Annotated in this window: 46 protein-coding genes and 2 tRNA genes (1 of these 48 only partly in view); 16 read left to right on the forward strand and 32 right to left on the reverse strand. The window is 70.9% G+C overall.

The window, feature by feature from the left end; genetic code table 11:
* Window positions 1-152 precede the first annotated feature (152 nt).
* The 13 genes from ACGFYY_RS10965 to ACGFYY_RS11025 all read right to left on the reverse strand — a co-directional run bounded on the left by ACGFYY_RS10965 (window position 153) and on the right by ACGFYY_RS11025 (window position 18,893).
* The gene (locus tag ACGFYY_RS10965) at window positions 153-4,193 is read right to left on the reverse strand and encodes an Rne/Rng family ribonuclease (protein WP_393708274.1); all 4,041 of its coding nucleotides are present in this window, start codon (window positions 4,191-4,193) and stop codon (window positions 153-155) included.
* Window positions 4,194-4,428: 235 nt separating this feature from the next.
* Window positions 4,429-5,208: a TIGR03936 family radical SAM-associated protein gene (locus ACGFYY_RS10970; RefSeq protein ID WP_365267588.1), complete on the reverse strand. Its 780-nt coding sequence runs from the start codon at window positions 5,206-5,208 to the stop codon at window positions 4,429-4,431.
* A 110-nt stretch (window positions 5,209-5,318) separates the two neighbouring features.
* The gene (locus tag ACGFYY_RS10975) at window positions 5,319-6,347 is read right to left on the reverse strand and encodes a hypothetical protein (protein WP_393708276.1); all 1,029 of its coding nucleotides are present in this window, start codon (window positions 6,345-6,347) and stop codon (window positions 5,319-5,321) included.
* A gap of 76 nt (window positions 6,348-6,423) precedes the next feature.
* Window positions 6,424-8,349, reverse strand: coding sequence for a TIGR03960 family B12-binding radical SAM protein (locus tag ACGFYY_RS10980; RefSeq protein ID WP_393708278.1), 1,926 nt, complete (start codon window positions 8,347-8,349; stop codon window positions 6,424-6,426).
* Window positions 8,350-8,421: 72 nt separating this feature from the next.
* Entirely contained in the window at window positions 8,422-9,942 is a 1,521-nt protein-coding gene (locus ACGFYY_RS10985; protein ID WP_393708280.1) for a CHAD domain-containing protein, read from the reverse strand.
* 50 nt (window positions 9,943-9,992) lie between these two features.
* Window positions 9,993-11,192, reverse strand: a complete 1,200-nt coding sequence (gene rodA / locus ACGFYY_RS10990) for a rod shape-determining protein RodA (RefSeq protein WP_365267579.1) — start codon at window positions 11,190-11,192, stop codon at window positions 9,993-9,995.
* 8 nt (window positions 11,193-11,200) lie between these two features.
* A complete protein-coding gene (gene mrdA / locus ACGFYY_RS10995) occupies window positions 11,201-13,378 on the reverse strand; it encodes a penicillin-binding protein 2 (protein ID WP_393708283.1) in 2,178 nt (725 codons plus the stop codon).
* A 13-nt stretch (window positions 13,379-13,391) separates the two neighbouring features.
* Window positions 13,392-14,099: a rod shape-determining protein MreD gene (gene mreD / locus ACGFYY_RS11000; protein ID WP_393708285.1), complete on the reverse strand. Its 708-nt coding sequence runs from the start codon at window positions 14,097-14,099 to the stop codon at window positions 13,392-13,394.
* A gap of 12 nt (window positions 14,100-14,111) precedes the next feature.
* Window positions 14,112-15,056, reverse strand: a complete 945-nt coding sequence (mreC, locus tag ACGFYY_RS11005) for a rod shape-determining protein MreC (protein ID WP_030757295.1) — start codon at window positions 15,054-15,056, stop codon at window positions 14,112-14,114.
* 135 nt (window positions 15,057-15,191) lie between these two features.
* Window positions 15,192-16,211, reverse strand: a complete 1,020-nt coding sequence (locus tag ACGFYY_RS11010; protein ID WP_008738981.1) for a rod shape-determining protein — start codon at window positions 16,209-16,211, stop codon at window positions 15,192-15,194.
* A 296-nt stretch (window positions 16,212-16,507) separates the two neighbouring features.
* Window positions 16,508-16,918, reverse strand: coding sequence for a nucleoside-diphosphate kinase (gene ndk / locus ACGFYY_RS11015; protein ID WP_393708288.1), 411 nt, complete (start codon window positions 16,916-16,918; stop codon window positions 16,508-16,510).
* 64 nt (window positions 16,919-16,982) lie between these two features.
* A complete protein-coding gene (locus tag ACGFYY_RS11020; protein WP_365267575.1) occupies window positions 16,983-17,351 on the reverse strand; it encodes a DUF4233 domain-containing protein in 369 nt (122 codons plus the stop codon).
* Between the two features lie 3 nt (window positions 17,352-17,354).
* Window positions 17,355-18,893, reverse strand: a complete 1,539-nt coding sequence (locus ACGFYY_RS11025; RefSeq protein ID WP_393708290.1) for a bifunctional folylpolyglutamate synthase/dihydrofolate synthase — start codon at window positions 18,891-18,893, stop codon at window positions 17,355-17,357.
* Between the two features lie 115 nt (window positions 18,894-19,008).
* Here ACGFYY_RS11025 and ACGFYY_RS11030 point away from each other — a divergent pair, with 115 nt between their 5' ends.
* Window positions 19,009-20,085 carry a rod shape-determining protein gene (locus ACGFYY_RS11030; RefSeq protein WP_393708292.1) on the forward strand — a complete coding sequence of 359 codons (1,077 nt, stop codon included), beginning with the start codon at window positions 19,009-19,011 and terminating at the stop codon, window positions 20,083-20,085.
* A 30-nt stretch (window positions 20,086-20,115) separates the two neighbouring features.
* Here the strand turns inward: ACGFYY_RS11030 and ACGFYY_RS11035 are convergent, their stop codons facing one another.
* Together ACGFYY_RS11035 and ACGFYY_RS11040 are read right to left on the reverse strand one after the other, a co-directional pair.
* Window positions 20,116-21,264, reverse strand: coding sequence for a sensor histidine kinase (locus ACGFYY_RS11035; protein WP_393708295.1), 1,149 nt, complete (start codon window positions 21,262-21,264; stop codon window positions 20,116-20,118).
* Window positions 21,265-21,457: 193 nt separating this feature from the next.
* Window positions 21,458-24,079, reverse strand: coding sequence for a valine--tRNA ligase (locus tag ACGFYY_RS11040; RefSeq protein WP_393708297.1), 2,622 nt, complete (start codon window positions 24,077-24,079; stop codon window positions 21,458-21,460).
* Window positions 24,080-24,206: 127 nt separating this feature from the next.
* On the opposite strand from ACGFYY_RS11040, the gene ACGFYY_RS11045 reads away from it, so the two are divergent.
* Both ACGFYY_RS11045 and ACGFYY_RS11050 read left to right on the forward strand, forming a co-directional pair.
* Window positions 24,207-25,148 carry a hypothetical protein gene (locus tag ACGFYY_RS11045; RefSeq protein ID WP_393708299.1) on the forward strand — a complete coding sequence of 314 codons (942 nt, stop codon included), beginning with the start codon at window positions 24,207-24,209 and terminating at the stop codon, window positions 25,146-25,148.
* Between the two features lie 113 nt (window positions 25,149-25,261).
* Complete coding sequence (locus ACGFYY_RS11050; protein ID WP_393708301.1) at window positions 25,262-25,561, forward strand: hypothetical protein; 300 nt, start codon at window positions 25,262-25,264, stop codon at window positions 25,559-25,561.
* A gap of 83 nt (window positions 25,562-25,644) precedes the next feature.
* Here ACGFYY_RS11050 and clpX read toward each other — a convergent pair whose 3' ends face one another.
* The 5 genes from clpX to ACGFYY_RS11075 form a co-directional block, all read right to left on the reverse strand.
* Window positions 25,645-26,931, reverse strand: a complete 1,287-nt coding sequence (clpX, locus tag ACGFYY_RS11055; RefSeq protein ID WP_030026955.1) for an ATP-dependent Clp protease ATP-binding subunit ClpX — start codon at window positions 26,929-26,931, stop codon at window positions 25,645-25,647.
* A 153-nt stretch (window positions 26,932-27,084) separates the two neighbouring features.
* Window positions 27,085-27,753 (reverse strand): ATP-dependent Clp protease proteolytic subunit, encoded by a 669-nt coding sequence (locus tag ACGFYY_RS11060; RefSeq protein WP_033223992.1) that lies wholly within the window; start codon window positions 27,751-27,753, stop codon window positions 27,085-27,087.
* Between the two features lie 55 nt (window positions 27,754-27,808).
* Window positions 27,809-28,426, reverse strand: coding sequence for an ATP-dependent Clp protease proteolytic subunit (locus ACGFYY_RS11065; protein ID WP_266391368.1), 618 nt, complete (start codon window positions 28,424-28,426; stop codon window positions 27,809-27,811).
* A gap of 277 nt (window positions 28,427-28,703) precedes the next feature.
* Window positions 28,704-30,092 (reverse strand): trigger factor, encoded by a 1,389-nt coding sequence (gene tig, locus ACGFYY_RS11070; protein WP_365267563.1) that lies wholly within the window; start codon window positions 30,090-30,092, stop codon window positions 28,704-28,706.
* 164 nt (window positions 30,093-30,256) lie between these two features.
* A tRNA-Pro gene (locus tag ACGFYY_RS11075) sits at window positions 30,257-30,333 on the reverse strand.
* Between the two features lie 167 nt (window positions 30,334-30,500).
* Between ACGFYY_RS11075 and ACGFYY_RS11080 the strand changes: the two genes are divergently transcribed.
* Both ACGFYY_RS11080 and ACGFYY_RS11085 read left to right on the forward strand, forming a co-directional pair.
* Window positions 30,501-30,571: transfer RNA gene (locus tag ACGFYY_RS11080), tRNA-Gly, on the forward strand.
* 193 nt (window positions 30,572-30,764) lie between these two features.
* Window positions 30,765-31,226, forward strand: coding sequence for a hypothetical protein (locus ACGFYY_RS11085; RefSeq protein WP_393708306.1), 462 nt, complete (start codon window positions 30,765-30,767; stop codon window positions 31,224-31,226).
* 52 nt (window positions 31,227-31,278) lie between these two features.
* On the opposite strand, the gene ACGFYY_RS11090 is transcribed toward ACGFYY_RS11085, so the two are convergent.
* From ACGFYY_RS11090 to ACGFYY_RS11105, 4 genes are all read right to left on the reverse strand, one after another.
* Complete coding sequence (locus ACGFYY_RS11090) at window positions 31,279-31,827, reverse strand: TIGR04222 domain-containing membrane protein (protein ID WP_393708308.1); 549 nt, start codon at window positions 31,825-31,827, stop codon at window positions 31,279-31,281.
* Between the two features lie 403 nt (window positions 31,828-32,230).
* Window positions 32,231-32,425, reverse strand: a complete 195-nt coding sequence (locus ACGFYY_RS11095) for a membrane protein (protein ID WP_030008564.1) — start codon at window positions 32,423-32,425, stop codon at window positions 32,231-32,233.
* Window positions 32,426-32,601: 176 nt separating this feature from the next.
* Window positions 32,602-33,057, reverse strand: coding sequence for an HD domain-containing protein (locus ACGFYY_RS11100; protein WP_365267560.1), 456 nt, complete (start codon window positions 33,055-33,057; stop codon window positions 32,602-32,604).
* The gene (locus ACGFYY_RS11105; protein WP_393708311.1) at window positions 33,054-34,460 is read right to left on the reverse strand and encodes a pyridoxal phosphate-dependent decarboxylase family protein; all 1,407 of its coding nucleotides are present in this window, start codon (window positions 34,458-34,460) and stop codon (window positions 33,054-33,056) included. The genes ACGFYY_RS11100 and ACGFYY_RS11105 overlap by 4 nt, the downstream gene beginning before the upstream one ends.
* An 82-nt stretch (window positions 34,461-34,542) precedes the next feature.
* On the opposite strand from ACGFYY_RS11105, the gene ACGFYY_RS11110 reads away from it, so the two are divergent.
* Entirely contained in the window at window positions 34,543-35,163 is a 621-nt protein-coding gene (locus ACGFYY_RS11110) for a DUF4232 domain-containing protein (protein WP_393708312.1), read from the forward strand.
* 278 nt (window positions 35,164-35,441) lie between these two features.
* Here ACGFYY_RS11110 and ACGFYY_RS11115 read toward each other — a convergent pair whose 3' ends face one another.
* On the reverse strand, window positions 35,442-36,584 hold the full coding sequence (locus ACGFYY_RS11115; RefSeq protein ID WP_393708314.1) for a PP2C family protein-serine/threonine phosphatase: 1,143 nt from the start codon (window positions 36,582-36,584) through the stop codon (window positions 35,442-35,444).
* 117 nt (window positions 36,585-36,701) lie between these two features.
* On the opposite strand from ACGFYY_RS11115, the gene ACGFYY_RS11120 reads away from it, so the two are divergent.
* Window positions 36,702-37,937, forward strand: coding sequence for a GNAT family N-acetyltransferase (locus tag ACGFYY_RS11120; RefSeq protein WP_393708316.1), 1,236 nt, complete (start codon window positions 36,702-36,704; stop codon window positions 37,935-37,937).
* Between the two features lie 27 nt (window positions 37,938-37,964).
* Here the strand turns inward: ACGFYY_RS11120 and ACGFYY_RS11125 are convergent, their stop codons facing one another.
* Together ACGFYY_RS11125 and ACGFYY_RS11130 are read right to left on the reverse strand one after the other, a co-directional pair.
* On the reverse strand, window positions 37,965-38,774 hold the full coding sequence (locus ACGFYY_RS11125) for an Fpg/Nei family DNA glycosylase (protein ID WP_393708318.1): 810 nt from the start codon (window positions 38,772-38,774) through the stop codon (window positions 37,965-37,967).
* 79 nt (window positions 38,775-38,853) lie between these two features.
* The gene (locus ACGFYY_RS11130; RefSeq protein ID WP_030010996.1) at window positions 38,854-39,339 is read right to left on the reverse strand and encodes a ribose-5-phosphate isomerase; all 486 of its coding nucleotides are present in this window, start codon (window positions 39,337-39,339) and stop codon (window positions 38,854-38,856) included.
* A gap of 218 nt (window positions 39,340-39,557) precedes the next feature.
* Between ACGFYY_RS11130 and ACGFYY_RS11135 the strand changes: the two genes are divergently transcribed.
* Window positions 39,558-40,991 carry an amino acid permease gene (locus tag ACGFYY_RS11135; protein ID WP_393708321.1) on the forward strand — a complete coding sequence of 478 codons (1,434 nt, stop codon included), beginning with the start codon at window positions 39,558-39,560 and terminating at the stop codon, window positions 40,989-40,991.
* Between the two features lie 75 nt (window positions 40,992-41,066).
* Here ACGFYY_RS11135 and ACGFYY_RS11140 read toward each other — a convergent pair whose 3' ends face one another.
* A complete protein-coding gene (locus ACGFYY_RS11140) occupies window positions 41,067-41,651 on the reverse strand; it encodes a biotin transporter BioY (RefSeq protein WP_352042846.1) in 585 nt (194 codons plus the stop codon).
* Window positions 41,652-41,936: 285 nt separating this feature from the next.
* Here ACGFYY_RS11140 and ACGFYY_RS11145 point away from each other — a divergent pair, with 285 nt between their 5' ends.
* Complete coding sequence (locus ACGFYY_RS11145; protein ID WP_393708323.1) at window positions 41,937-43,343, forward strand: amino acid permease; 1,407 nt, start codon at window positions 41,937-41,939, stop codon at window positions 43,341-43,343.
* Between the two features lie 64 nt (window positions 43,344-43,407).
* Here ACGFYY_RS11145 and ACGFYY_RS11150 read toward each other — a convergent pair whose 3' ends face one another.
* Window positions 43,408-44,202, reverse strand: a complete 795-nt coding sequence (locus ACGFYY_RS11150) for an SDR family NAD(P)-dependent oxidoreductase (protein WP_393708325.1) — start codon at window positions 44,200-44,202, stop codon at window positions 43,408-43,410.
* Between the two features lie 173 nt (window positions 44,203-44,375).
* On the opposite strand from ACGFYY_RS11150, the gene ACGFYY_RS11155 reads away from it, so the two are divergent.
* Both ACGFYY_RS11155 and ACGFYY_RS11160 read left to right on the forward strand, forming a co-directional pair.
* Window positions 44,376-45,776, forward strand: coding sequence for an amino acid permease (locus tag ACGFYY_RS11155; RefSeq protein WP_393708327.1), 1,401 nt, complete (start codon window positions 44,376-44,378; stop codon window positions 45,774-45,776).
* Window positions 45,777-45,947: 171 nt separating this feature from the next.
* On the forward strand, window positions 45,948-46,604 hold the full coding sequence (locus tag ACGFYY_RS11160) for a superoxide dismutase (RefSeq protein WP_030016698.1): 657 nt from the start codon (window positions 45,948-45,950) through the stop codon (window positions 46,602-46,604).
* A 138-nt stretch (window positions 46,605-46,742) separates the two neighbouring features.
* Here ACGFYY_RS11160 and ACGFYY_RS11165 read toward each other — a convergent pair whose 3' ends face one another.
* Window positions 46,743-47,387, reverse strand: a complete 645-nt coding sequence (locus ACGFYY_RS11165; RefSeq protein ID WP_365267542.1) for a DsbA family protein — start codon at window positions 47,385-47,387, stop codon at window positions 46,743-46,745.
* A 139-nt stretch (window positions 47,388-47,526) separates the two neighbouring features.
* Here ACGFYY_RS11165 and pepN point away from each other — a divergent pair, with 139 nt between their 5' ends.
* Together pepN and ACGFYY_RS11175 are read left to right on the forward strand one after the other, a co-directional pair.
* Window positions 47,527-50,088, forward strand: a complete 2,562-nt coding sequence (gene pepN / locus ACGFYY_RS11170) for an aminopeptidase N (RefSeq protein WP_365267540.1) — start codon at window positions 47,527-47,529, stop codon at window positions 50,086-50,088.
* 257 nt (window positions 50,089-50,345) lie between these two features.
* On the forward strand, window positions 50,346-51,308 hold the full coding sequence (locus tag ACGFYY_RS11175) for a hypothetical protein (protein ID WP_365267538.1): 963 nt from the start codon (window positions 50,346-50,348) through the stop codon (window positions 51,306-51,308).
* Here the strand turns inward: ACGFYY_RS11175 and ACGFYY_RS11180 are convergent.
* Both ACGFYY_RS11180 and ACGFYY_RS11185 read right to left on the reverse strand, forming a co-directional pair.
* A complete protein-coding gene (locus ACGFYY_RS11180; protein ID WP_393708331.1) occupies window positions 51,284-52,171 on the reverse strand; it encodes a pyridoxamine 5'-phosphate oxidase family protein in 888 nt (295 codons plus the stop codon). The genes ACGFYY_RS11175 and ACGFYY_RS11180 overlap by 25 nt on opposite strands.
* Window positions 52,168-52,629 (reverse strand): VOC family protein, encoded by a 462-nt coding sequence (locus ACGFYY_RS11185; RefSeq protein ID WP_393708333.1) that lies wholly within the window; start codon window positions 52,627-52,629, stop codon window positions 52,168-52,170. Before ACGFYY_RS11185 ends, ACGFYY_RS11180 begins: the two co-directional genes overlap by 4 nt.
* Before the next feature lie 121 nt (window positions 52,630-52,750).
* Here ACGFYY_RS11185 and ACGFYY_RS11190 point away from each other — a divergent pair, with 121 nt between their 5' ends.
* The 3 genes from ACGFYY_RS11190 to ACGFYY_RS11200 all read left to right on the forward strand — a co-directional run.
* Window positions 52,751-53,311: a CGNR zinc finger domain-containing protein gene (locus ACGFYY_RS11190; protein WP_365267533.1), complete on the forward strand. Its 561-nt coding sequence runs from the start codon at window positions 52,751-52,753 to the stop codon at window positions 53,309-53,311.
* Window positions 53,312-53,584: 273 nt separating this feature from the next.
* Entirely contained in the window at window positions 53,585-56,908 is a 3,324-nt protein-coding gene (locus ACGFYY_RS11195) for a S8 family serine peptidase (RefSeq protein WP_393708336.1), read from the forward strand.
* A gap of 322 nt (window positions 56,909-57,230) precedes the next feature.
* Window positions 57,231-57,671, forward strand: the start of a protein-coding gene (locus ACGFYY_RS11200) for an aspartate-semialdehyde dehydrogenase (protein ID WP_393708338.1). The gene runs 588 nt beyond the window's last position; only the first 441 of its 1,029 coding nucleotides appear in the window; the start codon lies at window positions 57,231-57,233; its stop codon lies beyond the right edge, outside the window.

Consider the following 57,671-nt stretch of genomic DNA (forward strand, 5'->3'; position numbering starts at 1 on the left):
CCGGGCCGCCCCCCCCCCCGCCCCACCCCCCCCCCCTCCCGCGGGGGGGGCCGGGGCGGGGGGGGGGGGCCCGGCCCGCCCCCCCCCCCCCGGCGGGGGGGGCCCCCCCCGGGGGGGGGGCCCCCACGGACGTGGTGTCACTCAGCGGTGCATCAGGCCTCGGTCGGAGCCGAGACGGACGGGAGCGACTGCTGCTCCGCCGCCGCGGTCTTCTTCGTCGCCCGCTTCGTCGCGGTCTTCTTGGTCGTGGCCGCCTTCTTGGCCACGGTCTTCTTGGCGGCCGCCGCCTTCTTGGCCGGGGCCTTCTTCGCCGCGGTCGCCTTCTTGGCCGGAGCCTTCTTGGCGGCCTTCTTGGCCGGTGCGGCCTCCTCGACCACCGGTGCGGCCTCCTCGGTGGGCGCCGGGGCGGCCGCCTCGACGACCGACGGGGCCTCGACGACCACCACGGCGGCCTCGGCCGCGCCGGCCGGGGAACCGGCGGGTGCGGTGGCCTTACGGGTGGCACGGCGACGCGGACGGGCCGGAGCGGCCTCCACGACGGGGGCCTCCTCGACCTCGGCCACCGCGACGACCTCGGGCTCGGGTTCGGGCTCGACGACGGGCTCCGGCTCCGGCACGACGACCGGCTCCGGCTCCGGGGCCACCTCGGCCGCGGGGGCCGGGGCACCCGCCGGGGCGGTGGCCTTACGGGTCGCACGGCGACGGGTACGGCCCTTCGGCGCGGCCTCCTCGACCGTCTCCACGACCGGAGCGACCTCGGCGGTCTCGGCCACCGGGGCGGCCTCGGCGGCGAACTCGGGAGCCGGCTCCAGCACCGTCTCGGCCGGCTCGGTCACCGGCTCGTCCACGACCACGGGGGCCGGGGCCTGGACCTGGACCGGAGCCGCCGCACCGCGCGGGGCGCCCGCCGGAGCGGTGGCCTTACGGGTGGCACGGCGCCGGTTACGGCGACCGCTGATGCCCGCGGCGGCCTCGGCCTCGGCCGGGCTGCTGTAGAGCTCCTCGTCCGCGACGAACTCCGGCTCGGGCAGGGCCCGCGGCGCGGCGGCCTCGGCGGCCACCTCGGCCTCGGACTCGAACGCCCCGCCGTCGACCGGCTCGACCGTCTCGACCTCGTGGTCGTGCTGGTCGAACTCGGTCCGGCCACCGCGGCGCTTGGAGCGCTTGCCGTTGCCACCGCCGCCGACCACGGTCGGGGACTCCATGTGGACGATGACACCGCGGCCGTTGCAGTGGACACAGGTCTCGGAGAAGGACTCCAGCAGACCCTGGCCCACCCGCTTGCGGGTCATCTGGACCAGGCCCAGCGAGGTGACCTCGGCCACCTGGTGCTTCGTACGGTCGCGGCCCAGGCACTCCAGCATGCGCCGCAGGACCAGGTCGCGGTTGGACTCCAGGACCATGTCGATGAAGTCGATGACGACGATGCCGCCCAGGTCGCGCAGCCGCAGCTGGCGCACGATCTCCTCGGCCGCCTCCAGGTTGTTCCTGGTGACGGTCTCCTCGAGGTTGCCGCCCTGACCGGTGAACTTGCCGGTGTTGACGTCGATGACGATCATCGCCTCGGTCTTGTCGATCACAAGCGAGCCGCCCGAGGGCAGCCACACCTTGCGGTCGAGCGCCTTGGCGAGCTGCTCGTCGATCCGGTACGTCGCGAAGACGTCGACCTCGGAGGTCCAGCGGGACAGCCGGTCGGCCAGGTCCGGGGCCACGTGGTTCACGTAGCCGTGGATGGTCTCCCAGGCGCCGTCACCGCTGACGATGACCTTCGAGAAGTCCTCGTTGAAGATGTCGCGCACGACGCGGACGGTCATGTCCGGCTCGCCGTACAGCAGGCTCGGCGAAGAGGTCGAGATCTGCTTCGACTTCTTCTGGATGTCCTCCCACTGGGCCTGCAGACGCTCGACGTCGCGACGCAGCTCGTCCTCGCTCGCGCCCTCGGCGGCGGTGCGCACGATGACGCCCGCGTCCTCGGGGACGATCTTCTTGAGGATCGTCTTCAGACGCGCGCGCTCGGTGTCGGGCAGCTTGCGGCTGATGCCGGTCATCGAGCCCTCGGGCACGTAGACCAGGTAGCGGCCCGGCAGCGAGACCTGGCTGGTCAGACGGGCGCCCTTGTGGCCGATCGGGTCCTTGGTGACCTGCACCAGGACCGACTGGCCGGACTTGAGGGCGGACTCGATGCGGCGCGGCCCATTGGCCATGCCGAGCGCCTCGAAGTTGACCTCACCGGCGTACAGGACGGCGTTGCGGCCCTTGCCGATGTCGATGAAGGCGGCCTCCATCGACGGCAGTACGTTCTGGACCTTGCCCAGGTAGACGTTGCCGACGTACGAGGTGGCTTCTTCCTTGTTGACGTAGTGCTCGACGAGCACGTTGTCCTCGAGGACGCCGATCTGGGTGCGCTCGCCGGCCTGGCGGACGACCATGACGCGCTCGACGGCCTCACGGCGGGCCAGGAACTCGGCCTCGGTGATGATCGGGACGCGGCGGCGGCCCTGCTCGCGGCCCTCGCGGCGGCGCTGCTTCTTCGCCTCCAGGCGGGTCGAGCCCTTGATGGACTGGACCTCGTCGGAGGACTCGGTCTTCTCACGCGCCGGGCGCGGCTCGCGGACCTTGACGACGGTACGCACACCGTCCTCGTCGCCCGCTTCGGTCGCCTCGGCGGCGCCCTCGCCACTGCGACGACGGCGACGACGGCGACGACGGCTGGAGCTGGAGCCGAGGGCCTCGTCGGACTCCTCGTCCTCTTCCTCCTCGGCGTCCCGCTCGGCGGCGTCCTGCTCGGCGGTCTCGGCCTCGTCCTCGGCGGACTCGTCGAGGTCGGCGGACTCACCGCGACGGCGCCGACGGCCACCGCGGCGGCGGCGGCGCGAGGGGCGCTCGCCCGACTCGTCGCCCTCTTCGAACTCGGCGGACTCCTCGTCGACCTCGGCGGCCTCGGCCTCCGGCTCCTCCTCCGCGAGCACCTCGGGCAGGGAGACCGGGGCGGACTCGGCGACCGGGGCGGACTCGGCGGCGCCACGTCCACGGCGACGGCGGCGGCCGGCGGGCTGCGCGACGGGGGCCGCGGCGACCTCGGTCTCCTCCTCCTCGACCTCTTCGACCTCTTCGGCGGCACGCGCCGCGGCGGCGGCCATGGCCGCCGTCTCGGGGGTCTGGAACATCGGCTCGGCGAAGACCGGGGCCTGGAAGACGGCGACGGCGGGGCGCGCGGCGCGGCGGGCGCGGGCCGGGGCGGCGGGCTCGGCGCTCTCGGCGACGGGCTGCGGCGCGGCGGCCGGAGCGGTGGAGCGGGTGGCGCGGCGGCGGCCGCCGCGCTTGGGCGAGTCCACGGCGTCGGCGACGGTCACGGCGCGGGCGGCCTTGGGGGCCTCCTCCACGACGGGCGCGGGCTCGGCGGCGGGGGCCTCGGCGACGGCGGCGGCCTCGGTGGCCGGGGCGGCCACGGCGCGGGTGGCACGACGGCGGGCACGCGGAGCCGGAGCGGCCGGAGCCTCCTCCTCGGCCACGGGCGCGGCCGGGGCCTCGGCGGCCGGAGCCTCGACCACGGGCGCGGCCTCGGTGGCCGGAGCGGCCACGGCACGGGTCGCACGACGGCGGGCACGCGGAGCCGGAGCGGCCGGAGCCTCCTCCTCGACCACGGGCGCGGCCGGAGCCTCGACGGCCGGAGCCTCGACCACGGGCGCGGCCTCGGTGGCCGGAGCGGCCACGGCACGGGTCGCACGACGGCGGGCACGCGGAGCCGGAGCGGCCGGAGCCTCCTCCTCGACCACGGGCGCGGCCGGAGCCTCGGCGGCCGGAGCCTCGGGGGCCGCGACGGCGCGGGTGGCGCGACGGCGGGTGCGCGGCGCGGGAGCGGCGGGCTCCTCGGCGACAGCGGCGGGGGCTGCGGCGACGGGCTCGGCGGCCGGGGTCTCGACCACGACGGCCTCGGCGGCCGGGGTCAGCGGGGCGGCCACGGCACGGGTCGCGCGGCGGCGGGGACGAGCGGGGGCGGCGGCCGGAGCGGCCTCTTCGGCGGGGGCGGCCGGGGCGGCCTCGGTCACCGGGGTCGTCTCGGCGGCGGCGCCACCGGGCGGGCCCGCGGGCCGGGAGGCGGCACGGCGGCGACGGCGCGGCGGCAGGTTGTCGCTGGGGCTGCCGTTGTCGGCGTTACCAGCGGAAGTGGTGTCGTTTTCGTTGTTGAGCATTGCGGGCGGTTCTCCCGTCACGCTCCCGGGCGCCGCGGCTGACTTCCGGTCCGGCGCGGCTCCGCGTAATGAGCGCGGAGCCGGCCTCCGGGGCGCGTTCGCCACACGGGAGCTGTAGTCCATGGCCGCCGGTTCCGTACGTGTTGTCCGTACGGCCTGGCGGAAGTCTTCAGGTCGGTGCGCGGCCCGACCCAGGTGGCTCCCGAGTACCAGGGCTGCGCGACGACGACGTTCCTTACGCGGCGGGACCTTCCGGCGCCTTCGCGTCGGCTGCTACGGCGGCCGTGGGTGGGGCGGCCGTGTCAGCCTCGCGGTCGGGCGCGAGCGGGTCGGTCACCGTGCCGGACTCCTCGTCGAAGAGCCCCTGCGCCAGCCTGGTCACCGCTGAGGGGACCGGCGGCGCCAGGTCGGCCACAGCTCGGAGACCGGACAGGACGTCGTCGGGTCGCACGGCAGGTGTCAGATGCCGAACAACCAGCCGCAGTATCGCACAAGCATTGTCCAGCGGCCTATCAGCCGGGGCGGGAAGCGCTTCCAGGCTCACGACCGCGCCACGCGTGTCGAAGGTCCGCATTCCGTTCTTGGTCCGACGCTGCACCTCCACGTTCTCGGCGGCGAGGAAGGCCGTCACGGCCCGCTCGGCCTCCGCGAGCTCCACGCCGTCCAGGCGCAGCTCCCACACGGAGGCGGTCAGCCGGTCCGCGAGGCCCGAGGTGCGGGCCTCGACGGCGTCGATGATGTCGAGTCCGGCCGGCATCGACTCGTCGAGCAGCTCGCGAAGCTTCTCGGGGTCGCGCGGCGCGGCGAGGCCGATCTCCAGGTACTCGGCCTCGCTGCCGGTGCCGGTCGGGGCGGCGTTCGCGTACGAGACGCGCGGGTGCGGGGTGAAACCGGCCGAGTACGCCATCGGCACCTCGGCGCGGCGCAGGGCGCGCTCGAAGGCGCGCTGGAAGTCACGGTGGCTGGTGAACCGGAGGCGGCCGCGCTTGGTGTAGCGCAGTCGGATGCGCTGCACCACCGGTGCGGGAGGCGGGCCTTCGGGCTGTCGCTTGCCCAGTGGTTCTTCTCCTTGTGCGGGGCTCCGCGGCTCGCGCGTCGCCCTGAGGTCTGTCGACCCGCCCCGGCTCACCCCTGCCGTCGGGGCAGGGAGATCTCGTCGGCGGGTGCCGCGTCGGCGGCTGTCGTACTACCCAGAGTACGCGCCCGTGACCTCGCCGGTTCCCGGGGAGGAGTACCGAACAGCGCTTGTCGTACGGCGGCCCGCGCCTCCTTGACCGCGGCGCGGCCGGTGCGCCAGACCTCGCGGACGGCGTGCCCGACGGGCGTCAGCACGTACCGGTACACCCGGGAGGCGGGCCACCCGAGGAGGATCCAGCCGACCCACTTGAACCCGCGCCACAGGGCGGCGACGATCCGCCCGGACACGTGCCAGGCCCGGCGCAGGACCCGCCCGAGCGGCGTGAGCACGTACCGGTACAGGGTGACGGCCAGCCACGCCAGGCCCAGCCCGAGGGGTCGCAGCAGGTACCGGTACGCGGCGACGGCCAGCCACGCGAGGCCGTGGCCGACGGGGGTGAGGACGTACCGGTACGCCGCTGCGGCGAGCCAGGCGATGCCGTGGCCGACGGGTGCGAGCACGTACCGCCACAGCGCGGTCCACGGCCACACGAACAGCGTCATGGCCAGGGCCCACAGGATCCAGGTGAGGCCCTTGGCGAGCGGCGCGAGCAGATAGCGCAGCCCGCCCCGGCCGACCCAGGCCAGCGCCGTCCCGAGCGGCCGCAGCAGGTAGGTCATCAGGATCCGCCCTGCCGGCGCGATCAGGTGGTCGTACGCGCCGCGGCACAGCCAGGCGAGCGCCTGGCCGACCGGGGTGAGCACGTAGCGCCAGAGCCCGACCCACGGCCAGACGAGGACCAGCTTGAGCAGGATGCCGAGCACCCAGCCCAGGCCGCGGAGCAGCGGTTCGAGGACATGGGCGTACAGCGGCCCGAGCACGTGCCGGTGGGCGGCGCGGCCGACGGCGACCAGCAGTTCCCAGACCACTCGTACGGGCAGTACGACGAGTACGGCGACGATCTTCACGGGGATCCTGATGAGGCCCACCAGGCACCCGTCGCCACCGTCGGCGGGCGGTCGTTTGTCCATGTCCATGCAGGGGAGGACACGGCGGAGGCCCCCACCCGTTGCGGGTGGGGGCCTCTCGTGACCCAAGGGTTACGTCGCCGGGCTACTTCACGACCGACAGCGGCAGCAGCTTCTTGCCGGTCGGGCCGATCTGGATCTCGGTCTGCATCTGAGGACACACGCCGCAGTCGAAGCACGGGGTCCAGCGGCAGTCGTCGACCTCGGTCTCGTCGAGGGCGTCCTGCCAGTCCTCCCAGAGCCAGTCCTTGTCGAGACCGGAGTCCAGGTGGTCCCAGGGCAGGACCTCCTCGTAGGTGCGCTCGCGGGTCGTGTACCAGGCCACGTCCACGCCGTAGGCGGGCAGGGTCTTCTCGGCCGCCTCCATCCAGCGGTCGTAGCTGAAGTGCTCGCGCCAGCCGTCGAAGCGGCCGCCCGACTCGTACACGGCGCGGATGACGTCGCCGATGCGGCGGTCACCGCGCGAGAGCAGGCCCTCGACGATGCCCGGCTTGCCGTCGTGATAGCGGAAGCCGATGGAGCGGCCGTACTTCTTGTCGCCGCGGATCTTGTCGCGGAGCTTGCCCAGGCGGGCGTCCGTCTCCTCGGCCGACAGCTGCGGCGCCCACTGGAACGGGGTGTGCGGCTTGGGGACGAACCCGCCGATGGACACCGTGCAGCGGATGTCGTTCTGGCCGGAGACCTCGCGGCCCTTGGCGATGACGTTGACCGCCATGTCGCCGATCTGGAGCACGTCCTCGTCGGTCTCGGTGGGCAGGCCGCACATGAAGTACAGCTTCACCTGGCGCCAGCCGTTGCCGTACGCGGTGGAGACGGTCCGGATCAGGTCCTCTTCCGAGACCATCTTGTTGATGACCTTGCGCATGCGCTCGGAGCCGCCCTCGGGGGCGAAGGTCAGGCCGGAGCGGCGACCGTTGCGGGTCAGCTCGTTGGCCAGGTCCACGTTGAACGCGTCCACCCGGGTCGACGGGAGGGACAGGCCCACCTTGTCGTCCGAGTAGCGGTCGGCGAGGCCCTTGGCGATGTCGGCGATCTCCGTGTGGTCCGCCGAGGAGAGGGAGAGGAGACCGACCTCTTCGAAGCCCGTGGCCTTGAGGCCCTTCTCCACCATCTCGCCGATGCCGGTGATGCTTCGCTCCCGCACGGGGCGCGTGATCATGCCGGCCTGGCAGAAACGGCAGCCGCGGGTGCAGCCGCGGAAGATCTCCACGGACATGCGCTCGTGGACGGTCTCGGCGAGCGGGACCAGGGGCTGCTTGGGGTAGGGCCACTCGTCGAGGTCCATGACGGTGTGCTTGGACACGCGCCACGGCACGCCGGAGCGGTTGGGCACGACACGACCGATGCGGCCGTCCGGCAGGTACTCGACGTCGTAGAAGCCCGGCACGTAGACGTTGCCGGTCTTGGCGAGACGCAGGAGGACCTCTTCGCGCCCGCCCGGCCGCCCCTCGGCCTTCCAGGTGCGGATGATCTCGGTCATGTCGAGGACGGCCTGTTCGCCGTCGCCGATGACCGCGCAGTCGATGAACTCCGCGATCGGCTCGGGGTTGAAGGCCGCGTGGCCGCCCGCGAGGACGATCGGGTGGTCGACCGTACGGTTGCGGGCCTCCAGCGGGATGCCGGCGAGGTCCAGCGCCGTGAGCATGTTGGTGTAGCCCAGCTCCGTGGAGAAGGACAGGCCGAACACGTCGAAGGCGGAGACCGGGCGGTGGCTGTCCACGGTGAACTGCGGCACCTTGTGCTCGCGCATCAGTTCTTCGAGGTCGGGCCACACGCTGTAGGTGCGCTCGGCGAGGACGCCCTCGCGTTCGTTGAGCACCTCGTAAAGGATCATGACGCCCTGGTTGGGCAGCCCGACTTCGTACGCGTCCGGGTACATGAGTGCCCAGCGGACGTCGCAGCTCTCCCACTCCTTGACCGTGGAGTTGAGTTCACCGCCGACGTACTGGATGGGCTTCTGCACATGCGGAAGCAGGGCCTCAAGCTGAGGGAAGACCGACTCGGTCATCACGCGACTTTCGTGAAGCGGGCAGGGGGCAGCTCTCAAGCGTACCCCCAGGCTCGGCCGCCCCCACCCACATGATCATTCCAATGCGGCCCGCAGCCCGGGGTCGGAGGCCTTGGCCCAGATGTCGGGAAGTTCCCGTTCGCGCCGCTCGGCCAGGGCCTCTTCACGGGCGTAGAGCACGCCCCAGGTGAAGGCGGACTCCCCCGCGCCGGTCGCCTGGACGGCGAGGCCGCGCAGGGCCTCGCGGGCCACCACGCTGTCCTGGTGGTCGCCGAGCAGGGACTGCACCGACTTCCCGGCCTTGGCCAGCGCCTTCGCCGGTCCGCCGAGGACGGGCTCGGCCGACTCGGCCGCGTACCGGAAGCGCTTGGCCGCCTTGCGGGCCTCGTGGAGGGCCAGGTCCCGCTCGTGGCCCTCGTCGAGGGAGAGCGCGCCGTCGACCCGGCCGGCGAGGCGCGCGTAGTCCCGGAGGATCGCCTTGCGCAGGACCGCCTCCGGGTGCCGGGCCGCGGCCTTCCGCAGCGGGGGCGACTCCAGCAGGGCGTCGAGGGAGTCGAGCAGGGCCACGTAGCGCGCGCTGTCGAGCACGGCCACCGCCCGGCGCCGCGACGCGGAGCGCCGGGCGGTGTTCCATACGCGCAACCGGCTGCGGACCGGTCCGATCAGCAGGGGGCGCGGCAGCTCGCCGAGGTGGTCCTGGATCCGCTCCAGCAGGACCTCCTGGTCGCGGTCGACGCCGAGTTCTCCGGCGAGTCGGCGCAGCTCCTCGCCGATCGGGTCGGTGGCCGCGCGGTCGAGCACCTTGCGGTAGGTCTTGAAGGCGCTGCGCAGCCGGCGGCTCGCGACCCGCATCTGGTGGACGGAGTCCGGCAGGCCGCGCCGTACCGCGGGGTCCTGGGCGACGAGCGCGTCGCGCTGTTCGCGCAGGTACGCCAGTACGTGCGCGCCCGCGGTGCCCTCGGGGCCGCCACCCTCGGGCCGGGCCGGGGGCTCGGCGGCGGTCTCGGCGAGGGCTCGGGCGAGCTTCGAGGGGGCGTCGGAGACCCGGAGCCCGGCCTTGCGGAAGGTCTTCTCCACGGCGTCGAGGAGTTCGGGGTCGACGCCGTCGGCCAGTTCCACCTCGACCTCGGTCCAGGCGGCGGTGGCCTCGCCGCGTTCGGCGACGACGGCGTCGGTGCTCAGTTCCGCGAGCAGGGCCCCGTCGGCGTCGAGCAGGTGGCTGACCTTGCGCGAGGAGAGGAGCCGGACCTGTGGTCGGAGTCCGGAGCCGCGGACGCGGGAGCGGACGAGGGCGGCGAGGGCGGGCGGGACCGTGTCGCTGAGCGCGGCCCCGATCTCGTCGCGTACGCCCGGGGAGACGGGGAGTTTGAGGTGCCAGCCCTCGTCCGCGCCGCCCGTTCTGCGCCTGAGGGTGAGTCCGTCGGCGGCGAGCCGCTGGTCAGGGGTGTCGTAGTAGACGGCGTCGAGGTCGACGGTGCCCTGGTCGGAGACGGCCGCGATGGCGGCCGTGCCCGTCAGGTCCGGGACCCCGCGCCGGGCAGATTTGGCCTTGGAGAACTCGAATTTCCGCTCGATTTCGCGCTTGGTGTCCGCCATAGACCGAACTTAGTCCTGAACGGATCACATCGGCAGGGTGAACGGTCGCATCAGGCTGACAATGGCCGTTGCACCTTGATCGACTGCAGTAGTCCGATCGCCACCCAGACCGCGAACATCGACGAGCCTCCGTACGAGACGAACGGCAGCGGGAGCCCGGCCACCGGCATGATCCCGAGGGTCATCCCGATGTTCTCGAAGGACTGGAAGGCGAACCAGGCGATGATCCCGGCGCACACGATCGTCCCGTACAGCTCGGTGGTCTCCCGGGCGATCATGCAGGCCCGCCACAGGATGACGCCGAGCAGCACCAGGATCAGCCCGGCCCCGACGAAGCCCAGCTCCTCCCCCGCCACCGTGAACACGAAATCGGTCTGCTGCTCGGGCACGAACTGGCCGGTGGTCTGCGAGCCGTGGAAGAGCCCGGATCCGGTCAGCCCGCCGGAGCCGATCGCGATGCGGGCCTGGTTGGTGTTGTAGCCGACGCCCGCCGGGTCGAGCTCGGGGTTGGCGAAGGCCGCGAAACGGTTGATCTGGTACTCGTCGAGTACGCCGAGCTGCCATATCAGGACGGCGCCGCTCGCGCCCGCGCCCAGGAGGCCCACCACCCAGCGGTTGGAGGCTCCGGAGGCCAGCAGCACGCCGAGCACGATCACGATCATGACCATCACGGAGCCGAGGTCGGGCATCAGCATGACGATGCCCATCGGGGCCGCCGCCAGGCAGAGTGCCTTGACGACCGTGCGGTGGTCCGGGTGCGCGAGGTCACCCGCGTCCACCCGGGTGGCCAGCAGCATCGCCATCACCAGGATGATCGTGATCTTCACGAACTCGGACGGCTGGAGGGAGAATCCGCCGCCGATGACGATCCACGCGTGGGCGCCGTTGATGGTGGCGCCGAGCGGGGTGAGCACGGCGAGGATCAGCACCAGGGAGAGCCCGTAGAGGATCGGCACGGCGCCCCGCAGGGTGCGGTGGCCGAGCCAGATCGTGCCGATCATCAGCACGAGGCCGATGCCGGTGTTGAGGGCGTGCCGGGCCAGGAAGTAGTACGGGTCCCCCTGGTTCAGCGAGGTCCTGTTGCGGGTCGCCGACCACACCAGCAAGGAGCCGATGAGGGAGAGGGCGAGCGCGGAGAGGAGTATCGGCCAGTCGAGCCGGCGCACCACCGAGTCGCGGGCGGTGAGTTTGGCCATCGCCCCGCGCTCGGGCGCGTACCGGGAGACGGAGAACTTGTTGGCGGTCGGCATTTCTTTCCTCAGTCCTGGCGTGCCGCGGGCGGTGCGGGCGGACCGGCGAGCACGGCCGGCTCGAGGTCCTCCGGGGACGGCGGCACGTACGGCCGGATCTCCGGGGCGATGATGGATCCGTCGGGCGCGATGCGGGGCAGCTTCGTCTCGGGCTTGATCAGCAGGGCTTTCTTCGGGTCCTGCTTGCCGGACATGGTGAGGCCGTAGATGGCGTTGTAGACGTTGCGCACGGCGGGACCGGAGGCGCCGGAGCCGGTGCCGCCCTGGGAGATCGTCATCACGATCGTGTAGTCCTCGGTGTACGTGGCGAACCACGAGGTGGTCTGCTTGCCGTAGACCTCGGCGGTGCCGGTCTTGGCGTGCATGGGGATCTGCTTCTGGGGCCAACCGCCGAAGCGCCAGGCGGCGGTGCCCTGGGTGGCGACGCCCGCCAGTGCGCCCTCCATCTTGCGCCTGGTCTCCTCGGTCATCGGCAGCTTGCCATGGGCCTGCGGCTTGATCTCTTCGATCTTCTTGCCGTCGGCACTGATGATGGCTTTGCCGATCGTCGGGTTCCACATGGTGCCGCCGTTGGAGATGGCAGCGTAGATGGTGGCCATCTGGATGGGGGTCACCAGGGTGTCGCCCTGGCCGATGGAGTAGTTGACGGCGTCACCGGCGCGCATGAGGTTGCCTTCGAGGCAGTTCTCGTAGGAGAGCAGCTCGACGTAGGTGCCGCCCTTCTTACCGGTCTTGCACCACATGTCCTTGTTGGCCTCCCAGAACGCCTGCTTCCAGCGGCGGTCGGGGACGCGGCCCTTCTCCTCGCCGGGCAGGTCCACGTGGGTCGGGGCGCCGAGGCCGAACTGGTGGGCGGTCTTGTAGAAGATCTCGGCCGGGTGCTTCTTCGGCTTGAGCCCGCCGTCCTTGAGCCACTGCTGGTGGCCCAGGGCGTAGAAGACGGTGTCGCAGGAGACCTCCAGCGCCCGGCCGAGGGTGATCGAGCCGTGGCCCTGGGACTCGAAGTTCTTGAAGACCTGGCCGCCGATGGAGTACGAGCTCGGGCAGGGGTACTCGCCGTCGAACTTGTAGCCCGCGTTGACCGCGGCCGCGGTCGGGATGACCTTGAAGATGGAGCCGGGGGCCGCCTGGCCCTGGATCGCGCGGTTCATCAACGGGACGTTGGAGTCCTTGGCGGTGAGCTTGGCGTAGTCCTTGCCGGAGATGCCGCCGACCCAGACGTTCGGGTCGAAGGTCGGGTTGGAGGCCATGGCCACCACCCGGCCGGTCTTGGACTCCAGGACCACGATGGCGCCCGCGTCGGCCTTGTAGGGGACGCCGGTGTTGCGGTCGATCTGCTTGCGCGCCTCGATCATCGCCGCGTTCAGCTCGTACTCGGCGACGCCTTGGACGCGGGCGTCGAGGCTGGTCACGAGGTGGGCGCCGGGGATCGCGGGGTCGTTCCTGGCCTCGCCCATGACGCGGCCGAGGTTGTCGACCTCGTAGCGGGTCACGCCCGACTTGCCCCGCAGTTCCTTGTCGTACGTGCGCTCCAGGCCGAAGCGGCCGACCTGGTCCGAGCGCAGGAAGGGCGAGTTGGTGTCCTTCGCCTTGATGATCTCGTCGTCGGTGACCGGGGAGAGGTAGCCGAGCACCTGGCCGGTGTTGGATCCGCCGGGCGCCGGGTAGCGGCGTACGGCCGTGGGTTCGGCGGTGATGCCCGGGAATTCCTCGGGGCGTTCGCGGATCTGGAGCGCCTGCTGGGTGGTGGCCTCCAGCGTGACCGGGATCGGCTGGTAGGGGGAACCGTTCCAGCAGGGCTGTGGGGTCTGGGAGTCGCAGAGCCGGACCTTGTCCATGGTGTCCTGCGGCTTCATGTCCAGGACCGCGGCGAGCCGGGTCAGGACGCCCTTGCCCTTGTCCTTCATCTTCATCAGCTCGGTGCGGCTGGCCGAGACGACGAGACGGGTCTCGTTGTCGGCCATCGGAACGCCGCGGGCGTCGAGGATGGAGCCGCGCACGGCGGGCTGGACGACCTGCTGGACGTGGTTGCTCTTCGCCTCGTGGTAGTACTCGGCGCCGTTGCGGATCTGGAGGTACCACAGGCGCCCGCCGAGGGTGAGCAGCATCGAGAAGACGAGCACCTGGATCATGACGAGCCGGATCCGCACCCGGGAGGTACGGCCGGTCTCCGGAACATTGGTCATGACTGCTCCTCCCTCACAGCTTTTTGACGCTCTTCACACCCTTGACCGGCTTGACCCCCTTTATACGGACGGCTTTGTTGGCCCGCGAGCGCGCGGTCTTCAGTCGCAGACCGCCGCGCTGGCTGCCGATGCGCAGGCCCGTGCCGCCGGCCAGCCAGCCGGCGGAGACGTCGGCGGCCTTGTTGGTGGGGCCGCCACCGGCCTCGACGGCCATCGGGTCGTTCTCGGCGCGCCGGGCCAGGGCCATGATGAACGGCACGGTGAAGGGTGCGAGCAGCAGGTCGTAGAGGGTCGCGGTGAACAGCAGCCCGGTCAGACCCACGTGGCGGGCGGCGGTGTCGCCGACGAGGGCGCCCACACCGGCGTAGAGCAGGGTGGAGCCGATCGCGGCGGCGACGACGGTGAGCATCGGGCCCCAGGCGGACCGGAAGCGGCCGCCGTCGGGGCGGGTCAGGCCGGCGACGTAGCCGATGACGCAGAGCACGAGCGCGTACCGCCCGGCGGCGTGGTCGGCGGGCGGGGCCAGGTCGGCGAGGAGGCCGGCGGCGAAGCCGATGAGCGCGCCGCTGACGTGCCCGTACACCAGCGCCAGCGAGACGACGGTGAGGAGCAGCAGGTCGGGCACGGCGCCGGGGAGTTGGAGCCGGCCCAGGACGGTGACCTGGATGACGAGGGCGACCACGACGAGGGTGGCCGAGAGCAGGATCCTGTTGAAGCGCATGGAGGTCTGTCCCTACTCGTCGGCGGGCTTGCCGGCCACCGCGGACCCGGACGGGGTGACCGTGACGGTGACCGTCGGGGTGGGCTTGGGGGCCTCGGGCTTGGGCGGCAGGACCGCGTCGCGGGGGTCCTCGCGCGGCGGCATCACGACGACGCCGACGATGTCCAGGCGCGAGAAGCCGACGAACGGACGCACCCAGATGGTGCGGGTCAGGTCGCCGCGCGAGGGGTCGACCTTGACCACCTCGCCGATCGGCACACCGGGCACGAAGGGCTTGTTGCCGCGCGAGCCGAAGGTGACGAGCCGGTCGCCGGGGCTGACCTTGGCCTTGCCGTTGAGCATCTGGACGGACAGGGCACGGTCGCCCTGGCCGGTGGCGAAGCCCAGTTCGCCGGTCTTCTCCAGCCGGGTGCCGACGGTGAAGTCGGGGTCGTTGGCGAGGACGACGGTGGCGGTGTCGGGTCCGACGGTGCTGACCCGGCCGACGAGTCCGTCCCCGTTGAGGACGGTCATGTCGCGTTCGATGCCGTCCTTGCTGCCGGCGTCGATGGTGACGGTCCAGGAGAAGCCCTGGGCCGCTCCTATCGCGATGACCTCGGCGCCCTTGATGCCGTACTGGCCGGCGCCGGCCCGCTTGAGCATCTCGTCGAGCTCGTGGATGCGGCTGCGGGTCTGGTCCTCGCTGCCCAGCTTGGCCTTCAGCGCCGCGTTCTCGCGCTCCAGCGTGGCGATGCGGTTGTGGCGCTCCCCGGAGTCCCGTACCGCCCCTATGGCGTTGGCGACCGGATCGACCGCGGTCGCCACACCTTCCTCGACCGGGCCGAAGACCGCTGCGGCGGCCTGCCGGGCACCGTCGACCGGCGACTCCTCGCCTGCCCTGATGTCCACCGTGATCAATGCGAACGCGATGGCGATCAGAAGCACCAGGAGCAGCCGGCTTTCTCGTGTGTCCCTCACGTGCGGCGGCCGTGCCTTCCTCGTCGGATTTCTCTTTTGCCTGTATATCAACGATCCGCCGCACGGGCCCGGTAGCACCCGTACGGCGGATCCTTGTGTGTCCGCATGGCCCCTCCCGGCAGGGAGGGGCATCTGTCAGCGACGGGGCTGGGCGTCCAGGACCTGCTGGAGGGCCTCGAACTCCTCGACACACTTGCCGGAGCCGAGCGCGACGGAGTCGAGGGGATCCTCCGCGATGTGGATCGGCATGCCGGTCTCCCGGCGCAGCCGCTCGTCGAGGCCGCGCAGCAGGGCGCCGCCACCGGTCAGGACGATGCCGCGGTCCATGATGTCGCCGGAGAGCTCCGGCGGGCACTTGTCGAGCGTGGTCTTGACCGCGTCGACGATGGCGTTGACCGGCTCCTCGATGGCCTTGCGCACCTCGGCGGCCGAGATGACGACCGTCTTGGGCAGGCCGGAGACCAGGTCGCGACCGCGGATCTCGGTGTGCTCGTCCTTGTCGAGGTCGTAGGCCGACCCGATGGTGATCTTGATCTGCTCGGCCGTGCGCTCACCGAGGAGGAGCGAGTACTCCTTCTTGATGTGCTGGATGATCGCGTTGTCGAGCTCGTCGCCGGCCACCCGGATGGACTGTGCCGTGACGATTCCGCCGAGGGAGATGACGGCGACCTCGGTGGTGCCGCCGCCGATGTCCACGACCATGTTGCCGGTGGCCTCGTGGACGGGCAGGCCCGAGCCGATGGCGGCGGCCATGGGCTCTTCGATGATGTGCACCTGGCGGGCGCCGGCCTGCGTGGACGCCTCGATGACGGCGCGTCGCTCCACTCCGGTGATGCCGGAGGGAACGCAGACCACCACGCGCGGGCGGGCCAGGTAGCGGCGCTTGTGAATCTTGAGGATGAAGTACCGGAGCATGCGCTCGGTGATCTCGAAGTCGGCGATCACGCCGTCCTTGAGGGGCCGTACGGCGACGATGTTGCCGGGCGTACGCCCGATCATCTTCTTCGCCTCCGAGCCGACCGCCAGGATGCCGCCGGTGTTCGTGTTGATGGCGACCACGGACGGCTCGTTCAGGACGATCCCCCGGCCCCTCACGTACACCAGCGTGTTGGCGGTCCCGAGGTCGATCGCCATGTCACGGCCGATGAACGACATTTTGTTCCCCTTGTTCCCCATGAGGAGCGTCTGGCCTTCCAGTTGATAGCGGCTGCTGTCAGGTCGGCGAGGTGGGTGTGTGGGTGGAGGCCCCATCGTAGTGCCGCAAGTACGAAGACCGCGCGACGGGACTCCGGCAATCCCGCCGGAATGGATACCCGCCCCCTCAGTGGTGACGACGTGTCCTGCCCAGGCGTTCCCGCTTCGGCCCGGAAATACCGGGGGGCGACCGAAATTACTTCGGTCGCCCCAGGTCATGAGCGCTATTCGGCTGATGTTCCGTCAGGAAAGAGTGCTCAGAGCGCCGGGAAGAACAGCTTCAGCTCACGTTCGGCGGACTCCTCCGAGTCCGAGGCGTGGATCAGGTTCTCACGCGTGATCGTGCCGAAGTCACCCCGGATGGAGCCCGGCGCCGCGGCGATCGGGTCGGTGGGTCCGGCCAGCTGGCGGACACCCTCGATCACGCGCTCCCCTTCGACCACCAGGGCGACGACGGGACCGCTCGCCATGAAGACCATCAGGGGCTCGTAGAAGGGCCTGCCCTTGTGCTCGCCGTAGTGCGCCTCCAGGGTCTCCTGGTCCAGCGTACGCAGCTCCAGTGCGGGGATGGTCCAGCCGGCCTTCCGCTCGATGCGGCCGATGATCTCGCCGATCAGACCACGACGGACGGCGTCGGGCTTGAGCAGGACGAGGGTGCGCTGGGTCATGTTGCGGCTCCTTGCGGCAAACGGGTGCGGTAGGGCGAATCTACAGGGCCGATCCGGGGACCCGTCACGCAGCGTCAGGCGCCGCGGGCGCGCCCTGCGTCTCCTGAGCGGCCGCCCAGCGCGCCTTGATCGTGTCGATCTTGCGGCCGTAGTGCACGGAGCACCACCACAGCCCGGCGAACACCGCGCCGAGGAAGAACATCGTCGGCACGACGAACCCGCTCAGGACCAGCCCGATCTGCAGGGCCCAGCCCAGCTGGACCGCCCCGGGACGCGAGAGCATCCCGCACAGCAGGACCGACAGCAGCATGGCGACCCCGCACACCGTCCAGACCGTGGCCTGGGTCAGATCGGGGTCCTTCATCGCCACCAGCCCCGCGAAGCCGATCACGAAGAACTCGCCGATCAGCGTGCTCGCACACAGCGTGCGCATCCCTCAGCCCCTCTTCAACAGCAGGCGGGCCTCGCCCACCGTGATCACGGAACCGGTCACCAGGACGCCGGCCCCTCCGTATTCGGCCTCTTCCTCCGCCAGGGTGATCGCCGCCTCCAGGGCGTCGTCCAGCCGCGGCTCCACCTGCACCCGGTCCACGCCGAAGACCTCGACCGCGACGGCCGCCAGTTCGTCCGCGCCCATCGCCCGGTGGCTGGAGTTCTCCGTCACCACCACCTCCGCGAAGATCGGCTCGAAGGCCTCCAGCACCCCGCGGACGTCCTTGCCCTCGCTCGCGGCCACGACCCCGATCAACCGACTGAAGCCGAACGACTCGGTGACCGCCTCCGCGGTGGCCGCCGCGCCCGCCGGGTTGTGGGCCGCGTCCAGGACCACGGTCGGGCTGCGCCGCACGACCTCCATACGGCCCGGCGAGGACACCGAGGCGAAGGCCTTGCGCACGGTGTCCAGGTCCAGGACCCGGGCGTGCTCGCCGCCGACGCCGAAGAAGGCCTCCACGGCGGCCAGGGCGACCGCCGCGTTGTGCGCCATGTGCGCGCCGTACATCGGCAGGAAGATGCCGTCGTACTCGCCGCCCACGCCGCGCAGCGTCAGCTGCTGGCCGCCGACCGCGACCTCGCGGGAGACGACGCCGAACTCCATGCCCTCGCGGGCCACCGTGGCGTCGACCTCGACGGCCTTCTTCAGCAGCACCTGCGCCGCGTCCACCGGCTGCTGGGCCAGGATCACGGTCGCGTCCTGCTTGACGATGCCGCCCTTCTCCACGGCGATCTCACCGGGCGTGGAGCCGAGGCGGTCGGTGTGGTCCAGGCTGATCGGGGTGATCACCGCGACGGACGCGTCGATCACGTTGGTCGCGTCCCAGCTGCCGCCCATGCCGACCTCGACCACGGCCACGTCCACCGGGGCGTCCGCGAAGGCCGCGTAGGCCATTCCGGTGAGCACCTCGAAGAAGGACAGCCGGTACTCCTCGGCGGCGTCGACCATCTCCACGTACGGCTTGATGTCGTGGTACGTCTCGACGAAGCGCTCGGCGGTGATGGGCGCCCCGTCGAGGCTGATCCGCTCGGTGATCGACTGCACGTGCGGGCTGGTGTAGCGCCCGGTGCGCAGCTCGAAGGCGTTCAGCAGGGACTCGATCATGCGGGCCGTGCTCGTCTTGCCGTTGGTGCCGGTGACGTGGATGGACGGGTACGCGCGCTGCGGCTCGCCCAGCACGTCCATCAGCGCCGCGATCCGCGACACCGAGGGCTCCAGCTTGGTCTCGCCCCAGCGGGTGGCGAGCTCCTGCTCCACCTCCAGCAGCGCCTTGGCGACCTCCGGGTCGACGGGCGGGGCGGGTACCGGGTCGCCCTGGGGCGGCCCGGCGTGGGCGCGCAGGGTGCGGCTACCGGCCTCGATCACCGCCAGGTCGGGGTCGCGGTCGGACTCTTCCGCCACGATCTGGTCGAACTCGTCGAAGGTGGCGGCGAGGTCGTCGTTGTCGTCGCGGTCGTGGCTCTCGGGCTGCTGGTCACTCACAGGGCCAGTCTACGGACGGGGACCCGCAGGACTTTCGGCCCGGCCGTTTCGGGACCTACGGCACCCGGAGCGACCTGATCGTTATGCAAGCCTGCGGCAGGAGATAGGGGAATAAATGCCGCAGGCCAGCAGCAACAAGACAGCATCCAGCCGCGACATAGGGATGGACCTGGGCACCGCCAACACCCTCGTCTACGCACGGGGGCACGGAATCGTCCTCGATGAGCCGTCCGTGGTCGCCGTGAAGGCGGGCACCACCACCGCCCTGGCCGTCGGCACCGACGCCAAGGAGACCATCGGCCGCACCCCCGGCTCCATCACCGCCATCCGCCCGCTACGGGGCGGGGTGATCTGCGACTACGAGGCCGCGGAGGAGATGATCCGGCACTTCGTCCGCAAGGCCGTCCCGGGCCGGCGGCCCCGCACCCGGATGGTGATCTGCGTACCCTCCGGAGTCACCCCCGTCGAGCGGCGGGCCATCGTCCAGGCGGCGACGCGGGCCGGGGCCAGGGCCGTGCACCTCATCGAGGAGCCGATGGCCGCGGCGATCGGCGCCGGCCTGCCCGTGGCCGAGCCGCGCGGCTCGATGGTGGTGGACATCGGCGGCGGCACCTCCGAGGTCGCCGTCATCTCCCTGGGCGGCATCGTCACGTCCCGGTCGCTGCGCGTCGGCGGGGACCGGCTCGACGCGGCCGTCATGGACCACGTACGAAAGGAGCACGGACTGCTCATCGGGGAACGCACCGCCGAGGACGTCAAGCTGGGCGTCGGCTCGGCCTGGCCGGTCCCGGACCGGCCGGAGTTGGAGACGCGCACCTTCACCGTGCGCGGCCGGGAGCGGGTCGGCGGGATGCCCAGGACCCTCACGCTGACCGCGCGGGACGTCCGGGCCGCACTCGACGAGCCGGTCGAGGCGATCATCGCCGCCGTGCGCACCACCCTGGAGGAGTGCCCGCCGGAGCTGTCCGGCGACGTGATGGAGCACGGCATCGTATTGACCGGCGGCGGCGCGCTGCTGCCCGGCCTGGACCTGCGGATGGCCTCCGCCACGGGCATCCCGGTCTTCGTCGCGGACGACCCGCTGTCCTGCGTGGCGCTGGGCTCCGGCCGGTGCGTGGAGGACATGGACACCCTGGACAGCCTCGACGGCCTGGACACCCTGGGCCGTCCGTCGGCCCCGGCGAAGGCCTGAGGAGGGCCCCGGCGCACGCCTGAGGAGGGCTCAGCCGCGCGGGAGGGTGGCGACGACCTCGTACGCGTCCCGCGTGCGCGTCGCCGTCAGGGTCCCGCCCAGGCTGCGTACGCGCTCGGACATGCTCGCCGTACCCGAACCGGCGGAGACGGGGGCCCGGCCCGGGGTCCGGGCCGGCAGCCCGTTGCTGACCGCTATCCGCAGCCGCGGGCCGTCCGCCGTGATCGACACGTCGATGGTCTGCCCGTGCGCGTGCTTGGCGGCATTGGTGAGGCACTCCTGGACCACCCGGTAGACCGCCGCCTGCCGCAGCGGGGAGAGCTCGTGCACGTCCTCGTCCATGGTGAGCCGGACGGGCGAGCCGGCCCGCCCGCTCTCCTCGGCGAGGACGGGCAGCCCGTCCACGCCCGGGGTCGAGGCCCGCTCCCCGCGCTGCACGATGATCTCGTTGAGCACCAGATGGGCCCGGCGCGCGGTGTCGGCCAGTTCTTCGAAGTCCGGCCCGTACGCCGTCTCGCGCGCCCGCATCGACAGCACCTCGGAGCGGACCGTGAGCAGGGTCAGCTCACGCCCGACGAAGTCGTGGACGTCGCGGGCCACGGAGGTGCGCTCCTGCTGGACGGCATGGAGCACGGCCGACTCGGCCCGCCGGGCGGCAAGCTCCCCCACCAGGTCGTGCCGGTAGGCGGCGATGCCCACCGCGGAGGCGAGCACCCCGATGGGCACGACCAGGCTGAGGAACCCGCTGAGGGTCTGCCCCGCGGGCTCGGGCCAGCCGGGCAGGACGAACATGCCCAGCGCGAAGGCGACGTAGGCGAGCGTGGCGAGGATCCCGGCCCGGCGCCCGCGGTAACGGCCGACCGAGTAGAGGGCGAACTGGATCAGAGTGAGCTCGTGCAGCCATCCGATGAAGAGCAACGCGGCCAGGTACGAGAGCCAGGGCTGTCGGCGGCGCACCAGCAGGGTGGCGCAGCCCAGGGCGAGGACGACGGCGGCGGCGGGCCCGGTCAGGGAGTTGTCGGCGGCCGCGAGGCCCGGGAGGTCGAGGGCCATCAGGCCCAGGCAGCCGAGCGCGGTGAGCACGTCCACGGCACGCGGCGAACCGGCCCAGCCCTCGGTGAGCCGGCGACCGGAGGCCACCAGCCGGTCGAAGGCCGGGACCACGGGCTTGACGCGCATGCCCTCCATCATCCGTGGTCGGCGCTCCGGTTCGGATCGCCCCGGAATCGAAATCGGAGTGATTTAGGGCACTTCGGACAGTGGTCCGCTGTGACGCCCACCCCCGCACGGGGAAGGGATACGGCGAAGGCCCCCGCATCGACCGACGGTGCGGGGGCCTTCACCTGTGCGTACGTATCGGGTCCGACCGGACCTAGGCGGCCGGCAGGCCGTCCAGCTGCGCCTGAAGCCGGGTGATGTCCGCCTCGGCCTTGGCGAGCCGACCCTTGATCTTGTCCACGACGTTGTCCGGGGCCTTGGCGATGAACGCCTCGTTCCCGAGCTTCGCCTCGGCCTGCTGCTTCTCCTTCTCCGCGGCGCCCAGGTCCTTCGTCAGGCGCTTGCGCTCGGCAGCCACGTCGATGGTGCCCGACAGGTCGAGCGCGACGGTGCCGCCGGCGACCGGGAGGGTCGCGGTGGCGCTGAAGGAGTCACCCTCCGGCTGGAGGCGCAGCAACTGCCGGATGGCCGCCTCGTGCGCGCCCAGCGCGGTGGCGCCGAGGTCCAGACGGGCCGGCACCTTCTGGCCGTCCTGCAGGCCCTGCTCCTTGCGGAACCGGCGGACCTCGGTGATCACCGACTGGACGGAGGCGATCTCCGCCTCGGCGGCCTCGTCGCGGAAGCCGCTGTCCTTCGGCCAGTCGGCGATGACGAGGGACTCGCCGCCGGTCAGCGTGGTCCACAGGGTCTCGGTGACGAAGGGGACGATCGGGTGCAGCAGCCGCAGCATGACGTCGACGACCTCGCCGAGGACGCGGCCGGAGACCTGGGCCTGCTCGCCGCCCGCGAAGAAGGTCGTCTTCGACAGCTCGACGTACCAGTCGAAGACCTCGTCCCACGCGAAGTGGTAGAGCGCCTCGCTGAGCTTCGAGAACTGGTAGTCCTCGTAGTACGCGTCGACCTGCGCGACCGTCTTGTTCAGCCGGGACAGGATCCAGCGGTCGGTGGCCGACAGTCGCTCGACCGGCGGCAGCTCGCCCTCGATCGTGGCGCCGTTCATGAGGGCGAAGCGGGTGGCGTTCCAGATCTTGTTGGCGAACTTGCTGGACGCCTGGACCCAGTCCTCGCCGATCGGGACGTCCGCGCCCGGGTTGGCGCCCTTGGCCAGGGTGAAACGGACGGCGTCGGAGCCGTACTTGTCCATCCAGTCCAGCGGGTCGACCGCGTTCGGGTTCGACTTCGACATCTTCTTGCCGAACTCGTCGCGGACCAGACCGGTCAGCGCGATGGTGTGGAACGGGGCCACGCCGTCCATGGCGTACAGGCCGAACATCATCATCCGGGCGACCCAGAAGAAGATGATGTCGTGCCCGGTGAGCAGGACGTCGGTGGCGTAGAACTTCTCCAGGTCCGGGGTCCGCTCCGGCCAGCCGAGGGTGGAGAAGGGCCAGAGCCCGGAGGAGAACCAGGTGTCCAGGACGTCGGCGTCCTGGGTCCAGCCCTCGCCGGTGGGCGGCTGCTCGTCGGGTCCGACGCAGACGACCTGACCCTCGGGGCCGTACCAGATCGGGATGCGGTGGCCCCACCACAGCTGGCGCGAGATGCACCAGTCGTGCATGTTGTCGACCCAGTCGAAGTAGCGCTTCGACATGTCCTCAGGGTGGATCTTGACGCGGCCGTCGCGGACGGCGTCACCGGCGGCCTGCGCCAGCGGGCCGACCTTGACCCACCACTGCATCGACAGGCGCGGCTCGACCGTGGTCTTGCAGCGCGAGCAGTGCCCGACGGAGTGCATGTACGGGCGCTTCTCGGCGACGATGCGGCCCTGCTCGCGCAGTGCGCCGACGATCGCCGAACGGGCCTCGAAGCGGTCCAGGCCGAGGAAGGGGCCGTGGACGGTGATCACACCGTGCTCGTCCATGACCGTCAGCGACTGCAGGTCGTGGCGCTGGCCGATGGCGAAGTCGTTCGGGTCGTGCGCCGGGGTCACCTTGACGGCGCCGGTGCCGAACTCCGGGTCGACGTGTGTGTCCGCGACGACCGGGATGGTGCGGTCGGTCAGCGGCAGCTTGATCTGCTTGCCGATGAGGTGGGCGTAGCGCTCGTCGTCGGGGTGGACGGCGACCGCGGTGTCACCGAGCATCGTCTCGGCGCGGGTGGTGGCGACGACGAGGCTGTCCTCGCCCTCGCCGTAGCGGATGGAGACGAGCTCACCGGCGTCGTCCTGGTACTCCACCTCGATGTCGGAGATGGCCGTCAGACAGCGCGGGCACCAGTTGATGATGCGCTCGGCGCGATAGATGAGTTCGTCGTCGTAGAGCCGCTTGAAGATCGTCTGGACGGCCTTGGACAGGCCCTCGTCCATGGTGAAGCGCTCACGCGACCAGTCGACGCCGTCGCCGAGGCGGCGCATCTGGCCGAGGATCTTGCCGCCGTACTCTTCCTTCCACTTCCAGACCCGGTCGGTGAACTCCTCGCGGCCCAGGTCGTGGCGGGACTTGCCCTCCTCGGCGAGCTGCTGCTCGACCTTGTTCTGGGTGGCGATACCGGCGTGGTCCATGCCGGGCAGCCACAGCGACTCGTAGCCCTGCATCCGCTTGCGGCGGGTCAGGGCGTCCATGAGCGTGTGCTGGAAGGCGTGGCCCAGGTGGAGGGAGCCGGTGACGTTCGGGGGCGGGATGACGATCGTGTACGCAGGCTTCTCGCTCTTGGCGTCCGCCTCGAAGTAACCGCGCTCTACCCAGCGCTCGTAGAGCTTCCCTTCTACCTCGGCCGGCGCGTACGTGGTCGGCAGTTCGGAGTTGGGGCTGCTGGGTGTCTGCGTGTTCTCGGTCACGGGGCACAGTTTAGAGCGGTAACAGTCCAGTCATGAAACCGGTAATCCAAGGGCCCGGCGCCCTGCCCGCTGCCGGCTTCCGTCAGGATGTGTGAAACGGATAAGCAACCTCATTGGGGGACGCGGGATGAGCTACAACCAGCCAGGGCCCTACGGACAGCAGCCCCAGCAGCCGGGACCGTACGGGCAGCAGCCCCCGCCGCCGGGACCGTACGGCCAGCCCGCCCCCCAGCCCAACCCGTACGGGCAGCCCGCCGGCCCCCAGCCGGGCTACGGCTACCCGCAGCAGCCGGGCGTCCCTCCGCAGGGCTACCCCCAGCAGCCGCCGGCCCCGGCCTACGGCTACCCGCAGCAGCAGGCCCCGTACGGCGGGCAGCCCCCGAAGAAGTCCAAGGCGGGCGTGATCATCGGCGTGATCGTCGCGGTGGCGGTCATCGCGGGCGGCGGCTGGTACCTCGTGGGCGGCGGCGCGGGCGGCGACATCTCCGCGGACACCAAGGGCTACAAACTCGCCTTCCCGGCGAAGGTCGACGCCTACGCACAGCCGGAGGGCGCGAAGCCGTCGCCCGAAACCCCGTTGGAGGGGGAGGCCAAGGCGAAGGCCGATGCCATCGGCGTGAAGAACGCGCACAACGCGGTCGCTTCGTACTCGACCACGCCGGACGGCAAGGGCGGCAAGTCACTCAGTGCCAACGGCCTGTGGGGCGAGATCGCCGACCCGGAGAAGGCCATCGACACGTACTACGCCGGCATCGGCCAGAACAAGGACGCCGAGAAGACCGGCTTCAAGTACGAACTGGTCGGCACCCCGAAGGCGTTCACACCGGACGGCTTCAAGGGCGCCGTGATGAAGTGCGCCGAGATCAAGATGACCGTGATCAAGGAGGTCAAGCCCGGGATGCCCAAGGAGGCGAAGATCCCCAGCTGCGTCTGGGGCGACTACTCCACGGTGACCGGAATCAACATGGTCGACCAGCTCGCCGCCGTCACCGGCGGCAGCAGCGGCACCCTCGAGCAGGTGTCCGAGGTGGCGGCGAAGTTCTACAACACCTCGCGCGCCAAGGTCTGATCGACCGACAGAAACCCTCGGCTACCTGGGAATCGGCGATTACAGACCCCAATTGATCTTGTGATCTAATGCCGATCGACCGTTGTTGATCAGCAATTCAATCGGGGATTCCTGTGGCATCTGCACGAACCAAGCGACTCGTCGCATCGCTCCTCCTCACGGCGACGGCCGCCATCACCCCGGTGGCCCTCGCCGCGCCCGCCTCGGCGTCGCAGGGCAGCGACTGCTACGCGATGGCGAAGGCGCTCGGCTACCGGGTCGGACCCAAGGTCGCCGGCGCCTGCGGCTTCCCGGCCGAACCGTCCAGCTTCTCCAAGCCGTGGGTCACGCCCCACCCTTCGTGCATGAAGCACCTCGAGAACGCCGGCATCAGCAACTGGAACCACCGGTTCATGATGTGCAGCAAGGCGTAACTCCTTCGCCGTGACCGTGCTGCACAGAAGGGGCGCCCCCCCCAGGGGGCGCCCCTTCCGCGTACCGGTCTACTGCCCTGCGGCTACGCCGACTTCTCGTGCGGGCCCTGGTCCTTCGGGACGATCCGCGGGACCAGCGTCGGGTTGACGTTGGAGCGGACCACGTCCGCGGTGATGACCACGCGGGCCACGTCCTTGCGGGACGGGACCTCGTACATCACCGACATCAGGACCTCTTCCATGATGGCGCGCAGGCCGCGCGCGCCCGTCTGGCGGAGGATCGCCTGGTCCGCGATGGCCTCCAGCGCCTCGCGCTCGAAGTCCAGCTCCACGCCGTCGAGTTCGAACAGCCGCTGATACTGCTTCACCAGCGCGTTGCGCGGCTCGATCAGGATCTGGAGCAGGGCCTCGCGGTCCAGGTTGTGCACGGAGGTCAGCACGGGGAGGCGGCCGATGAACTCGGGGATCATCCCGAACTTCACCAGGTCCTCCGGCATGACCTCCTGGAACTGGTCGCTGGCCTCGATCTCGCGCTTCGAGCGGATCGTCGCCCCGAAGCCGATGCCCTTGGCGCCCGCACGCGACTCGATGATCTTCTCCAGGCCGGCGAAGGCTCCGCCCACGATGAAGAGCACGTTCGTCGTGTCGATCTGGATGAACTCCTGGTGCGGGTGCTTGCGCCCGCCCTGCGGCGGCACCGAGGCCGTCGTGCCTTCCAGGATCTTCAGGAGGGCCTGCTGCACGCCCTCGCCGCTCACGTCGCGCGTGATCGACGGGTTCTCGCTCTTGCGGGCCACCTTGTCGATCTCGTCGATGTAGATGATCCCGGTCTCGGCCTTCTTGACGTCGTAGTCGGCGGCCTGGATCAGCTTCAGCAGGATGTTCTCGACGTCCTCGCCGACGTACCCGGCCTCCGTCAGCGCCGTCGCGTCGGCGATGGCGAAGGGGACGTTCAGCATGCGGGCGAGGGTCTGCGCCAGCAGCGTCTTGCCCGAGCCCGTGGGGCCCAGCAGCAGGATGTTGGACTTGGCGAGCTCGATCGCGTCGTCCCGGCCCTGCGCGCCGCCGTTCTCGCCGGCCTGTACCCGCTTGTAGTGGTTGTAGACCGCTACCGAGAGCGCCTTCTTCGCCGGCTCCTGGCCGACGACGTAGCTCTCCAGGAACTCGTAGATCTCACGGGGCTTGGGAAGTTCCTCCCACCGGACCTCGGAGGTCTCCGCGAGTTCCTCTTCGATGATCTCGTTGCAGAGGTCGATGCACTCGTCGCAGATGTACACACCGGGTCCTGCGATGAGCTTCTTCACCTGCTTCTGGCTCTTTCCGCAGAACGAGCACTTGAGCAGATCGCCGCCGTCACCGATGCGTGCCACGAGGTGCTTCCCCTTCGCCTGGGAGACGCCTGGTTCAGCGCTCCTGGTGCCTCATATCCGACGGTACCTTGCCGGGGGCCCCGTGCGGGGCCCCCTTGACGTGGTTCACATCGCCCAATCCGGGGACGTGCTCACGCCAACTGGTGGCAAGGATCAGGCCTTGCTGCTCTTACGGGTGGAGATGATCTGGTCGATCAGCCCGTACGCGAGCGCGTCCTCGGCCGTGAGGATCTTGTCGCGCTCGATGTCGTCGCGGATCTTCTCGATCGGCGTCGTCGAGTGCTTGGCCAGCATGGTCTCCAGCTGGTCACGCATGCGCAGGATCTCGTTGGCCGCGATCTCCAGGTCGGAGAGCTGCTCGCGGCCGGTGCCACCGGAGGGCTGGTGGATCAGCACGCGGGCGTTCGGCAGGGCCATGCGCTTGCCGGGGGTACCGGCGGCCAGCAGGACGGCGGCGGCGGAGGCCGCCTGGCCCATGCAGACCGTCTGGATGTCCGGCTTCACGAACTGCATCGTGTCGTAGATCGCCGTCAGCGCGGTGAAGGAGCCACCGGGGCTGTTGATGTAGATGGAGATGTCGCGGTCCGGGTCCATCGACTCCAGGCACAGCAGCTGCGCCATGACGTCGTTGGCGGACGCGTCGTCGATCTGCACGCCGAGGAAGATCACGCGCTCCTCGAAGAGCTTCGCGTACGGGTCGTACTCGCGCACGCCCTGCGAGGTGCGCTCGACGAAGCGCGGGATGACATAGCGATTGTCCACCTGCGGGCCGGTGTAGAGGCCGCTCGCGGAGAAGTTGTTCTGCATCTGGGTGTTCACCATCCTGGTGGCGTTCTGCGGGCTGTCGGCTGCTGCGTACTGACGGTGGGACCCTGGATCAGGCCCCGGTGCCGCCGCCGCCCGGCGCGCTGGACGCGGCCGAGATGATCTCGTCGATGAGGCCGTAGTCCTTGGCCTCCTCGGCGGTGAACCAGCGGTCACGGTCACCGTCGCGGATGATCGCCTCGACGGTCTGGCCCGAGTGGAACGCCGTGATCTCGGCCATCCGCTGCTTGGTGCGCAGCAGGTACTGGGCCTGGATCTTGATGTCCGACGCGGTGCCACCGATGCCGGCGGAGCCCTGGTGCATCAGGATGTCGGTGTTCGGCAGGGCGAAGCGCTTGCCCTTGGCGCCACCGGTGAGCAGGAACTGCCCCATGGAGGCGGCCATGCCCATACCGATGGTGACGACGTCGTTCGGGATGAACTGCATGGTGTCGTAGACGGCCATACCGGCCGTCACGGAGCCACCGGGGCTGTTGATGTAGAGGTAGATGTCCTTCTCCGGCTCGGCGGCCAGGAGGAGGAGCTGCGCGGTGATCTTGTTGGCGATGTCGTCGTCGACCTGCTGGCCGAGGAAGATGATGCGCTCGCCGAGCAGCCGGTTGTAGACATGGTCGCCGAGGCCGCCACCGATGGACGGCTCACCCGCGGCGTAAGGCTTCAGATTCGTCACGTATCCACCTGCTCGTCTCCGACGGCCATGTGCCGTCTCAGCGTCTCGTTCTGGGGTCCGGTCCGGCCGGAGCGGACGGGTCCGCCGGCGCCCGGGTACTCACGTGCCCTCGTATTCATGGACCCTAACGCGCAGGTCGGACAACGCCATCCCGCTTCCCGAACTGTTCGCTCGGAGCGCAAGCTCCAAGGGCCCTACGGGACCTGTGCCGAAGGGCCCGGACACGACGGTGTCCGGGCCCTTCGGGGCACTGCTCGGTGGGCTTCAGCCCGAGGTGTTACTTGGCCTCGTCGGCCTTGACCTCGTCGTCGCCGTCGACGGCGGCCTCGACGGTCTCGGCGGCCTGCTCCTCGTCCTCGTCGGACAGGTCCACGACCTCACCGTTGGTGTCGACGACCTTGGCGGCCTCGACGACGACCGCGAGGGCCTTACCGCGGGCGACCTCGCCGACCAGCATCGGAACCTGGCCACCCTCGACCACGGCCTGGGCGAACTGGTCGGGGGACATGCCGGAGGAAGCGGCGCGGCGCATGAGGTGCTCGGTGAGCTCCTCCTGGTCGACGCCCAGCTTCTCCTTGTTGACCAGCGCGTCGAGGACGAACTGGGTCTTGATGCCCTTGATCGCCTGCTCGGAGGTCTCGGCGTCGAACTCCTCGACCGTCTTGCCCTGGAACTCCAGGTACTTCTCGATGGTCAGACCCATCTGGCCGAGCTGGTGGTGCTCCAGGTTGTGCTTGCGGGTCTGGACCTCGTCCGCGAGGAGCTTCTCGGGGATCGGGACCTCGACGAGCTCCAGCAGCTTCTCCAGGACGCGCTCCTGGGCCTGCGTGGCCTGGTCGTACTGCTTCATGTTCTCGAGGCGCTTGCGGCTGTCCGCCTTGAGGTCCTCGAGGGTGTCGAACTCGCTCGCCATCTGCGCGAACTCGTCGTCCAGCTCCGGGAGCTCCTTGGCGGAGACCTTGGTGACCTTGACGGTGACCTCGGCGTCCTTGCCCTCGGCGGAGCCGCCCTTCAGCTGCGAGGTGAAGGTGGCCTCGCCGCCGGCCTCCAGGCCGGTCACGGCCTCGTCGATGCCCTCGAGGAGCTCGCCCGAGCCGATGGTGTAGGAGACGTCGGAGGCGACGCCGTCGGGCAGCACCTCGCCGTCGACCTTGGCCTCGAGGTCGATGGTGACGACGTCACCCTCGGCGGCGGCGCGCTCGACGTCCTGGGTGGACGCGAAGCGGCCGCGCAGCTGCTCGACGGACTTCGCGACGTCCTCGTCGGAGACCTCGATGGCGTCGACCTCGACCTCGATGCCGGAGTAGTCCGGGATCTCGATCTCGGGACGGACGTCGACCTCGGCGGTGAAGGCGAGGACCTCGCCGTCCTTCAGCTCGGTGATGTCCACGTCCGGCTGACCCAGCGGGTTCAGGTCGGCCTCGTTGACGGCCTCGGTGTAGAACTTCGGGAGCGCGTCGTTGACGGCCTCCTCCAGCACCGCACCGCGGCCGAAGCGCTGGTCGATGACGCGGGCCGGGATCTTGCCCTTACGGAAGCCCTTCACCGTGACCTGCTGGTTGATCTTCTTGTACGCCGCGTCGAGGCTGTCCTTGAGCTCCTCGAAGGGCACCTCAACAGTGAGCCGAACCCGAGTCGGGTTCAGGGTCTCCACGGCGCTCTTCACGGTTCGGTCTCCTTGTGGCTGACTGCTGGGGATTCTGCCGTCACGCTGTGATTCAGCGGTTCAGCGGACTTCGGCCCGGTACATCAGACACACGGGCACGCAGCTTGCATAGTAACCGCAAGCGGCAATCAGCCCACAACGCGATCTTGTGGAGACACTGCTGATGGTCGGGGTGGCCGGATTCGAACCGACGACCTTCCGCTCCCAAAGCGGACGCGCTACCAAGCTGCGCCACACCCCGTCGGTGCGACACGTAGGGTACATGCCTGGAGACACTCTGATGCGCGGGGTTTCCCGAGGTATTTCGGCGGACCGTCGCCACGGCGTCGAATGTGGTGTGCATCCACCGGGAGCGACCCGCTAGGATGCTGTCCGTGCCAAAGTCCCCGGACCTGCGGCGCGCGCGTTGCGGGTGTAGCTCAATGGTAGAGCACTAGTCTTCCAAACTAGCTACGCGGGTTCGATTCCCGTCACCCGCTCAGAAGTACGAAGGGCCAGGTCAGAGGACGTTTCCTCGACCTGGCCCTTCGTCGTTCCCGGGGTCCGGCGCCGTGTGCTGCGGCGAGTCCTCCGCTCCGGAGGACTCGCCGAGAGCCCGGGCCCCCGTCCCGGTCGTGCACGTACAGTCGGCGCGTCACTCGAGTACAGCGGACAACCGACCGAAGAGGCACCGTGCAATACGTGGTCGTCGAACAGCAGGGACGCGGGACGTACTGGCACAGCCCCCACGCCTACCTCGACGAGTTGCCCGAGCTCGCGCCGGCCCTCCCGCCCGGGGCGCGTGCGTTCGCCACGCATCCCGAGCACTACGACTTCTCGGCACCGCGGTGCGTGAAGGACCTCCGCCCGCTGGCTCTGCCTTCCGCAGACCCGGCACCGGAGCACTGCGAGATCCGTTTCGCCTGGTCAGGTGGTCAGGACGAGGTGCTCACGATCCGCTACAGCGGTGTCCGCCTCATCGAGATCGCGGCTGACGACGGTGGCGGTGTCGAGCTGTCCGACCACAACAGCGTGCGTCTGGACGAGGTTCTGCCGCATGAGGCGGGCTGCTCCCATGAACTGCGGCTCACGACCGCGACCGTGCGGATCGTGTGCGCGGATCTCGTGGCGGAGTGGGCACCGATGGGTGAGTGAGGTGCCCCGGCCCCGGCCTCGTCGCTCGACCTCGCGAGGACGACTCTGAGCCTCAGTCTCCGCCGCCCCCGCCGTCGCCTCCCCCACAGCTGTGGCCGCCGCCCGTGGTGTCGGAGTCGTCTTCGAGGGCTTTGCCCATGCGGCGCAGGGTGCGGCCGAGGCCGTCGGGGAGGGTGTGCGCGCCGTGCAATCCGGCTCGGACGGGGCCCGGGGCGAGGGCTGAGGTGCCTTCGAGTACGTACGCGGGAAGGGTGCCCTCCGATGCCGCCGCCAGCTGCCGGCGCCCCGTCCGGGTGGGCCGTCGGGGCCAGTTGCGTACGAGGCCGAGGTGGACGAGCCGACGGACGAGGGCGTCGAGCTCCTCGCAGTGCCTGAGGTCCGCGAACACCTCCTCGACGCGCTTGCTGCGCGGGCACGCGGCGATCACCGCGCGTTCGACCGGATGCGGAGGATGTTCCGCGTCGACGACGCGGAGCCGGGCGGCCCGCAGGGACAGCGTCCCCCTCTCGACGAGCGCGATGATCGCGCTCTCCATGACCCGCTGCTCGCCACCGGCGAGGTAGGCGTGGTCGTACGGGTCCAGTGCCGCACCGCCACTCACCGTCTCCCCCTTTCGGACACCATGTCCGCATGGTCACCCGGAGGTGGAGGTTCCGGCCCGCCCCCAGGCGTACTCAGAGGTTTTGTTGAGCTTGGCGTACTCCGCCGTCGTTACCTCCCACCAAGTCGGCTCCCGACCTGGCCTGTTCGCCGGCGACCGGGGGTGGGGAATGTGAACGGCACATCGATGGTGGGCGTCTCCGGCGGGCGCCGTTCGGGGCCGCCCGCGGCCGTGGGGGCGGTTACGGCGGGTGCAGCCGCCGTGTTCTTCCTGGCGCTAACGCTCTTGGCGGCGAGGCATCGGCGGCGGTCCGCGGAGCCTCGCGGCCGGCGCGATCCCCGCGGGCCCTCCGCCCCGGCGGAGGGACACGCCTGACCCTGCGGCTCGGATCGGCCGCCCGGGGTCAGAGCTTGATGTTCGCGATCATCGTCGCGAGGGAGTTCAGGAAGCGGTTCACGTCGTCCGCGATCGAGCTGGACGCGAGGAAGAAACCGAACAGGGCCGCGACGATGGCGGGGCCCGTCTTGATGTGGTTGCCGCGGATCAGCACCACCAGGATGACCGCCAACAGAACCACCACTGACAGCGAAATGGCCACTACTGATCACACCTTCGGTCGTCCCCTGGTCGGCCCGGGGCGCACGGCCAGGCACACCCCCACATGGACCATCCTCCCACCAACGGGCCTCGGCTATACGCCCCGTGACGAATAGCCGTGGTTCCGTTTCCGCCAACCCCTCGTACGACCGGAAGATTTCGAGCGCGGGACACGGGTCACGGGGTGGTGAGGCCGAGGAGGGAACGGATATTCGCATACTTTACGGACAGCCGCTCGCGCGTGGGAGCGTCGAGCACGGAGAGCCGTACGGGGTCCGCGTTGTGCGCGAGGTCGGCCTCCTTGATCAGCAGGGCGCCCGGGGTGGCCAGGATGCGGGCCGCGTACCGCTCGACCGGTTCGCCCGGGCGTTTGGTGACCGCCAGGACCATCTCCTTCACCGACTGCGGGAGGGCCGCCGAATCCAGCCAGGTGAGGCTGAGGGCCTCGTCCTCGATGGCGTCGTGGAGCCAGGCGGCCGCCTGCTGTTCGGCGGTGCCGCCGCGCAGCCGTACGCCTTCGGCCACGGCCGCGAGGTGTTCGGCGTACGGCCTGCCGGCCTTGTCGGTCTGGCCCTCGTGCGCGCCGCGCGCCAGGGCCTCGACCTCGATCAGAGTCAGGGGGCTGTCCGTCATGCGATCTCCCTTGCCGCCGCGCCGAGTGCCTCCGCTGCCCGGCGTACGTCCGCCTGCGTGGTACGCCAGTTGGAGAACGCGGCACGCAGGCCGGCGGTTCCCTCGTAGACCGTGGGAGTGACGAACACCTCGCCGGCCACCGCCTCGCGCAGGGCGGCGAGGCGCTCCGGGGTGGGGGCCTCGGCGAGGGTGAAACAGACGACGTTCAGGCGGACCGGGGCGAGGAGGGTGAGGGCGGTGTCCGCCTCCACGGCGGCGCCCAGGGCACGGGCGCAGGCGATGTCGCGTTCGACGATCTCCCGGTGGCCCTGACGTCCGTACGCGCGGAGCGTGAACCAGGCGGCGAGGGCCCGCAGCCGGTGGGAGTTCTCGGGGGTGAGGTGGACGAGGTCGGGGTGCTCGCCGAGCGGGCCGAGGTAGGCGGCGGCGTTCTGGAACACGCGGGCCTGCAGATCGCGGCGGCGGGTGAACTGGACCGCGCTGTCGTAGGGGACGTTGAGCCATTTGTGCAGGTCGACGCAGACGGAGTCGGAGGCGTCCAGGCCGTCGGCGAGGTGCGCGTGCTCCGGGGAGAGCGCGGCGAAGGCTCCGAACGCGGCGTCGGTGTGCAGCCAGAAGTCGTGGCGCTCGCGCAGGGTTTCGATCGCCCGGAGGTCGTCGAAGTCGACGGTGTTGACGGTGCCGGCGTTGGCGACGACTACGGCCGGTCCGGGGGTGTCGGCCAGCGCCCGCTCCAGGGCGGCCGGGTCGACGGCCTCGCGGCCGGGCAGGGTGGGCACGCGGACCAGGGAGTTGCGGCCGAGGCCCAGGACGGAGAGGGCCTTGCCGATCGAGGAGTGCGGGGCTCCGGAGAGCACGCGGACCGGGCCGAGCGCCCCCGCGCCGTCGTCGGCGGGCGAGACGCCGAGGCGTTCGCCGAGCCATTCGCGGGCGATGGCGAGGCCGGTGGTGTTGGACATGGTGGCGCCGGAGACGAAGGTGCCGGAGTGGGCGGCGCTCAGGCCGAAGAGGTCGCGCAGCCAGCCGACGGTCTCGCGTTCGAGGTCCTGGCCGCCGCCGTCGAGGGCGGAGTTGGAGTTCTGGTCGTGGACGGCGGTGAGCCAGTCCCCGGCGAGGGCGGCCGGGGTGGCGCCTCCGGTGACGAAGCCGAGGTAGCGCGGTCCCGCGGAGGCCGACAGCCGCGGCTCCCAGCGGTCGCGGAACGCGGCGAGCGCGGCGTCCGTGCCGGTGGCGTGCTCCGGAAGTCCTTCGGAGGCGGACGGCCCCCCGGCGGACGGCCCCCCGGCGGCCGACGGTACGACGGGACGCGCGTCCAGCGTGGCGAGCGCGTCGGCGGCCGCGGCGCGGGTGGCGTCGAGGAGTTCGGGGAGGCGGGCGAGGTCGGCGGCGAGCGTGCGGTCCATGGGGGCACGGTAGGCGCGGCCCGGTCCGCGGGGGCGGGCCAATCCACGGGAATTGGCCCGCGTGTCGTCGTAGGCTCGCCGGATGATCACGAAGCGGCGGACGAGGCGACGGATACCGGCCCTGGCCCTGGTGGGGGTGCTGGCGGGTACGGCGGCGGGTACGGCGGGGTGCTCGACGCCTCCGGCACCGAGGGCGGCGCCCACGCCGACCGCGGTGAGCGGGACGGCGAGGCCGGCGCCCGACCGGAGCGCCCCGGCGCGGGCCTGCCCCGAAGGCGGGATGCGGCTCGTCGAGCTCGGCGGGGACGCGGCGATGGGACTGCGGGTGGCGAGCTTCCAGCTGATCAACTGCGGGACGCGGCCGTACGTACTGGAGGGCTACCCGCGGCTCACGCTGCGCGACGACCACGACGACCAGTTGGAGGTCTCGGTGGAGCACGGGTCGGCGGGGATCACGACGGGCATCCCGAACCTGGACGCGGCACCGCAACCGGTGACGCTGGCGCCGGGGCAGGCGGCCTCCTTCGGGATCGTGTGGCGCAACCTCGTCACCGACGGCACGGTGGTGGCCGCCACCGCGTGGAACGTGGAGGTCGAGCCCAAGCCCGGCGCGCCCCGGCTGTCGCTGCGGCTCTCCGAGCCGGTGGACCTCGGGAACACCGGAAAGCTGGGGCTCGGCCCGTGGCAGCCGCTGGTCCGTTGAGCCTCGGTCGGCGGCGGGTTCGTCGGTGAAGATCACGTCGGGCCGGGTGACGAGGGCTCGGGCGACGACCACGCGCCGCTGCCGGGCGCAGGACAGCTCGGCGGGGCGGCCGAGGCGGCCGCGGCGGAGCGCGGTGAGCCGGACCAGCCCCTCGGTGGGGAGGTCGAGTCCGGTGGCGGTGGATCTGCCCGAGTCCGAGCGTTCCATGACGGCCGCCGTGTCGAACCGGCCCTGCGGCTCCGGCGGGGTGTCCCGGTGCCGCCGTTCGTTGCCCGCGCTCAGGCGGAGCGGCGGATGAGCAGCAGGGCGCGGTCGTCGTTGACGTCCTTGGCGACCTTCTCGATGAGGTGCCAGGCCGCGCCGTCCCAGCCGGCGGCGACGTAGCGGTCGGCCTCGCCGGTGAGGCGGTCGATGCCCTCGCTGATCTCCCGGTCCGAGGTCTCGACCAGGCCGTCGGTGAAGAGCATCAGGACGTCGCCGGGGCGCAGGTTACCGCGGGCGGGGGTGAACTCGGCGCCGTCGTAGACGCCGAGCAGCGGGCCCTCGCCGGACTTCTCCTGCCAGCGGCCGGTGCCCGCCGAGAGTTGGAGGGCGGGGAGGTGGCCGGCCGAGAGGAGTTCGTAGTCGCCGGTCTCCAGGTCCAGGACGAGGTGGATGGAGGTGGCGAAGCCCTCGTCCCAGTCCTGGCGGAGCAGGTATCCGTTGGCGGCGGGCAGGAAGCCGTGGGCGGGCAGCGCGCCGAGCAGCCCGCCGAAGGCGCCGGACAGCAGCAGGGCCCGGGAGCCGGCTTCCATGCCCTTGCCGGAGACGTCGGTCAGGACGATCTCCAGGGTCCGGCCGCCGTTGGTGCGGGCCGCGACGACGAAGTCGCCGGAGAAGGACTGGCCGCCGGCCGGGCGCAGGGCCATCTCACGGTGCCAGCCGCGCGGGAGGGCGGGCAGTTTGCTCTGCACGCGGATGCGTTCGCGCAGGTCGAAGAGCATGGTGCCGCCGCGCCGCCAGGGCACGCCGACGCGACTGCGGAACTGGGCGATGACCAGGCCGAAGAACCCGCAGGCCGCGACCACCAGCACGGTGCCGGGGGTGACTCTCGCCGGGCCTTGGGTGTACGGGCCGAGGACGAGGGCCTCGACGATCAGTGCGGTCGCGGAGGCGGCGTAGAGGGCGAGGAGGCTGGCGGGGCGCAGCAGCAGGCCGCCGGCGACGATGGGCAGGACGAGCGCCGACGGCGAGAACCAGACCGGCAGCATCATCGTGCCGCAGGCGATGGCGGGGACGGTGAGCAGCAGTCCACCGAAGGCGAGCCAGTCGGAGCCGTCGCCGCGGAAGTAGTCGACGGCTGATTTGCGCAGGGCTGTGCGGCCCCGGTGCGACAGCATGCGCATCCGGGCCATGAGGGATTCCACGCGTGCTCCGGCCATTGCTTCGGGACCCTATCCATCCTGGCTGTGGATGCGCAGGGGTACCCCCGGACCGGGGGTCCGTCGATGCCCGAAAACCCTTCGACTGCGACGGAACTCCTGGGTGAGGATGGTCTGATGGCTCTTGAGATGCGCGTTTTGCAACAGGACGAGTGGGATGTCTGGTTCGATCATTTGGAACTGGCGTTCGGCGGTGTGGCCGAGCCCCCGGAGGGCCGGGAACTGCTGCGGACCCTGACGGAACCGGGGCGTTCGCTCGGCACCTGGGACGGCGAGACCTGCGTGGGCTCGGCGTCCGCCTTCAGCTTCCGGCTCTCGGTGCCGGGCGCCGCGCTGGTCCCGGCGGCGGCGGTGACCTTCGTCGGAGTCGCGCCGACCCACCGCCGGCGCGGCATCCTCACCTCGTTGATGCGGCGCCAGTTGGACGACGTCCGGGCGGCCGGTGAGCCGCTCGCCGTTCTGACGGCCTCGGACCCGGCGATCTACGGGCGCTTCGGGTACGGCACCGCCACCCACTCCTTGTCCCTGGAGATCGACACGACGCGCGTACGGCTGGACGCGCCGCCCGGGACGGACGAGGTGCGGCTGCGGCTCGCCGATCCGGAGAAGTCGCTGCCCGACTGCGAGCGGGTGTACGCGGATCTGGTGGCCCGCCGGCCGGGAGCGCCGGCCAGGCAGCCGGGCTGGGAGCGCCTGGCGATCACGGATCCGCCCGGGGAGCGGGGAGGTGCCTCCCCGCTGAAGTGCGTCGTGGCCGAGCGGGCGGACGGCGAGGTGATCGGGTACGCCCGGTACCGGGTCAAACCGGACTGGACCCCGTCGGGTTCGGACGGGACGGTCCAGGTCGAGGCCCTCGACGCGCTGGATCCGGCGGCGACGGCGGCGCTGTGGCGCTACCTGTTCTCGATCGACCTGACGTGGACCGTACGCGCCGCCAAGCGCCCGGTGGACGACCCGCTGCTGCACCTGGTGAGTGACGTCCGGCGGTCGAAGCCGACCGTGCGCGACTCGCTCCACCTGCGGCTGGTGGACCTGGCGGCGGCGCTGGAGGCGCGGACGTACGGGGCCGCGGCGGACGTGGTGATCGAGGTCGAGGACACGTTCTGCCCCTGGAACGAGGGACGGTGGCGGCTGGTCGTGGACGGCGAGGGCGCGGCCCGCTGCACCCGGTCCGCGGAGCCCGCGGACCTGGAGCTGTCGGTGCGGGAGCTGGGGTCGGCGTACCTGGGCGGGATCACCCTCACTTCCCTGGCCGCGGCCGGACTGGTGCGGGAGCTGCGCCCGGGCGCGCTGACGGAGGCCTCGCGGGCCTTTGCCGGTGACGTGGCGCCGTGGCTGCCGCACGGCTTCTGACGGGATTCACGACGCGCCCCGCCCGCGTCAGCGGGACTGGCAGCCGGGGCACCAGAAGAGGTTGCGGGCGGCGAGGTCCGCGGTGCGGATCTCGCCCCCGCAGATGTGGCAGGGCATGTTCGCCCTCCGGTAGACGTACACCTCACCGCCGTGGTCGTCGACGCGCGGCGGCCGGCCCATCGCCTGGGGCAGGTGCTCGTCGCGGACGGTGTCGATGCGGTTGTTGCGCACGCCTTCGCGCATCAGGGCCGCCAGGTCGGCCCACATGGCGTCCCACTCGGCGCGGGTGAGGTCCTTGCCCTGGCGGTACGGGTCGATGCCGTGCCGGAAGAGGACCTCGGCGCGGTAGACGTTGCCGACGCCCGCGACGATCTTCTGGTCCATGAGCAGGGCGGCGACGGTGCTGCGGGAGCGGGAGATCCGGGCCCAGGCGCGGTCGGGGTCGTCGCCCCGGCGCAAGGGGTCCGGGCCGAGCCGGTCGCTTATCGCGTCCTTCTCCTCGTCGGTGATCCACGCGCAGGTGGTCGGGCCGCGCAGATCGGAGAAGTGATCGTCGTTGGCCAGGCGCAGTCGGACGGTGTCGGTGGGCGGTGGGGCGGGTGCGGGGCCGATCGCGTACTTGCCGAAGAGTCCGAGGTGGATGTGGATCCACCCGCTCTCCTTGAAGCCGAGGAAGAGGTGCTTGCCGTGGGCGTCGACGCCGTCGAGGATTCGGCCGTCGAGCAGGGCCGCGCTCTCGGCGAACCGTCCCTGGGGGCTGCTGACGGCGACCTGCCACCCGGCGAAACGGGTCAGGTGGTCCTCGGCGAGGCGGTGGATCGTATGCCCTTCGGGCACGGCGGTGCTCCTCGGAGAAGGCTTCGGGCAATGAAAGAGCCGTGCCACCCGTCCTCGGGCGGCACGGCCTGCGGCGGGGTCAGCCCTGCGGGTGGTGGGCCGGGATCGGGGGGAGCTCGCCGGTGGTCTCGTAGGCGGAGAGCATGTCGATGCGGCGGGTGTGGCGCTCCTCGTCGGAGTACGGGGTCGCCAGGAAGGCCTCGATGAAGCTGACGGCCTCGTCCTGCGTGTGCATCCGGCCGCCGACGGAGATGACGTTGGCGTTGTTGTGCTCACGGCCGAGCTGGGCGGTCTGGACGCTCCAGGCCAGGATGGCGCGGACGCCCTTGACCTTGTTCGCGGCGATCTGCTCGCCGTTGCCGGAGCCGCCGATCACGATGCCGAGGCTGCCGGCGTCGGCGGCGGTCTTCTCCGCGGCGCGGAGGCAGAACGGCGGGTAGTCGTCCACCGCGTCGTAGATGTGGGGCCCACAGTCGACGGGCTCGTGGCCGTTGTTCTTGAGCCAGTCCACCAGGTGGTTCTTGAGCTCAAAGCCGGCATGGTCGGATCCGAGGTACACGCGCATGGGACGAGTGTGGCACGAGGAGGCCCGCCGGCCCGCAGCGGGTGTCGCGTAAGTCACTTCTAAAGCTCAAGTAAACCCAAAGAACTCAGATGGGACAGGGCGGGACGGCGTCCTGGACGTTCGCACCAAGGCAACGATCCGGATTGAGGTCTTCCGTCCTGCGTTCATCTCAGGTTTGAATGCCGGGGCTCGCAACCCGAGAACCTAAGGATCCGTCCATGAGCTCCACGACGACCCTTCAGAAGGAAGGCGGCCCCACCGGGAACCCCGGTGACGGCCTGCCCTCCGACGGTCTGAAGGCCGGTCTCAAGAACCGCCACCTGTCCATGATCGCCATTGGCGGCGTCATCGGCGCCGGCCTCTTCGTCGGTTCCGGTGGCGGCATCGCCAAGGCCGGCCCCGCCATCCTGATCTCCTACGCGCTCGTCGGCGCGATGGTCGTCTTCGTGATGCGCATGCTCGGCGAGATGGCCGCCGCCAGCCCGAACTCGGGCTCCTTCTCGGCCTACGCCGACCGCGCGCTCGGCCGCTGGGCGGGCTTCTCCATCGGCTGGCTCTACTGGTTCTTCTGGGTCGTCGTGCTCGCGGTGGAGGCCACCGCCGGTGCCGCCATCCTGGAGAACTGGATCCCGGCCGTCCCGCAGTGGGCCTGGGCCCTGATCGTGATGGCGGTGCTGACCGCCACCAACCTCGGCTCGGTCGCCTCCTACGGTGAGTTCGAGTTCTGGTTCGCGGGCATCAAGGTCGTCGCCATCGGCGCGTTCGTGATCGTCGGCATGCTGGCCGTCTTCGGCGTGCTGCCGGGCTCGGACAACCCGGGCGCGGGCTTCGCGCACCTCACCGACGCCGGCGGGTTCTTCCCCAACGGCTACGGCGCGGTCCTCACCGGTGTGCTGATGGTCGTCTTCTCCTTCATGGGCAGCGAGATCGTCACCCTGGCCGCCGGCGAGTCGGAGAACCCCCGCAAGGCGGTCACCCAGGCGACCAACTCCGTCATCTGGCGGATCGGCGTCTTCTACCTCGGCTCGATCTTCATCGTGCTGACCCTGCTCCCGTGGAACGACAAGTCGATCACCGAGAAGGGCTCGTACGTCGCCGCCCTGGACTCGATCGGCATCGCGCACGCCGGCACGATCATGGAGGTCATCGTCCTGACCGCCGTGCTGTCCTGCCTGAACTCGGGCCTCTACACCGCCTCCCGCATGGCCTTCTCGCTCGGTGAGCGCGGTGACGCCCCCAAGGCGTTCGCCAAGGTCAACTCCCGCGGTGTGCCGGTTGCCGCGATCCTGGGCTCCACGGTCTTCGGCTTCGTCGCCGTCTACTTCAACTACGCGTTCAAGGACACGGTCTTCAACTTCCTCCTGAACTCGTCCGGCGCCATCGCGCTCTTCGTCTGGCTGGTGATCTGCTTCACCCAGCTGCGGATGCGCGGGATCCTGGTCCGCGAGGCCCCGGAGAAGCTGACCGTGAAGATGTGGCTCTTCCCGTGGCTGACCTGGGCCACCGCCGCCCTGATCATGTTCGTGATCGGCTACATGTTCGTGGACGACGCCAACCGCGAGGTGGTCACCCTGTCCACCCTGGTCGCCGGCATCGTCGTACTCGTCGGCGTGGTCCTGGACGTCCGCCGCAAGAAGGCCCTGCAGGGCTGATCGCACGTGCACGTACGCCGGAGCCCGGCCCGCCTTCACAAGGCGGGCCGGGCTCCGGTGCGTATCGGGGGCCGCTCAGCCGCGGCGGCCGACCAGCTTCCAGGCGGTCGGCAGGGCGCCCATGGCCAGCGCGGCCTTGAGGGCGTCGCCGATCAGGAACGGGACCAGGCCCTTCGCGACGGCCACGCCCAGGGACATCCCGGTGGCGGCCATCAGGTAGGGCACGCCCACCGCGTAGATCACGGCCGAGCCCAGCACCATCAGGCCGGCCGTACGCAGCACCGAACGGTCGCCGCCGCGCCGCGCGAGGGCGCCGACGACGGTGGCGGCGAGCAGCATGCCGAGCACGTAGCCGAAGGAGGCGCCGCCCGCGCCGGAGGTCCCACCCGCGAACCACGGCACACCGGCCATGCCGACGAGGGCGTACAGCGCCAACGAGAGGAAGCCGCGGCGGGCACCGAACGCGCTGCCGACGAGCAGCGCGGCGAAGGTCTGGCCGGTGACGGGGACCGGGGAGCCGGGAACCGGAACCGCGATCTGGGCGGCCAGCCCGGTGAGCGCGGCGCCGCCGACGACGAGCGCGATGTCGCGGACGCGGCTCGCGGGCAGCAGATCGGCGAGGACGGCGCCGGGCCGGAGGGAGACGGAGGCAGTGCTCATCGGGAGGCTCCACGGGGAGGGGGTGGCGGGACGATCACCGACGCTAGTGCGCGCCCCCTCGCCGCCCCACCGTCACCCGGGACAAAGCCGCCCTCCCCACTTTGGTGGGGATACCACAAATCCTGAACGTCATCTCCGAGTCGACGTGATCCTCGTCACGAGGAAGATCAGACAACACGTCCGTTTTGCGCGGACGGCCGCCGCTCAGCCAGACTGTAGGGTCCCGCCAATCCTGATGCGGAGCCCCCACCGCCGCTGGGCCGAACGAGAGTACGAGCACCCTTCATGCGCGAGCGCCTGGAAGAAGCACCTCCCACGACGGGCGACCTGCCCGCGGAACCCCTCAGCCACAGCCTCAAGCAGCGCCACCTGACCATGCTGGGCCTCGGCGGCGTCATCGGCGCCGGCCTGTTCGTCGGCTCCGGCGCCGGCATCGGCATCGCCGGCCCCGCGATCATCTGCTCCTACCTGCTCGCGGGTGTCCTCGCGATGCTGGTGATGCGGGCGCTGGGCGAGATGTCGGCCGCGATGCCCGCCTCGGGCTCCTTCTCCGTCTACGCGGAGCGGGCGCTCGGGCGCTGGGCCGGTTTCTCGGCCGGCTGGCTGTACTGGTTCCTGATGGTCGTGGTGCTGGCCGTGGAGGCCACCGGCGCGGCGAAGATCGCGAACGGCTGGGTGCCCGCGGTCGACCAGTGGATCTGGGTGCTGCTGTTCATGGTGGTCTTCACCGTGAGCAATCTGGCCGCCGTGAAGAACTTCGGCGAGTTCGAGTTCTGGTTCGCCGCCCTCAAGGTCGGCGCGATCGTGCTCTTCCTGATCCTGGGCACTCTCGCGGTCTTCGGTCTGCTCCCGGACACGGAGCCGGTCGGCATGGCCAACCTCACCGGCCAGGGCGGTTTCTTCCCCGAGGGCTTCGGCGGTGTGGTCGCCGGCATGCTCGCCGTCATCTTCGCCTTCGGCGGCCTGGAGGTCGTCACCATCGCCGCCGCCGAGTCGGACGACCCGGCGCGGTCGGTGTCCCGGGCGGTGCGCAGCGCGGTGTGGCGCATCCTCTTCTTCTACGTCGGCTCGATGGTGGTCATCGTGACCCTGCTGCCGTGGAATTCGCTGAAGCCGGGTGAGAGCCCCTACGTCGCGGTCCTCGACTCGATCGGCATCCCGGGGGCCGGGCAGATCATGAACATCGTGGTGTTCGTGGCCCTGCTGTCGGCGCTCAACGCGAACCTCTACGGGTCCTCGCGCATGGTGTTCTCGCTGGCCGAGCGCCGCGAGGCGCCCGCGGGGCTGCTGAAGGTCTCGGGCGGCGGGGTGCCGCGCCGGGCGGTGTTCGCCTCGGTGGCCTTCGGCTTCGTGTCGGTGGTGCTCAACCTGCTGTGGCCGGACACGATCTTCCTCTACATGCTCAACGCGGTCGGCGCGGTGCTGCTGTTCGTGTGGGCGCTGATCGCCGTCTCGCAGCTGAAGCTGCGCCGCCGGATCGAGCGGGACATGCCGGAGCGGCTGACCCTGCCGATGTGGCTGTTCCCGTACGCGACCTGGGCGGCGCTGCTCGGCATGGCGGCGGTGCTGGTCCTGATGCTGTTCGACGACTCCGCGCGGCCGCAGCTGCTGTGGTCGACGGGCGCGGCCCTGCTGGTCCTCGCCGTGGCGGGCGTCCGCGAGCTGCGGGAGCGGCGCGCCCCGAAGCCCTGACCGCCCACGGCCCCGGTTCCGTACGAAGGCCCCCCGCGCATCCGGCGCGGGGGGCCTTCGCGCGTCAGGTGCGCAGGTACGAGGCTCCGTTGACGTCGAGCACGGTGCCCGAGCTCCAGCGCGCGGCGGGCGAGGCGAGGTGCAGTACGGCGGCGGCGATCTCCTGCGGGGTACCGACCCGTCCGAAGGGGCTCTGCGCCCGGATCCGCTCGCCCTCCTCCCCTTCGAGCCGCCCGGCGACCCGCTCGGTGGCCACGAAGCCGGGCGCCACGGAGGCCACGGCGATGCCGTGCGGGGCCAGCGAGACGGCGAGGGACTGGCCGAGTGCGTGCAGGGCGGCCTTGGTGGCGCCGTAGGCGGGGTGGTCGGGCTCGCCGCGGAACGCGCCGCGCGAGCCGATGTTGACGACGCGGCCCTCCCGCCGGCCCTCAATCATGCGGCGGGCGACGCAGTACGTGAGGTCGGCCGGGGCGAAGAGGTTCACGGCGGCCGTCCGCCGCCAGGCCTCCTGCCAGTCGGCGTACGAGGTCGTGGGCAGCGGGTGCGCGACCATCACGGCGGCGTTGTTCACGAGGACGTCGATGCCGCCGAGCGCTTCCTCGGTCTCGGCCGCGAGGGCTTCCACGCGGGCCGGGTCGCACAGATCGCCGGCGACGAGGACGTGGCCCTCGCCCGGCAGGTCCGCGAGGGTGCGCTCGGCGTCCGCCTGCCGGACCGTGCAATGCACCGCCACCCGGTCGCCCCGCTCGGCGAAGGCCGTGGCGATGGCCCGCCCGATGCCCCGTGAGGCCCCGGTGACGAGCACCCCCCGGCCCGTGGCGGCCAGTTCCCGTATGCCGTGGTCCATTCGTTCCGCCACCGCTCGTCCCCCTGTCGTCCCCGTACCCGCATCCTGTCGGCAGCGTACGGGGATGATCACGGCCGGTCATCCGGTTGTCCGGATAGCGGACGCCAACCATCCGAAGATCGGACAGGGGTGAGACTGGCGCACCTCATCACGTCCCCCCGCACAACCGGACAGGCGCACCCTCAATGAGCCAGAGCACCCTGACACCTCCCGAAGCACCGCAGACCGACGCCGGATCACCCCTCGGCAACGGACTCAAGCAGCGCCACCTCTCGATGATCGCGCTCGGTGGCGTCATCGGCGCCGGACTCTTCGTCGGCTCCGGCGCGGGCATCGCGGCCGCGGGCCCCTCGATCGTGCTCGCGTACGCCGCGTCAGGGCTGCTCGTGATGTTCGTGATGCGGATGCTCGGCGAGATGTCCGCCGCCAACCCCGCCTCGGGCTCCTTCTCCGTGCACGCGGAGCGCGCGGTCGGCCCCTGGGCCGGATTCACCGCCGGCTGGATGTTCTGGACCCTGCTCTGCGTCGGCGTGGCCATCGAGGCCATCGGCGCGGCGCACATCATGACCGGCTGGTTCCCGGGCACCCCCTCCTGGATGTGGGTGCTGGTCTTCATGGCGGTGTTCTGCGGCTCCAACCTGGCCGCCGTCTCCAACTTCGGCGAGTTCGAGTTCTGGTTCGCCGCCCTCAAGATCGGCGCGATCGCCCTCTTCCTGGGTCTGGGCGTCCTCGCCGTACTCGGTCTGCTGCCCGGCACGGACTCCCCCGGCGCCACCAACCTGCTGCACGACGGCGGCTTCCTGCCGCACGGCGTGGACGGCCTGCTCGTCGGACTGCTGGCCTCGGTCGTCGCGTACGGCGGACTGGAGACGGTGACCATCGCGGCCGCCGAGTCCGAGAACCCGGTCCAGGGCGTGGCCAAGGCCGTGCGGACCACCATGTGGCGGATCGCGATCGTCTACGTGGGCTCCATGCTGGTCATCGTCACCCTGCTGCCGTGGAACGACCCGGCGGTCACGGCGGACGGCCCGTACGCCGCGACCCTGGACCGCCTGGGCATCCCGGCCGCCGGTGAGATCATGAACGTGGTCATCCTGATCGCCCTGATGTCCGCGATGAACGCCAACATCTACGGCTCCTCGCGCATGGCCTACTCCCTCGTCTCCCGCGGCCAGGGCCCGAAGGCGCTGGGCAAGGTCAGCGGCCGGGTGCCGCGCCGGGCGGTCCTCGCCTCCTGCGGCTTCGGCTTCGTCACCGTCCTGCTGTCCTACTGGTACCCGGACACGCTGTTCGCCTGGCTGCTCAACATGGTGGGCGGGGTCATCCTGGTCGTCTGGGGCTTCATCGCCGTCTCGCAGTTCGTGCTGCGCCGCCGGCTGGAGCGCGAGGCCCCCGAGAAGCTGGTCGTGCGGATGTGGGGCTTCCCGTATCTGACCTGGGTGGCGCTGGCCGGGGTGGCCGGGGTCCTGGTGCTGATGGCCCTGGACGAGGACACGCGCGTCCAGGTGATCTTCACCGGCGGGCTCACCCTCGCCCTCGCGGCGACCGGTTACGTGATGCAGCGCCGGGCGGCGGCCCGGAGCTGACGGCTCCTCGGAAGAACGAAGAACGAAGGCGGGCCCCGTGCGAAGACACGGGGCCCGCCTTCGTCGTTCAGAGGTAACCCTTACATGTGGCCTGGAATAGATACTGCTAGCGTGCAGTTGCGCATTGATTGCAATAAGCAGTTGGCACGCTGAGGGGACCGGATATCACGCATGGCCATCTACACGCTTCCTGAGCTTCCGTACGACTACGCGGCACTGGAGCCGGTGATCAACCCGCAGATCATCGAGCTGCACCACGACAAGCACCACGCGGCCTACGTCACGGGCGCCAACAACACCCTGGAGCAGCTGGCGGAGGCACGCGACAAGGAGAACTGGGGCGCCCTCAACGGCCTGGAGAAGAACCTCGCGTTCCACCTCTCCGGCCACATCCTGCACAGCATCTACTGGCACAACATGGCCAGCCCGAAGACCGGCGAGGGCGGCGGCGAGCCCACCGCGGCCGACGGCCTGGGCGACCTGGCCGACGCGATCACCGAGTCCTTCGGCTCCTTCGCGAAGTTCAAGAAGCAGCTGACCTTCGCCTCCTCCGCCACCCAGGGCTCCGGCTGGGGCGTGCTCGCGTACGAGCCCGTCAGCGGCCGTCTGGTCGTCGAGCAGGTCTACGACCACCAGGGCAACGTGGGCGTGGCCAGCACCCCGATCCTCGTCTTCGACGCCTGGGAGCACGCCTTCTACCTTCAGTACAAGAACCAGAAGGTGGACTTCATCGAGGCCATGTGGAACGTCGTCAACTGGCAGGACGTCTCCAAGCGCTACGCCGACGCCAAGGCGAACACCCCGCTGCTGATCCCCGCCAAGGGCTGATCGCAGCACCCCGAGCCCGTCCGCCTCGTGATCGTCTTCTCAACCTTCACCAGCGGGCGTGTACAGCGGAAGACCCCCGTGAGGACGTGACTCACGGGGGTCTTCTGTGTGCCGCGCCGGCCGGGCCGGCGGGTCCGCCTACTCGAAAGAGGGGCCCTGGGTACGGGTGCGCTTGATCTCGTAGAAGCCCGGGGTCGAGGCGACGAGCAGGGTGCCGTCCCAGAGCCGGGCGGCCGCGTCGCCGCGCGGGGTCGGGGTGACGACCGGACCGAAGAAGGCCACATCGCCCTCGGCGCCCGGAACGGAGATCACCGGGGTGCCGACCTCCTGGCCCACCCGGTCGATCCCGTCGTTGTGCGAGGCCCGCAGCACCTCGTCGTACTCGTCCGAGTCGGCGTACGCGAGCAGCTCGGCCGGCAGGCCGACCTCGGCCAGTGCCTCGGCGATCACCTCGCGGGTCGGGCCCTTCTCGTCGTTGTGTATGCGGGTGCCGAGCGCGGTGTAGAGCTTGCCGGTGACTTCCTCACCGTGCTTCTGCTGCGCGGCGATCACCACGCGCACCGGGGCCCAGCCCTTGGGGCCGAGCAGCTCGCGGTAGACCTCGGGCAGCTCGTCGAGCTTGTTCTCGTTGAGCACCGCGAGGCTCATCACGTGCCAGCGGACCTCGACGTCGCGGACCTTCTCGACCTCGACCATCCAGCGGGACGTCATCCAGGCCCAAGGGCAGAGCGGGTCGAACCAGAAGTCGACCGGAGTCTTCTCGCGCACCTGGGTGTCGGTCATGTCTCTCCTCAGTCTCGGCGTGCGTCGCAAAAGGGCATCACTGGGCTCACGTTCCCCGTCACCAACCAGGACCGGGTGGCGCGCATTCCCTCGTGCGAGGATTCGACACAAGAACGCGATCACGCACGAAGGAGTGCATGTGCCCGGAGAGAATCTGTCCCGCGACGAGGCCCGCGAGCGGGCCGAGCTGCTGTCCGTCGACGGGTACGAGGTGGTCCTCGACATCCGGTCCGCGGTGGACGAGGCCGAACCGGCCGAGGGTCCGCGGACCTTCCGTTCGGTGACGACGATCCGCTTCCGGGCGGCGGGCACCGGCGCTGCCACCTTCGCGGACCTGATCGCACCCTCGGTCAACGCCGTGACCCTGAACGGGCGCGCGCTGGACGTGGCCGCCGTCTTCGACGGCTCCCGGATCGCCCTCGACGGCCTCGCCGCCGAGAACGTCCTCGTGGTCGACGCGAACTGCGCGTACAGCCGGACGGGCGAGGGCCTGCACCGCTTCGTCGACCCGGAGGACGGCGAGGTCTACCTCTACACCCAGTACGAGCCGGCCGACGCGCGGCGGGTGTACGCGAACTTCGAACAGCCCGACCTGAAGGCCCCGTACCGCTTCGAGGTGACGGCTCCCGACGGCTGGCAGGTGTGGAGCAACGGCGCGGAGGAGTCCCGCGACGCGGGTGTCTGGCGGTTCGCGGAGACCGCGCCGATCTCCACGTACATCACGTGCGTGGTCGCGGGCCCCTACCACTACGTGACGGACTCCTACACGCGCGGGGACCTGACCATCCCGCTGGGCGCGATGTGCCGCAAGGGTCTGGCGAAGCACTTCGACGCCGATGACATCTTCCTCGTCACCAAGCAGGGCTTCGACCTGTTCCACGAGCTCTTCGACTACCCCTACCCCTTCGGGAAATACGACCAGGCCTTCGTGCCGGAGTACAACCTGGGCGCGATGGAGAACCCGGGGATGGTGACCTTCCGCGAGGAGTACATCTTCCGCGGCAAGGTCACGCAGGCCTCGTACGAAGCGCGCGCGAACGTCATCCTGCACGAGATGGCGCACATGTGGTTCGGCGACCTGGTCACCATGAAGTGGTGGGACGACCTGTGGCTGAAGGAGTCCTTCGCCGACTTCATGGGCTCGTTCGGGCTCGTCGAGGCCACCCGCTTCGACCAGGCGTGGATCACCTTCGCCAACCGTCGCAAGTCGTGGGCCTACCGGGCCGACCAGCTGCCGTCAACGCACCCGATCACGGCCGACATCCGTGACCTGGAGGACGCCAAGCTGAACTTCGACGGCATCACCTACGCCAAGGGCGCCTCGGTGCTCAAGCAGCTCGTCGCCTATGTGGGACGGGAGGCCTTCCTGGAGGGCGCCCGGCGCTACTTCAAGGCCAACGCGTACGGGAACACCACGCTCGACGACCTGCTGTCGGTGCTCGCGGAGGTCTCCGGGCGGGACATGGCCACGTGGTCGCGGGCCTGGCTGCAGACCGCCGGTGTGAACGCGCTGACCCCGGCGATCACCTACGACGCGGGCGGCCGGGTGACGGAACTGGCCGTCGTGCAGGAGGGCGACGAGCTGCGCCCGCACCGGGTCGCGGTGGGCCTGTACCGGCTGGAGTCCGACGGGACGCTGGTCCGCTACGCACGGGCCGACGCGGACGTGTCGGGCGCGCGGACGGTGGTCGCCGAGCTGGCGGGCACGGAGCGCCCGGACCTGGTCCTGGTCAACGACGAGGACCTCACCTACTGCAAGATCCGCTTCGACGAGGGCTCCTTGGAGACCCTGCGGGCGCACCTCGGCGATCTGACGGACCCGCTCGCGCGGGCCCTTTGCTGGTCGGCGCTGTGGAACCTGACGCGTGACGGCCTGATGCCGGCCCGGGACTTCATCGCGCTGGTCCTCGCGCACGCGGGCCGCGAGAGCGACGTCGGCGTCCTGCAGATGCTGCACACGCAGGCCCTGACCTCGGTCACCCACTACGCGGCGCCCGCCTGGCGCGCGCAGGGCGGCCGGGAGCTGGCGGCGGGCGCGCTGCACGAGCTGCGGAACGCGGCGCCGGGGTCGGAGCACCAGCTGACGTGGGCCCGCTTCTTCGCGGCGAGCGCGGCGACGGAGGGCGACTTCCAGCTGCTGCTGGGCCTGCTGGCCGGTTCGGCCCGGATCGACGGGCTGGAGGTGGACCAGGAGCTGCGCTGGGACTTCCTGCTGCCGCTGGCCGCGCACGGGGCGGTGGACGAGGCGGCGCTGGCCACCGAACTGGCGCGCGACGACACGGCCTCGGGCAAGCGGCACCAGGTGCGGTGCCTGGCGGCGCGGCCCTCGCAGGCGGTGAAGGACCAGGCGTGGGCGGCGGTGGTCGAGTCGGACGCGCTGTCGAACGCGCTGGTGGAGGCGACGATCGCGGGCATGCAGCAGTCCTCGCAGCGGGGCTTGCTGGCGGGGTACGCGGGGCGCTACTTCGAGGTGATCGAACGGGTGTGGGCGGACCGGTCGATCCAGATCGCCATGGACGTGGTGAAGGGGCTGTACCCGTCGCTGCAGGGTGACTCCGCCACGCTGGAGGCCACCGACGCCTGGCTTTCGGCCCACGCGGACGGGGCTCCGGCCCTGCGCCGGCTGGTCCTGGAGGCCCGCGACGACCTGGCCCGGGCCTTGCGCGCCCAGGCCTGCGACGCCGCGGCGGCGGGCAACTAGCCCGCGGCTCGCTGCGGGGGCGCTGCCCCCGAACCCCCGCGCCTCAATCGTCGGCGGGGCTGGAATTGCCCTCCGGGCTTCCGGCCCCGCCTGGCGGTCCGGGGCGGAGCCCCGGCAGCGGCGCCGCGCCGGGTCCCCCGTACGGGCGCATCCCATCGGCAGTCGAACGCCCGTACTTTAGCCCCAGCTTGTCCGGATTTGTCGACGAGCGTGTAACAGGGGTTAGCAAGGCCATGGCCTGAGGGAATCACCGCGTCATGAACCACAACGCACCCCTCCCCCTCGCCCACCTCACCGGTAGCCGCCCCCGCGTGCTGACCCTCGCACAGCTGCGCGAGCACGGCGTCACCGCCTCCGACGCGACCGAGCGGTCCTGGCAGCAGATCCTGCCCGGGGTGTTCCTGCTCCACCCCGGTCCCGCGACCAGCGAGGAGCGGCTGCACGCGGCGCTGCTGTACGCGGGGCGGCGCGGCGGTGGCGAGGCCATGATCACCGGGCTGGCGGCGCTCGCCCTGTACCGGTTCAGCTCCGCGCCCCCGCTGCTCGCCCTCTCGCACGTCGACGTGCTCGTGCCCGGCACCCGGCGGCTGCGTTCCACCGGCGACGTGCGGATCGTACGGACGCACACCCCGCCTCGGTCCCAGGAGGTGACCGGGCTGCCGGTGGCCCCCGTCGCCCGGGCCGTCGCCGACGCCGTCGCCCAGCTCTCCGACGCCGGCACCGTGCGCCGCCTGCTGAGCGAGGCCGTCCGCGGCGGGCACTGCGAACCGGCCGCCGTCGTCCGGGAGCTGACCGTGGCCCGGCTGCTGAACCGGCCGCACGTCGTCGACGCCGTCGAGTCGCTGCTCGCGGAGGGGCGGGCCATCGCCGAGGACCGGCTGTACCACGTCGTCCGCGGCTACGAACTGCCCGACCCGGTCTGGAACGTCGACCTGCGACTGCCCGGCGGCCCCCACCTCGGCGGCGTCGACGCGTACTGGCCCGAACACTCCGTCGCCGTGGAGATCGACACCCGCGCCCCGCGCCAGGGCGAGGACGAGCAGTGGTCCGAGTCCGTGCGCAAGCGCGAGACGCTGGAGCGACTCGGGGTGACCGTCATCCACATCACCCCGCGCAAGCTCCGCGACTGGCCCGAGCAGCAGGCCGCGGTCATCCGGACCGCCCTGACGGCCGCCGACGACCGGGAACCCGCCGCCTACCTGGTCGTACTGCCCAGGTGAGGCGAGTACTCCGGGGCGCTCCAGAGCAGCCGCCCCGGGTGCACGCTCTCCACCACCGACTCCACCCGGAAACGGGTGCGGCGGCTCCCGTCGGCCTCGAACTCCGTCCGGGCCCGGCCGCTGAGTTGAAGGACCCCTCCGCTCTCCCAGTCCGGGAGGAGCAGCCCGGCCCGTGGGTCGACCGTCAGGTTCCCCAGGGTCAGGAACATGGCGTTGCCCGCGAAGTCCGGCCAGGCCAGTTCGACCGGCGAGAGGACCTCCACGAAGCCCGGCAGTCCGCCCCGGTGACTGGCGTCGACCCCGTCCGCCTCCGCCGTGGTGGCGATGAAGAAGGTGTCGGCCTCCCGCACGGTCCGCCGCTGGTCGGGGGTCAGCGCCTCCCCGCGGCGCACGACTCCGCTCCCCTCCGCGACGCGTTCCAGCGGCTGCCGCTTCTGCAGGTACTTGGGGCAGTTGGCGAAGACCTGCTCGGCCTCGACGGCGAAGCCCCGGGGTGTGGCCGCGAGGGTTCCGTTCAGCCTCATCCGGCGCCGGGTGCGCGGGTCGAGCGCGATGGTCCCGATCCGCGTCCCGTCCGTGACCAGTGCCTCCGCGAGGGGGTCTCCGGCGGGGGCTCCTCCGGCGACGGAGATCCGGTGCGGGCCGGTGGCCCGCACGAAGCCGGGCGGGCCGGTGAGCAGGGAGGCCCACATCCGGCCGGCGTCGTCCGCGGCCCCGACGACCAGGTGCGGCTGCAGCTCCAGGAAGGCCGCGGCGACGTCGCGGATGCCCGTACCGATCGAGCGGCCGACGTGCTCGGCCGGCCCGCGCACGCCGACCCGCTCCTGCACCGCCAGCGACCCCCGGTGGTAGACGCCGCTCATGAGAAGAACCCGCAGGTCGGCGCCCCCGCGGTGGGGGCGGGAGCACCCTCGGCACCGGTCGGCACGGAGATCTCCAGGCGGATGCCGTCGGGGTCGTGGAAGAAGATGCCGCCGGAGGCCACGCCCTCGCGGTGCGCGACGACGCCCTCGTAGGCGAACGCGACGCCCAGGCCGCGCAACCGCTCCTCGTAGGCGCGCACCTCCTCGACGGCGTCGGCCGAGAACGCCAGGTGGTGCAGTCCGGCCGCGGCCGGGGCGTAGGCGCCGTCGGCCTGCTGCCAGAGCGTGAGGACGAGCTCGCCGTCCCGGCCGAGGAAGGCGAAGCGGCGGCCCTCCTCCTTGCCCTCGCCGAGGACCTGGAAGTCGAGGGCGTCCCGGTAGAAGGCGAGCGAGCGCTCCAGATCGGTGACGTTCAGGCCGATGTGCCCGGTACGGAGCTCGCTGATGGCGGTGGTCATGACGGGTCCTCCCCAGAGATCGTTCCACAATGACTAACCTTCTAAATTCAAGTTAGAGGTTAGGTCGATCCGCGTCAACCGTTCACGTATCCTTGAGGGGTTAGCGAGCGAGGAGACGGACATGGCGACGGCGGACCCACGACCCCTGACCGGGGAGCCGATCGCCCTCGACCTGCTGAACACCCGCTGGATGCGCGAGGGGGCACTGGTCGACCTCTTCGCGGGGGCCTTCGGCCTGAGTAGGGTCGAAGGACTGGCGGTCTGGCTGGAGAGCACCGGTCTGGCCGGTCGCTTCCGGGCCGACGCGGCGACCCTCGTCCACCTGATGACCGCGCGCGAGGCCCTGGCCCGCGCCGTCGCGGACCCGACCGACGAGAGCGCTCGCACCCTGGTCGACGCCGTACTGGAGCACGGCCGCATCCGCGCCACCCTGACCGCCGAAGGGCCGGGCGAGCGCGCCGAGTTCGACGACCCCACCTGGGGTCCGGCCTGGACGGCGGCCAGGAACTACCTGGAACTGCTGGGTACCGCGCCCGAGCGGATCCACAAGTGCGCCTCCGAGACCTGCGTCCTGCACTTCCACGACACCTCGCGCAACGGCACGCGTCGCTGGTGCTCGATGGCCGCCTGCGGAAACCGGGCGAAAGCCTCACGTCATTACGCGCGCACGCGCGAGCGCTGAGCGCGCGAAATCTGTCACACCCGCACCGGGGCGCTATCGCGTCCCGGTGCTGACGTAGGGCCGCCAAGTCGATAAATCGATCGATCAGCCCCTACGGTTCGCACCGTTGTGCCCCGGTTGGGCCGCGCCGGCGCATTCTTCGCGCCGGCGGGAGTCCGCCATGACAGGTCTCGGTCAATGACAACTCTCCCCAAAGAGCTGTCGCTTAGGCCAAGCTGACCGGTCATCCGGCACCGAAATCCGGACCGTATCTTTCACTTACCAGGGATGCTGATGACCCTCGAATCCCCCAGCTCCATATCCGGGGCCAGACGCGTCGCGCGCGTCGCGGCCGCGGCCGGTCTGGTCGCCGCTCTCGCGGCCACCGGCGCCGGGCCCGTCTTCGCGGCGACCGGCGCGGACACCCCGGGCACCTCGCCCGCGGTCAAGTCCGCGGAGCAGAAGCTCGGTTCGGCCGACGCCGAACTGCTTCAGCAGGCCAAGGCCAAGGGTGACGCCAACGTCACCGTCATGGTCGCGACCGCTCCCGGCCAGACCAAGCAGGTGGCGGACCAGCTCGGCTCGGTCCAGGGCGCCTCGGTGGGCCAGACGTACGACAACCTCGGTTACGTACGCGCCACCCTGCCCACCGGCAAGGCCGACGCCGCGCTCAAGGCGGCCGCCAAGCTGTCCTCGGTGCACGGCATCGACCTGCGGCACGAGATCCAGCTGCCGGACCCGCGCCCCGAGGCGGACCGCTCGACCGGCGCGGTGAAGAAGACCGCCGCCGAGACCTACGCGGCGCCGGACAAGAACACCCCCGCGAAGAACCCGTACAACCCGTCCTTCGAGACCGGCGCCGTCGACTTCGTGAAGGACAACCCGCAGGCCGACGGCCGCGGCGTCACCATCGGCATCATGGACTCGGGCATCGACCTCGGTCACCCGGCCCTGCAGAAGACCACCACCGGCGAGCGCAAGATCGTCGACTGGGTCACGGCGACCGACCCGATCACGGACAACGACGCCACCTGGCGCCCCCAGATCACCCCGGTCACCTCCAGCGGCGGTAGCTTCACCGCGGGCGGTCAGAGCTGGAAGGCCCCGGAGGGCAGCTTCCAGTGGAGCCGCTTCACCGAGTCCATCACCGCCACCGGTGACATGGCCGGCGACGTCAACCGCGACGGTGACACCACCGACCGGTTCGGCCTGCTCTACGACGCCGCCGCCGGCACCGTCCGCGTCGACACCGACCAGGACGGCGACTTCACGAACAACGAGCCGATGAAGCCGTACAAGGACGGCTACCAGATCGGCTACTTCGGCACGGACAACCCGGCGACCGACGTCGCCGAGCGCATCCCGTTCGTGATCGAGATCCGCAAGGACGTCCCGATGGACCCGCTGGGCGGTGACTGGGTCGGCAAGAAGGCCGACTTCGTCAACGTCGGCATCATCGAGTCGGAGCACGGCACCCACGTCGCCGGCATCACCTCCGCCAACGGCCTCTTCGGCGGCGCGATGAACGGCGAGGCGCCCGGCGCCAAGCTCGTCTCCTCGCGCGCCTGCTCCTGGTCCGGCGGCTGCACCAACATCGCGCTGACCGAGGGCATGATCGACCTCGTCGTCAACCGCGGCGTGGACATCGTCAACATGTCCATCGGTGGCCTGCCGGCGCTGAACGACGGCAACAACGCGCGCTCCGAGCTCTACAAGAACCTCATCGACACCTACGGCGTCCAGCTGGTCATCTCGGCCGGCAACTCGGGCCCGGGCGTCAACACCATCGGCGACCCGGCTCTCGCGGACAAGGTCATCTCCGTGGGCGCGTCGGTCTCCAAGGAGACCTGGGCCGCCAACTACGGCTCCGGTGTGAGCGCGAAGTACAACATGTTCCCCTTCTCCTCGCGCGGTCCGCGTGAGGACGGCGGCTTCACGCCGACCATCAGCGCCCCCGGCGCGGCCATCAACACCATCCAGACCTGGCTGCCCGGCGCCCCGGTGAAGGAGGCCGGCTACACCCTGCCGGCCGGTTACGGCATGCTCCAGGGCACCTCGATGGCCTCGCCGCAGGCGGCGGGCGCCAGCGCCCTGCTGATCTCGGCCGCCAAGCAGCACAACATCAAGCTGACGCCGGCCTCCCTGCGGGTCGCGCTCACCACGGCCGCCAAGAAGATCGACAACGTCCCCGCGCACGCGCAGGGTTCGGGTCTGATCGACATCCCCGGCGCGTGGGAGTCCATCCAGCGCGACGCGAAGGCCAACGAGTTCACCGTCAAGGCGCCGGTCGACACCGCGATCGACCAGTTCCTGAAGACCCCGGGCTTCGGCACCGGCCTGTACGACCGTGAGGGCGGCCTCAAGGTCGGCCAGAAGAAGGTCTACAACGTCGTCGTCACCCGCACCACGGGCGTCAAGTACGGCACCCGGCACGATCTGAGCTGGCGCAACAACGACGGGACCTTCAAGGTCATCGGCGGCTACGACTACGTCACCCTGCCGCTGAACAAGCCCGTCACCATCAAGGTCGAGGCCAACGCCAAGTCGGCGGGCGTCCACAGCGGCATCCTGCAGCTGGACGACGAGACCACCGAGGGCATCGACAAGCAGATCCTGACGACCGTCGTGGCTTCCGCCCCCCTGGCCGCGCCGTCGTTCGCCCTGTCGCAGTCCGCCTCGGTGCAGCGCAACAGCCACAAGTCGTACTTCGTGACCGTCCCGGCGGGCGCCAAGAGCCTCGAGGTCGCCCTCGGCGGTCTCGCGGCCGGCAGCCAGACGCGCTTCATCGCGATCCACCCTTACGGCACCCCGGTGGACCCGACGGCCACGACCAACTGCTACCCGAACTACGACAACCCGGCCAACACCTGCCGCCCCGACGTGCGCTCGTACCCCGAGCCCACCCCGGGTGTCTGGGAGATCGAGGTCGAGGCCCGTCGTACGTCTCCGGTGCTCGACAACCCGTTCAAGCTGGACGTCTCCGTGCTCGGCGCGGCCTTCGACCCCGCGGTCAAGGTCCTGCCCGAGGTGAAGCAGGGCACCCCCGCCCCGGTCCAGTGGAGCGTCAAGAACGCGGGCGCGGCCATCTCCGGCGGCAAGCTCGTCGGCGGTCCGCTCGGTTCCGCGAAGGTCGCCAAGCCGACCATCACCCCCGGTGAGACCCACTCCACCGAGATCGTGGTGCCCGCGGGCACCTCGCGCCTCGACGTCGCGATCGGCAAGGTGTCCGACACCGCCGCCGACCTCGACCTGGAGGTCTACAAGGACGGCGTCAAGGTCGGCTCGGCCGCCGACGGCGACTCCGAGGAGGCCGTGAGCCTGGTCAACCCGGCCGCGGGCACCTACACCGTCAAGGTGATCGGCTACGCGATCCCGTCCGGCACCACCACGTACGACTACCGCGACGTGTTCTTCTCGGCCGCCCTGGGCTCCGTCCAGGTCGACGAGGCCGCCACGGTGAACCTCGCCACCGGCGCCACCGCGCAGGTCTCGGCGAACGTCCTGGTCACCAGCCCGGCCCCCGAGGGCCGGCAGTTCTTCGGCCAGGTCCAGCTGCTCAACGCCCGCGGCACCGCCGCCGGCACCGGCAGCGTGCAGATCGAGAAGGTCCTCCCGTAGGACCCTGCGGCTGGACGAACCCGAGGGGGCGGCGCTCTGACGAGCACCGCCCCCTCGGGCCGTTCGGGATCCCCCGGATCGGCGGTCCGCCCTCCGGTCGGCCACGTCCGGAGAGCGGACACGACGGAACGGCCACCGACCGGCTCCGACCAGGCGAAACGGGTGCTCGGAGGCCTCGCGACACGCCCACCACGAACGCGCCACAAGGGTTCACATCCAGGACACCGTCCGTACCTCGGACAATGGATTGGACAAGGCTCGTGGGGTCGAACGCATGATGGCTTCACGCGCGCCCGCGTCGTACGTACCAAAAGGAGTCACCGTGAGGGTCGGAATCGTCGGAGCCACCGGACAGGTCGGCGGAGTCATGCGCGGCATCCTCGCCGAGCGGAAGTTCCCGGTGGACGAGCTGCGGCTGTTCGCCTCGGCCCGTTCCGCGGGCTCCACCCTCGAATGGGAGGGCCAGGAGATCACCATCGAGGACGCCTCCACGGCCGACTACGCGGGCCTGGACATCGTGCTCTTCTCCGCGGGCGGCGCCACCTCCCGGGCCCTGGCCGAGAAGGTCGCCTCCCAGGGCGCCGTCGTGATCGACAACTCCTCCGCCTGGCGCAGCCACCCGGAGGTCCCCCTCGTGGTCTCCGAGGTCAACCCGCACGCGATCAAGAACCGCCCCAAGGGCATCATCGCGAACCCGAACTGCACCACCATGGCCGCGATGCCGGTGCTGCGCCCGCTGCACGACGAGGCCGGCCTGACCGCG

It is taken from the genome of Streptomyces sp. NPDC048331 (genome assembly GCF_043201215.1).
Lineage (GTDB): Bacteria > Actinomycetota > Actinomycetes > Streptomycetales > Streptomycetaceae > Streptomyces.

Bases quoted from the DNA above. Each gene is read 5' to 3' on its own strand.
- ACGFYY_RS10965 (WP_393708274.1), bottom strand. From the start codon at position 4,193: ATGCTCAACAACGAAAACGACACCACTTCCGCTGGTAACGCCGACAAC.
- ACGFYY_RS10975 (WP_393708276.1), bottom strand. From the start codon at position 6,347: ATGGACATGGACAAACGACCGCCCGCCGACGGTGGCGACGGGTGCCTG.
- ACGFYY_RS10985 (WP_393708280.1), bottom strand. From the start codon at position 9,942: ATGGCGGACACCAAGCGCGAAATCGAGCGGAAATTCGAGTTCTCCAAG.
- rodA (WP_365267579.1), bottom strand. From the start codon at position 11,192: ATGCCGACCGCCAACAAGTTCTCCGTCTCCCGGTACGCGCCCGAGCGC.
- mrdA (WP_393708283.1), bottom strand. From the start codon at position 13,378: ATGACCAATGTTCCGGAGACCGGCCGTACCTCCCGGGTGCGGATCCGG.
- mreD (WP_393708285.1), bottom strand. From the start codon at position 14,099: ATGCGCTTCAACAGGATCCTGCTCTCGGCCACCCTCGTCGTGGTCGCC.
- ACGFYY_RS11010 (WP_008738981.1), bottom strand. From the start codon at position 16,211: ATGTCGTTCATCGGCCGTGACATGGCGATCGACCTCGGGACCGCCAAC.
- ndk (WP_393708288.1), bottom strand. From the start codon at position 16,918: ATGACCCAGCGCACCCTCGTCCTGCTCAAGCCCGACGCCGTCCGTCGT.
- ACGFYY_RS11020 (WP_365267575.1), bottom strand. From the start codon at position 17,351: ATGCGCACGCTGTGTGCGAGCACGCTGATCGGCGAGTTCTTCGTGATC.
- ACGFYY_RS11030 (WP_393708292.1), top strand. From the start codon at position 19,009: ATGCCGCAGGCCAGCAGCAACAAGACAGCATCCAGCCGCGACATAGGG.
- ACGFYY_RS11035 (WP_393708295.1), bottom strand. From the start codon at position 21,264: ATGCGCGTCAAGCCCGTGGTCCCGGCCTTCGACCGGCTGGTGGCCTCC.
- ACGFYY_RS11045 (WP_393708299.1), top strand. From the start codon at position 24,207: ATGAGCTACAACCAGCCAGGGCCCTACGGACAGCAGCCCCAGCAGCCG.
- ACGFYY_RS11060 (WP_033223992.1), bottom strand. From the start codon at position 27,753: ATGGTGAACACCCAGATGCAGAACAACTTCTCCGCGAGCGGCCTCTAC.
- ACGFYY_RS11100 (WP_365267560.1), bottom strand. From the start codon at position 33,057: ATGACGGACAGCCCCCTGACTCTGATCGAGGTCGAGGCCCTGGCGCGC.
- ACGFYY_RS11105 (WP_393708311.1), bottom strand. From the start codon at position 34,460: ATGGACCGCACGCTCGCCGCCGACCTCGCCCGCCTCCCCGAACTCCTC.
- ACGFYY_RS11110 (WP_393708312.1), top strand. From the start codon at position 34,543: ATGATCACGAAGCGGCGGACGAGGCGACGGATACCGGCCCTGGCCCTG.
- ACGFYY_RS11115 (WP_393708314.1), bottom strand. From the start codon at position 36,584: ATGGCCGGAGCACGCGTGGAATCCCTCATGGCCCGGATGCGCATGCTG.
- ACGFYY_RS11120 (WP_393708316.1), top strand. From the start codon at position 36,702: ATGGCTCTTGAGATGCGCGTTTTGCAACAGGACGAGTGGGATGTCTGG.
- ACGFYY_RS11130 (WP_030010996.1), bottom strand. From the start codon at position 39,339: ATGCGCGTGTACCTCGGATCCGACCATGCCGGCTTTGAGCTCAAGAAC.
- ACGFYY_RS11135 (WP_393708321.1), top strand. From the start codon at position 39,558: ATGAGCTCCACGACGACCCTTCAGAAGGAAGGCGGCCCCACCGGGAAC.
- ACGFYY_RS11140 (WP_352042846.1), bottom strand. From the start codon at position 41,651: ATGAGCACTGCCTCCGTCTCCCTCCGGCCCGGCGCCGTCCTCGCCGAT.
- ACGFYY_RS11145 (WP_393708323.1), top strand. From the start codon at position 41,937: ATGCGCGAGCGCCTGGAAGAAGCACCTCCCACGACGGGCGACCTGCCC.
- ACGFYY_RS11155 (WP_393708327.1), top strand. From the start codon at position 44,376: ATGAGCCAGAGCACCCTGACACCTCCCGAAGCACCGCAGACCGACGCC.
- ACGFYY_RS11160 (WP_030016698.1), top strand. From the start codon at position 45,948: ATGGCCATCTACACGCTTCCTGAGCTTCCGTACGACTACGCGGCACTG.
- ACGFYY_RS11165 (WP_365267542.1), bottom strand. From the start codon at position 47,387: ATGACCGACACCCAGGTGCGCGAGAAGACTCCGGTCGACTTCTGGTTC.
- ACGFYY_RS11175 (WP_365267538.1), top strand. From the start codon at position 50,346: ATGAACCACAACGCACCCCTCCCCCTCGCCCACCTCACCGGTAGCCGC.
- ACGFYY_RS11180 (WP_393708331.1), bottom strand. From the start codon at position 52,171: ATGAGCGGCGTCTACCACCGGGGGTCGCTGGCGGTGCAGGAGCGGGTC.
- ACGFYY_RS11185 (WP_393708333.1), bottom strand. From the start codon at position 52,629: ATGACCACCGCCATCAGCGAGCTCCGTACCGGGCACATCGGCCTGAAC.
- ACGFYY_RS11190 (WP_365267533.1), top strand. From the start codon at position 52,751: ATGGCGACGGCGGACCCACGACCCCTGACCGGGGAGCCGATCGCCCTC.
- ACGFYY_RS11195 (WP_393708336.1), top strand. From the start codon at position 53,585: ATGACCCTCGAATCCCCCAGCTCCATATCCGGGGCCAGACGCGTCGCG.